The following is a 57,019-nucleotide window of genomic DNA, read 5'->3' on the forward strand; positions in this document are numbered from 1 at the left end:
CCTGCCTCGCTCGCTGCGCGGCCGCCCGACACTCATTCGAAGGAGAAAACGATGACGACCCATGCGATAGGCACGCGCGAAGCGTGGCTGGCCGCACGGCTTCAGTTGCTCGAAGCCGAAAAAGCGCTGACTCGGCGCAGCGACGAACTCGCCCGGCAGCGCCAAGCGCTGCCCTGGGTGCCGGTGGACAAGACTTACCGGTTCGAAACGGAGCACGGCCCGGCCTCGCTGGCCGACCTATTCGAGGGACGCTCGCAACTGCTCGTTTATCACTTCATGTTCGGCCCCGACTACAAAGCCGGCTGCCCGTCGTGTTCCTCGATCGCCGACGCGCTCGACGGTTTCGCGGTCCATCTCGCGCAGCACGACGTCACGTTGACCGCTGTTTCGCGCGCCTCGCTCGACAAGCTGCAAGCCTACAAGCGGCGCATGGGGTGGACGTTTCCGTGGGCCAGTTCCGGAGACAACGATTTCAACTTCGATTTCAACGTCTCGTTCACGCAGATGCAGCAGCGCGACGGCGAAGTCGAATACAACTACGTGCGTGGCCGCCATGCGATGGACGCCGACCCGGCGCCCGCCCCCGTCGAACAATTCGCGCAAAGCTGCGGGACCGATACGAAGACCTACGCGAGAGACCGGCCCGGCATGAGCGCGTTCGTGCTCGAGGACGGCACGGTCTATCACACGTATTCGACCTATGCCCGCGGGCTCGACGCGTTATGGGGCATGTACCAGTGGCTCGACCGCGCGCCGCTTGGCCGTAACGAGACCGGCGTCTGGTGGAAGCGGCACGATGAGTACGCGCATCGGTGAGTTCGGCGCGCCGGCCCGTGCGAGGTTCGACGCGGCTCTTGGCTTTGCATGGGGCCTGTCGGTTGCCGCCACCCTCTGGGTGTGCCGCTCGATGCCGGCGATGGGCGAGAGTCCGATGCCCGGTGGATGGTCGATGTCGGCGGCATGGATGCCGATGCTGCTGGCGACGGGGGTATTCATGATCGTGCGTGTCGCGGCGAAGGCGCTTGCCTAGGTCCGTCACTCGGCGAACGGCAGCGGCGCATCGCCATCGACTCGCATCCCGAACACGTTGAGCGTCATCGAGACCAAAGCGTAATAGCCGAGCAGGCCCACGAGGTTGACCGTCGTTTCATGGCCGAAGCGCTGCACGGCTTTGTCGAATGTCGTATCCGTCACGCGCTTCGCGTCGTACAACTCTGTCGCGAAGTCGTAAATCAAGGCGTCGTCCGCATCCGCGAAATCGGGGCGCCGCCCCTCGAGCAACGCCTTCGCGACATCGGACGGCAGCCCCGCCTCGAGGGCGATCGGATAGTGGATCTGCCATTCTGCCTGCGCGCGCCACTGGGCCGCCGTCACCAAGATCGCAAGCTCGGAAAGGCGTAACGGCAGACCGGTTTGATAGCGGCAAAACGCGCCGAGCCGCTGCGCCCTCTCGGCGAGTTCGGGACTCGCGATCCAGGCGAGAAACGGACCGGCAAGATTGCCGCGCGGCCCCGACAAGATCTCGTCCAATACGGCCAATTGAGCGGGCGTGGCCGCCGCCCGATCGAATGGCGGCAAGCGGCCGGCCTCGGTTCCTTTCGTGTTCATCGCATCTCCGTCGTTCGTACTAGAGGGCCCCAAAGCGCGAATCACCTTGGCGCCACCGCACCGGCTTCTGTCAGCGCCGCACCGACAGCATCGCACAAGCGCTCGGCGATACGCTCGATATCGCCGGCGGTACAAATGAACGGCGGCGCGAGGAGGACGTGGTCGCCGCGCGTGCCGTCGATCGTTCCGCCCATCGGGTACACCATCAAGCCACGTGCCATCGCTTGCTGCTTGATGAGCGCATTGAGCTTGCATCGTGGGTCGAACGGCGCTTTGCTCTCGCGCTCCAGCACGAATTCGACGCCGACGAACAGACCCCGGCCGCGAATGTCGCCGACATGCGGATGCTGCGCGAACCGTTCGCGCAATATCGCGCGCAATTGCTCGCCGCGGGTCTTCACGTTCGCGAGCAAATCGTCCTCCTCGATCACGCGCTGCACTTCGAGCGCGGCGGCGCAGGCCGTCGCATGTCCCATGTAAGTATGGCCGTGCTGGAAAAAACCCGAACCGCGCACGATGGCGTCGTAGACTCGGTCGCCGACGAGCATTGCGCCGATCGGCTGATAGCCGGCGCCGAGGCCCTTGGCGATCGTCATCAAATCGGGGGAGACGCCCTCTTCCTCGCACGCATAGAGGTAGCCGGTGCGCCCCATTCCGCACATCACTTCATCGAGAATCAAGAGCACGCCGTACTTGTCGCAAACCTCGCGGATCTTGCGGAAGTATCCGGCCACGGGCGGCACCGCGCCCGCGGTTGCACCGACCACCGTCTCGGCCACGAAACCGGCGACAGTATCCGGGCCGAGTTCGAGGATCGTGCGTTCGAGTTCGTCCGCCAATCGCTGAGCGTAGGCTGCCTCCGATTCGCCGCTCGCTTGATTGCGGTACGCATAACAGGGGCTGACGTGATGCGCTTCGATCAGCAGCGGCAGGAACGGTTCGCGCCGCCAAGCGTTGCCGCCGATCGCAAGCGCGCCGAGCGTATTGCCGTGATAGCTCTGGCGCCGCGCGATGAAACGCTTGCGCGCGGGCTGGCCTACTTCCACGAAATACTGGCGCGCGAGCTTCAGCGAGGCCTCGATCGCCTCCGAGCCGCCCGAAACGAAGTACACATGCCCGACACCAGGCGGCGCCTTCGACACGAGCCGCTCGGCCAATGCTTCCGCGGCCTCGGTCGTGAAAAACGACGTGTGCGCGTAGGCCAGTTGGCGGGCCTGCTTCTCGATGGCGTCGATCACGCGCCGGTGGCTATGGCCGAGACACGAGACGGCGGCGCCGCCGCTCGCGTCGATATAGCGCTTGCCCGTGGAGTCGACGATCTCGATGCCGTCTCCGGCCACGGCGATGGGCAACGGCTTGTTCGGCATCCGATGGAAAACATAGGACATGGGCACTCCGATTCCAACAACATACAACGTTACAAACAATACTAACACAACATATGTTGTTATAAGATGCGCGCCCACGTCGCATCTACGCACCAAGCATCAAATCGAGATTCTGCACGGCTGCGCCGGAGGCGCCTTTGCCGAGGTTGTCGAATACGGCCGACAGCAGTACCTGCCCCCGGTCCGCATTGACGAACACGCCCAACCGCAAGTCGTTCGTCCCGTTCAACGCTTGCGGATCGAGATGCGTTGCGGCACGGGCATCGGCGAGCGGCATCACCTGCACGTGCCGCGCGCCCGCATAGCGCTCGGTCAGACACGCATGCAACCGTTCGCCGCCGGTGCCGGCCGGGAGCAAGCGCAACGCAATGGGGATCGTCAACACGATGCCTTGCCTGAATGCGCCGTAGGCGGGAACGAAGAATGGACGATGCGCCAAGCCCGCGTGCAACTCGATCTCGGGCGTGTGCTTATGTTCGAGCGCCAGTCCATACACCTTGAACGGCGCGGCGTGCGACGCCTCGCCCGACTCGTATTCGTCGATCGCGGCCCGCCCGCCGCCCGAATAGCCCGAGACCGCATGGATCGCAACCGGATAGTCGCGCGGCAGCAGACCTGCCTCGATCAGCGGACGCAGCAGCGCGATCGCGCCAGTCGGATAGCAACCCGGGTTCGTCACTCGCTCGGCGCGCGCGATACGTTGCGCTTGCCCCTCGTCCAGTTCAGGTAATCCGTAGACCCATTGCGGCTGCGTGCGATGGGCCGAGCTTGCATCGATCACCCGCACCTCGGGGCGACGGATAGCGGCCACCGCTTCGCGCGCGGCGGCATCGGGCAGACACAATATGGCGATGTCGCAATCGTTGATGGCCTCGCCTCGGCGTTGCAGGTCCTTGCGCTCGGCGCTGGGCAGCGTGACCAGACGAAGGTCCGTTCTGCCGCGTAGGCGCTCGTGAATCTGCAACCCGGTCGTGCCCTGGTCGCCATCGATGAAAACGGTCGGAACATGCATGCGATCGCCCTCCTTCGGTGCGGTTTTCGAAAATGGAGACCGTATCGTGCGCCCAGCACCTCACCTATGAAAAGTTGAATTTCATAACGATGTAATTCATGATTTCTGAATCACCGATATTCATGGAGACCGCCGATGCGCGAGATCAGCTTGGACCGTTTGCGCACGCTCGTGGCGATCGCGGACCACGGCTCGTTCGCAGGCGCCGCGCAAGTGCTCCATCTCGCGCCGCCGACGGTCAGCCTACACATCGCCGAACTCGAAAGCCGAATCGGCGCACCGCTGCTTTCACGCAAGCGCGGCAACGTTCGCCCGTCGCCGATCGGGGACGTGCTCGTCGAGCGCGCGCGGCGTCTGCTGGCCGAGGTCGAATCGACACTCGACGATGTCAGCCGGCAAGTGCAGGGCCTCGCGGGCCGCGTCCGCCTCGGTGCATCGACGGGCGCAATCGCGCATCTACTGCCGCAAGCGATCGCGCAACTGCGCGAACATCACCCCGATATCGACGTCCAGATCGCCGTGCTGACCTCGCAAGAAACGCTGGCGCGCCTCGCTCAGGGCACGCTCGATGTCGGCATCGTCGCCTTGCCGCAATCGACAGCGGCGGGGCTCGCGATACGGCCTTGGCGGCGCGATCCCGTCATGGCATTCCTGCCGGCCGATTGGAATCCGCCCGCGCGCGTCACGCCCGCTTGGCTCGCCGCACAGCCGCTGATTCTGAACGACGCGAACACGCGGCTTTCGCGGCAGACGTCGGAATGGTTCGCGCTCGGCGGCTATCGGCCGGCCGCGCGGATCGAGTTGAACTACAACGATGCGATCAAAAGTCTCGTGGCCGCAGGGTACGGCGCGACGCTGCTGCCGCACGAGGCCGGGGCCGCGCGCTCGGATCCTCGCATCGCCATGCGGCCGCTGCGTCCCGCGTTATGGCGCGAACTGGGCATCGCGCATCGAACCGGCAACGTCGAGCGCGCCACCGGGCACGTACTCGACGCACTGTGGGCGCTCAAGGCGCGCTAACACGCGATCTCGATCCCGAGCGTTTACCCGAAACTCACGTGATAGATAGGCGGCAGATGCGCCGAGATTTCCCGCCAGCTTTCGCCGGCGTCGTCGGATGCCCATAGCCCGCCCGTCGTCGAACCCATCGCGAGGCGGTTCCCCGTCGAATCGATGGCGAGCCCGTGGCGATAGACCAAATCGTAGGCAGGCGCCGGCGGCAGCCCCTCCGAGAACGCCTCGAACGTACGGCCCCCGTCGCGCGTGCGCGTAACGACGAACCGGCCGTCCACGGGAATGCGGCAGGCGTCTCTGACGGCGGGCACGAACCAGGCGGTATCGGGATCGCGCGGATGAACGGCCACCGCAAAACCGAAGTTAGACGGCTCGGCCTCGACGCGCGTCCAACGTTCGCCGCCGTCGGTCGAGCGGAAAATCGCGCAATGATGTTGCGTCCAGAGCATATCGGGCGCGGCCAGGCACTGGACGACGCGATGAGGATCTTGCGCGTTTTCTTCCTCGCGCCGCTCGGGCGGCATGTAATCGGCTTGCATGCCTTTCGACGACGGACGCCATGTGCCGCCGCCGTCATGCGTTTGCCAGACGCCGCCCGACGACACCGCGATCGTCACGTGCCGGCTGTCGCGTGGATCGACCAGTACCGAATGGATGCCCGCATGGTCGTACCCGCCGCCGCCCCACTCGCGACGCTCGGGGCGGTCCCATAACGCGCGGTTCAATGTCCATGTCGTCCCGCGGTCGTCCGAGCGAAACAGCCCGCCCGGAATCGTCCCCGCCCAGAGCGCGCCGGGTTCGTCATTCCCGCCGGGCTCGAGCGTCCAAATCTGCTCCAGCGACCATAACGGTTCGCTCGCCGCCGGGCTTTGCGAATCGGAAGGTTCGGCCGCCGCTTGCGCGTCAGGCTGCTGAGGGTACATGGGTGCCGCGCACGGCTCCCATTCGCCGGCGCCCGCGGGCAGACGATGCAGCTTGACGCCGAAGTGACCGAGATTGAGCGCGGCATAGAGGGTGCCGTCGCGCGGATCGGCAAGCGCCGAAGTGACAGGCTCGCCGATGAAGTGAAGCGCCGCTTGCCGCCAACGCCGAGGGTTCACATCGTCCCGCTCGAAGATGAATAGTCCTTTGCGGGTACCTACGATCAAGCGGTCGTCGTTCACGCTATGTCTCCGTCTTTGTCGTCACGGGCCTGGCCCTTCAGCCCCCCGATAGTGCCTGCACCACATAAATACGCGAGTCAGTCTCCACCGGATCCGACAAACGGCGGCGATCGCGCAGGGGCCGGCCGTCGACGAATACCGACAAATGCCGGCGCAGCCCGCCCTGATCGTCCAGGATGTATCCGCGCAGACGCGGCTCGTCCGCGAAAACGATCGACAGCGCTTCGTCCACCGAGCGCGCGGCGACATCGCGCTCCGGCATCGCGATGTGCCGTTGAATCGAGGCCGCGAAAAACAAATGCGCCATGATAGATAGGCGTTTTGGCTAAGGTGCTTAAGTGTAGTCGAAGCCGGCGGGGCTGATTTTTCTCGCGCGAACGCTTGGGCGAAACGGATTTGCGCTTTTGGCCGGGCGGATGAAACGTTCCACGCCGATCGCCGCCGAGCTTACGAAGCTGCCCTATTCCAAGCATCGCGATGCGTCCCACTGTCGCGGCCTGAAACACCGCATCGTCGCAATCTGAAGCAGTACCCGGCGTCCCGGGAGCCCCAGCCGAAGGCCGATCCGCGTCAATCCGCGTCAGACCGGCGCCGCACCGATTGGCATACATGTTGCATCCCTCGCGCCGCATCGACCTACTACGACATTAGCGGAGACACCTGTGACCACCTCGATGGAATTGCCCAGTCAGAAGCAGCGATTCGAGCCGCCCGCCGAGATTCGATCCGGCGCGAACGTCGCCGGCATCGATGCCTATCGCGCGCTCGTGGCTGAAGCCGAGCGCGATTACGAAGGATTCTGGGGCCGCCTGGCGCGCGAGACGCTCGAATGGCGCAAGCCGTTCTCGAAGGTACTCGACGCATCCAATGCCCCCTTCTATACGTGGTTCGAAGACGGCGAACTGAACGCTTCCCACAACTGCCTCGACCGGCATGTCGCCGCCGGCCACGGCGAGCGCGTCGCGATCGTCTTCGAGGCCGACGACGGCACCGTCACGCGCGTCACGTACGCCCAGTTGCTGTCGCGCGTCGCACGATTCGCCAACGCCCTGAAGCGGCGCGGCATCAAGCGGGGCGAGCGCGTCGTCATCTACATGCCGATGTCGATCGAGGGTATCGTCGCCATGCAAGCGTGCGCGCGCATCGGCGCGACGCACTCGGTCGTGTTCGGCGGATTCTCGGCCAAATCGTTGCATGAGCGGATCGTCGACGTAGGCGCCGTCGCGCTGATCACCGCCGACGAACAAGTGCGCGGCGGCAAAACGTTGCCGCTCAAGCAGATCGCCGACGAAGCGCTCGCCATGGGCCATTGCGATGCCGTGCGTACGGTCATTGTCTATCGCCGCACCGGCGGCAAGATCGCGTGGGACGACAGCCGCGATCTGTGGATGCATGAGGTCGTCGAGCACGAACCGGACACCTGCGAGCCGGAATGGGTCGGCGCCGAGCATCCGCTCTTCATTCTCTATACGTCCGGCTCGACGGGCAAACCGAAAGGCGTGCAGCACAGCACGGGCGGCTACCTGCTCTGGGCCGTGCAGACGATGAAGTGGACGTTCGACTGGAAGCGCGAAGACGTGTTCTGGTGCACGGCCGATATCGGCTGGATCACGGGCCATACGTATATCGCCTACGGGCCGCTCGCGCTCGGGGCGACGCAAGTCGTGTTCGAGGGCGTCCCGACCTATCCGAACGCCGGGCGGTTCTGGAAGATGATCGCCGATCACCAGGTCTCGCTGTTCTATACGGCTCCTACGGCAATCCGCTCGCTGATCAAAGCGGCCGATGCCGACGAGAGCGTGCACCCCGACCGCTACGACCTCACGAGCCTGCGCATCATCGGCACCGTCGGCGAGCCGATCAACCCCGAGGCTTGGCTCTGGTATCGCAAGCACGTCGGCGGCGAGCGCTGTCCTGTCGTCGACACATGGTGGCAAACCGAAACGGGCGGACACATGATCGCGCCGCTCCCAGGCGCCGTCGCGACCGTCCCCGGTTCGTGCACGCTGCCGCTGCCCGGCATCATGGCCGCCGTCGTCGACGAAACGGGTCAGGACGTACCCGACGGACAGGGCGGCATACTCGTCGTGAAACGGCCCTGGCCCTCGATGGTTCGGACGATCTGGGGCGACCCCGAGCGGTTCAAGGCGAGCTACTACCCGGCCGAACTCGGCGGGGCGCTCTACCTTGCCGGCGACGGCGCCGTGCGTGACCGGGAAACCGCCTACTTCACGATCACGGGGCGGATCGACGACGTACTCAACGTCTCCGGTCACCGGCTTGGGACGATGGAGATCGAATCCGCGCTCGTCGCGCACGAACTCGTCGCGGAAGCCGCCGTCGTGGGACGGCCCGATGCGACGACCGGCGAAGCGGTGGTGGCCTTCGTCACGCTCAAGCGCGCGCTGCCCGAAGGCGACGAAGCGGAGCAACTCGCGAAGACGCTGCGCGACTGGGTCGGCAAGGAAATCGGGCCCATCGCCAAACCGAAGGAGATCCGCTTCGGCGAGAACCTCCCGAAAACGCGCTCGGGCAAGATCATGCGCCGCCTATTGCGCTCGCTCGCGAAGGGAGATGCGATCGTGCAAGACATCTCCACGCTCGAAAACCCCGACATTCTGGATCAACTCGGCCGGGCCGTCTAAACCGGCCCGCGTCGCTTCGCCGATGCGCGCCACCCGCGCGTATCGGCATCCAAGCCCCGCCTCGGCCTAAGCGCCGAAGTCCATCCCGGGTCCGCTCCGATCGTATCGCTCATCCGGCGACGACGGCTGCACGCCTGCACGACCGGCCCCGACAGGGCCGAGCCGCGCACGCGCTTCTCAAAGCGTTCGATCGTTAATTAGTACTCCTATTTAAACCGGAGTGCCGATTCGATCAATCGATACCAACCCATGGAGGTAGACAATGCGCAGTAAAAAAATGTTGTGGTCGGCGGCCTTGCTCGGCGCCGTCGCGAGCACGCCTAGCTTCGCGCAGAGCAGCGTGACGCTGTACGGCGATCTGGATGCGGGCCTCGTCTATACGAACCGCACGCCCGGTGCGAACCCGGGCGCGAACGCCGGGCATCAATTCTCGTTCATGGATACGGGCCTCACGCCCTCGGCGATCGGGTTGATGGGCAGCGAGGACTTGGGCGGCGGCCTGAAGGCCAAATTCCAGCTCGAGAGCGGGATCAGCGTGGCCAATGGGGGATTTAGCCACTCGAACGGCAACTTCTTCGGACGGCAAGCGTGGGTCGGGCTCGACGGCGCATTCGGCGAGGCCAAGGCGGGCGTGCAGTTCTCACCGTTCCTATTGGCGATCGATAATGCCGATCCGCGCAACTTCGCGCACTTCGGCAGCGGCCTCATCACCTATGTCGACAACGTCCTCGCCACAGGCCTATTCAACTCGAACGCGATCTCCTACACGAGCCCGACGTTCGCGGGTCTGACCGCCAGCGCGATGCTCGCGCTCGGCGGCCAAGCGGGCAATTTCCAAGCGGGACGGCAGTACTCGGGCAGCCTCGCCTATCAGAACGGCGGCCTGATGCTCGATGCGGCGTTCTACGACGGCAACGGCGGCGGCACGGCCATCACGCCGTTGTCGAGCACCGTCGCGTTCGTCGGCCGCATGCTCGGCGCGGCCTATCAATTCGGCGCGCTGACGGCCAAGGCGTCGTTCGCGAGTTACAAGGTGGCGGGATCGTTCAGCAACAACGTCTATAACGGCGGCTTGGACTATCAAGTCACCCCGGCGCTGGATCTGAACGGCGGCGTCTGGTTCACGAGCGATCGCAACGATACGAAGAATCACTCGATTATGGGTGCGCTCGGCGGCGTATACAGCTTGTCGAAAGAGACGCAGCTTTACGCGCAAGCCGCGGTGGTCAACAACCACGGCGCGATGAACACCGGCTTCGGGCTCAGCGACAACACGCTGTATGGGCTGTCGGGCACGACGGTAGGCGCGAATATCGGCGTGCGCCACGCGTTCTAAAAGCATTCGCTCGGGCACCGCATGTTGCCGCGGTGCCCGAGCCGTCGCGGCCGGCGATCAGAAGAAGCCGAGCGCTTCCGCTTGGTAGCTGACCAGCAAGCACTTCGTTTGCTGGTAGTTCTCGAGCGCCTTCTTATGCGTTTCGCGGCCGATGCCCGATTGCTTGTATCCGCCGAACGCGGCGTGCGCGGGGTACAGGTGATAGCAGTTGGTCCAGACGCGGCCCGCTTCGATCTCGCGACCCATGCGATAGGCGCGCGTGCCGTTACGCGTCCATACGCCCGCGCCGAGACCGTAGAACGTATCGTTGGCCAACTCGATCGCTTCTTGCTCGTCCTTGAACGTCATCACCGACGCCACGGGCCCGAAGATTTCCTCCTGGAACACGCGCATCTTGTTGTTACCGAGCAGCATCGTCGGTTGAATGTAGAAGCCGTCGCCCAATTCGGCGAGCGGCGCCGTGCGCGCACCGCCGGTCAGGCATTGCGCGCCCTCGCCGCGGCCGATATCGATGTACGACAAGATCTTGTCGAGCTGCTGCTGCGACGCCTGCGCGCCGATCATCGTCTGCATGTCGAGCGGGTGACCGGACTTGATCTTGCCGACGCGGGCAATCGCTTTTTCGATGAAGCGGTCGTAAATCGATTCTTGAATCAGCACGCGCGAGGGACACGTGCAGACTTCGCCCTGATTCAAGGCGAACATCGCGAGGCCTTCGAGCGCCTTGTCGAGGAACGCATCGTCTTGGTCGAGCACGTCGGCGAAGAAGATGTTCGGGCTCTTGCCGCCGAGTTCGACTGTCGACGGAATCAGGTTTTCCGCGGCCGAGCGCAGGATATGTTTGCCGACCGGCGTCGAACCCGTGAAGGCGATCTTCGCGATGCGCTTGCTCGTCGCCAGCGCTTCGCCGGCTTCCTTGCCGAAGCCGTTGACGATGTTGATGACGCCCGCGGGGAACAGATCGCCGATCAACTCCATCAGCACGAGCACCGAGGCCGGCGTTTGTTCGGCCGGTTTCATGACGACGCAGCAGCCGGCCGCGAGCGCGGGGGCCAGCTTCCATGCCGCCATCAGCAACGGGAAATTCCACGGAATGATTTGACCGACGACGCCCATCGGCTCGTGGAAATGGTAAGCAACCGTGTTGTCGTCGATTTCGGAAATCGCGCCTTCCTGCGCGCGAATGCAGCCCGCGAAATAGCGGAAGTGATCGACGGCGAGCGGCAGATCGGCGGCCATCGTCTCGCGCAGCGGCTTGCCGTTGTCGATCGTCTCGGCCACCGCGAGCAGCTTCAGGTTCTTCTCCATCCGGTCCGCCACCGCGAGCAGGAGATTGCCGCGCTCGGTCGTCGATGTCTTGGCCCATTTGCGGCGCGCCGCGTGAGCGGCATCGATGGCAAGCTCAATGTCCTCGGCGCTCGAACGCGGGATGCGGCAGAACGGCTTGCCGTTGATGGGCGACACGTTCTCGAAGTAGTTGCCGCCGACCGGGGCGACCCACTTGCCGCCGATATAGTTGTCGTATTGCTTGCGGAACGGGTATTCGACGTCCAGGCCGAGTTGTTTGAGGTCAAACAGGTCCATCGCATGTCTCCTTTCGATTGCGTTCTCTGAAATGGAAATCACAGCGCCAATCGGCTGTCGGCAGGATGAGGCAACAAGCATGCCAAAGGTGAAGCGTTGAAAACCGGCAAACCGCGAGCGCGCAACCGCATACCGGTGTTTCATTTCGGCACAACAACGATAGACGCCCGGTCGACGTGTTTCAAATTTAGACAACGGCCGATTTAACTAAACGTCGGCATAACAGCTTCGTGGCCGACGTGCTGACGCGTTCGCGCGCTCAAGCCGCCTTGAATATCAGAGGGACTTTCACCCATGCGTCGATCGCCTGCCCCGCCCGATGCGCGGGGACGAAGTGCCAGTCGGCCACGGCTTGCATCGCCGCGGCATCGAGCGAATCGTGGCCGCTCGAGGCGATCACCGTGACCTCGCGCGCGCTACCGTTCGTGAGCACATGCACGTTCAGCAGCACGGTGCCCTCCCATCGACGCTGCAGCGCGATCGCCGGATATTCGGGCGCGGGGTTGTGCAGGTAGGCGGCGTCGAATAGCGGAGCGGTGTCGGGGTCGTGCGCCGGCGGCTCGGGTGTTCGATGTTCCTCCTGACGCTCTTGCACGGACGGTAAGGCAGATGCTGTATCCGTCGCGGGCTGTGCAACGGGCTCACGGGACGACGTTGCGGATGCGCTCGTAGCGGCCAGCGGTTTGCGCGCTGGTGTAGGGGTAGGCTCGGATACCGCACGGGTATTCGAGCGATTCGATGCCTGATTGGCCGCGGCCTCACGGTGGCGCGCGACTTGTGCCGTGTCTCGATGCCGGGCCGCTGCGACTATGGCCACTGCCGGTGCAACGCTTTTCTCCGTCAAGAGATGCACGTGCAGCGGCAGACGATGCGGGACCGCAACCGGCAGCGTATCCAAGCCCCGGCGAGACAACGAGATTGCCGCAACACCGTGAAGCGCAAGCACGGCGAGCGCGATCGCGGCGAGCCGCTTATGCTCGCCCCGCCTTGGAAACTCCTGCTCTTGCGCTCGCACCGCCATGGTGGCGCCGAGCGTTTCGCCTTGAAGGGTCGATCCTCGCCACACCGTGGCTATCCTCCATCAATGCCCGCTCGCACTCACGTACGCCTTCAAACGCGCGAAGCCGGGCTCGCCCCTTAGCCGCTCGAACGCTCTCACTTCGATCTGCCGCACCCGTTCAGCCGACAAGTTCAACTGCCGCCCGACCTCGCGCAGCGAATGCTCGTCTTCGACGCCGATACCGAACCGAAGCCTCAATACGTCCGCCTCGCGCGCGGGCAATTGATCGATCGCGGCCGTCACCGCGTGCCGCATGCGATGCGCCGTCACGACGTCCTCCGGCGTGGGCATGGCCTCGTCCGCGATGAACTCGCCGATCGTCGCGTCGCTCCCCGGCGCGGCGAGCGACTCCATCGAGACGGGATCGCGTACGATGTTCGTCAGGTCGCGCACCTTATCGATCGGCATCCCCATCTTCTTCGCCAACGCCGCTGGCGTCGGCACGCCGCCCACGCGATGCACGTGGTCGAGCGTCACACGGCTCAATTTGCTCAGCGAGTCGGCCGTGTGCACGGGCACGCGGATCAGCCTCGCCTGGTCGCCGAGCGCATAGAGCACGGACTGGCGTATCCACCACGTCGCATAAGTCGAGAACTTGAAACCGCGCGCCGGATCGTATCGCTCGATCGCCTTCATGAGTCCGATATTGCCTTCCTGCACGAGGTCGGCCAGCGCAAGGCCGCGTTCCGTGTAACGCCGTGCGATCGATACGACGAGACGCAAATTGCCCTTGAGCAAGCACACGCGCGCCTGCTGCGCACCCCGATCGATCGCCGCTAGCCGGTCGACGATACAACGCGCCAAACGAAAGAGGAACGTTTCAACGGGCTTCGCATCGGCAAGGGGATAGGCAGTAGCGGGGGCAAGAACGCTCGCTGGCGATCGCGGCGCCGATAAGCTCGCGCAACACCGTGAGAACGCCTGAGCCATGCGATCGATGGTTCGCCCCGTGAAGCGCACGACGGCCAATCTCGCTCGCAGTTCACGACGCGCCCGCCGGTAAGACAGCGAGCCGTACCCGGCGCGCGCGATCGCTTCGCGCAGCGTAGCGGCGCCTTGCTCGATATAGGCCAATTGAGCGACGAGCGCCGATTGCCGCTCAGGCGAATCCTCCATTTCGACGACGCCGCCTGTCGCCATGCCGTCGCTCATGGCCGCATCGGGCTCATCGAGCGAGAAGCCGAAGACGTAACTGCTCGGCGGCGCCTTGCCGTCCTCGATCTCTCGCCTGATCGATGCCAGTTCGCTCAGCGCCGCGGGATGGCGCGTGAACTGCGCCATGCCCAGAACGCGCGCCGCCTCGATGCGCTGCGCGAAGACGAGTTCCTCGTCGCGCGTGAGCAGCGGCGTTGCCGCCATCTCGCGCAAGAACAGCGCGACGGAGTCGTTCGGCGTCGAGCGACTCGCTTGTTGCTCGTTTGCCAGGATGCCCATCGCTTACGCGCTCACTTCGCCGATGCGGTGGACGTGCCCGCGGCCGACTGGCCCGCGCCGAGCGGCCCCGCGTTGAGCAGCGTGGTCGAGGAGCGCGCGGCGTCGGCCGTCATTTTGGCGCTGCCGGGTGCGTAGCCGTTCGCGTTCAAGAGGTACGCCATGATGTCGGCGTACTCCCCGTCCTTGAGCTTGCCCGGTCGGTCCGCGGGCATATTCGTCGACATATAGGTGTAGATGCCGCCGATCGTCAGATGCGAGCCCGAGACCGGAGCGAACGCCGGGCCGCTCAACGCCGGCGCCGTGATGCCTTGGAGGTTGGCCCCATGGCACTTCGCACAGGCGCTGCCATAGAGCGTTTTGCCGTGCGCGACTTGCGCGCGATCGAACGACGGCGCGCTCGTACCCGCGGCAGGGGCGCCGTCGGCCGATACCTTCACGACATGTCCCGCGTTGCTTGCCGCATAGCCCGCATCGCGCAGCGCGCCATGGCGTTTCGCCGCGACGGGACCGTCGAGGTAAGCGAACGACGCGTGCGGCTTCGTTTGCGCCGCCTCGCTCGACTCGGGCAACGTCCATGCTTGCGTGAGCGAGGCTAGCCGTCCGTCGGCCGCCATCGCCTGGAGCGCGCCGTCGAGCTTGCGCTGCAGCGCCGCTCCATTCGTGCTGAAGGCAAACACGAGTTGCCAATCGGAATAAGGCGAGCGCGTCTTGCGCACGTCGAATTGTTGCGGGCCATGCGCTTGCTGATACGCGACGACAGCCGGATACCAAACGATCGCACGCATCGCGCGGCCGCTAGCGACGGCCTCGACCGTCAATTCGGGCGTGTTCTCGAGATCGAAGCGCGCGTGCTGCTCTTGAACGGCGATCAACTGCGACGGGCTGCCGTAGGTTGCCGCCACCACCTGATCGGTCTTGTTCGCTTGCGTGCGCGTGCTCGGCTCGACGCTCACGTAGTTCGCCTTCAAGTAACCGCGCGAAAACAGCATGGCGCTGCCCGAGCCGTCCGCCACGCTAGAACGCGGAAAGCCCGCGATGACATCGCAGCCATGGCCGAGCGTGCGGCGCAACTCCTTCAACGAGACACCGTCGTCATCGCCGCCGTCGATGCCGCCCGCCACGACCGTCGCGGCGATGCCCGCCGCTTTGAACGCGTCTTGCGCAACGGCTTTGTCGAGCGCGGCCGACGGACTGCCGGGAAACGTGCAAATGCGAATCGGCGTCGCCGCGCCGGCGGACGACGAAGCGATGGCGAGACCGGCAACGGCGATCGCCGCCGCGAACTGATTCAGATGCGTATTCATGATCGTACTTCCGATGAGTGCCGCGCCGCGGCCGCCGCGCTGGGCAGGCGGCCGCGACAATCGAGCGCTTTGGATAAGGCTAACTAACCGAGGCCGAAGAAGGCCGAAGCAGGCCGAACGGATCAGCCGTGATGCAACGCGAACACGTAGAGCGTGCCGCCGCGCGGTACCTTGTCCGCCGTCTTCGCCATCGGGCCGCCCCAGATCGGGTTCGCGCCGCCATAGCCCGCGAGGACCGCGACGTACTCTTGCCCATCGGCCTCGAACACCGACGGTTGCGCGATGATGCCGCTCGCCAGCTTCGGGCTTTGCCAGAGCACCTTGCCCGTGGCCGCGTCGAATGCGTAGAGATGGCCGTCGAGCGAACCGCTGAAGGCAAGGCCGCCTGCCGTGCTGGCCACGCCGCCGTTCCAGGGCATCTTGCTCCAGTGGCTCCACACCTTCTTGCCGGTGTTCACGTCGATTGCTTGCAACTCGCCGTAGCCCTTGCTGCCCGGTTCCGGCTTGATCTCGAAGCCTTCGCCGAGATAGGGCAGGCCCTCCATGTAGCTCACCGACTTACCCGACAAGCTCATGCACGCATGCAGCGACGGCACGAAGGCCAAGTGCTTCTCCGGATCGTAGGAGACCGACCACCAGTTCTTGCCGCCGAGGAAGCTCGGGCACGTATCGATCGTCGTGCCGACGTTCGGGAACTTCGAGCGATCCTCGATCGGCTCGCCATCCGCCGTGTACCCCGTGACCGACGTCGCTTTCACGAACGCGCTCGCATAGATGAGCTTGCCCGTCGAACGGTCGATCGCGTGGAAGAAGCCGTTGCGGTCCGCGTGAATGATCGCGTCGTAGTCCTTACCGCCGTGCTCGATCTTCGCGAGGATCGGCGTATTCACGCCGTCGTAGTCCCACGTATCGTTACGCGTGTATTGGTAGTGCCATTTGATCTCGCCGGTTTTTGGATCGAGGGCGAGCAGCGAATCGCTGTACAGGTTGTTGCCGGGACGCAGCGACGCGAGCCACGGCCCCGGATTGCCGACACCCCAAAAGAGCGTCTTCGTTGCCGGATCGAACGTACCCGTCAGCCACGAAGCGCCGCCGCCGTGCTCTTGCATGCCGTCGGGCCAAGTATCGCCGCCCTTTTCTTTCGCGCCGGGGATCGTCGTGCGCTTCCAGAGCAAGTTTCCGTTCTCGGGATCGAGCGCCGCGATAAAACCACGCGCGCCGTACTCGCCGCCCGAGTTGCCCACGACGATCGCGCCGTCGATCGCAAGCGGTGCGAGCGAGAACGCGTAACCCGTGCCCGGATCGAACATCCGCTTCTTCCACGCGACGGCGCCCGATTGCGCGTCGAGCGCGACGATCTCGCCGTTGAGCATCGCGATGTAGGCATTCTTGCCGTACAGCGCGACGCCGCGATTGACGACGTCGCAGCATGCGTTCTTGAACGCTTCCGGACCGAGGTTCGGCTCGTACTTCCAGAGCGCCTTGCCCGTCACCGCATCGAAGGCGTAGACGTTGTCCTTCGGCGTGGTCACGAACATGTACCGGCCGTTGACGATCGGCGTGGCCTCGAAACCCTGCTGCAAATCGGCCGGGAACTTATAGCTCCATGCGAGCCCGAGCTTCTTCACGTTGCTCGTGTCGATCTGCTTGGCCGGGGAATGAGACTGCCCGTCGTAGGTGCGATAGTAGGTAAGCCAGCCCGGATCGCTTTGCGCGTTCGTCAAGCGGTCGAAAGTGACCGCGGGATAGTCGTCTGCTGCGTTCGAGAGATGCGGGGCGAGGCCGATGGAGGCGAGTGCGCAAGCTGCGAGCGCCTTCCGCCAAACGGCCGAAGAGGACCTTCGATTCATGTGTGTCTCCTGTGTCGGCCGGAGTGGGCGTCTCACTCAATGCCCAATGCCGGTCCCATGCCAAGCTAGGTTCGTCGATTTATCGCGGCGCGACGGCGTCGAGGATGGAGGCTCGACGCGCGACGAATGGCCGCGGGCCACGCTGAACGCAAAGGGTGTGCCATCGGCGCGGGAGGCCCGCGCAAAGCGTGAATGGCCGCTTCCCCGCATGAGCGTCGAGCCGTCCATCGTTCGCGCCCGTCAAAAACTGAAACACCTTCGACGATCGGGGTGTCGCGAAACGAGACACCGTGCGCCCGATGAGACATCGAATGGTCCCTATCGGCATTCGTAGCGACTGCGCTATCGATAGGGCGATCTTCAGCAAACGATCGATGCGGCCGGCATTGGCATGGTTCTCGCCTTAACGCACCCGCCAGAGGTACACAACGAGACGAGCGAGACGATTGGAGGAGACGATGAGACGGTCCGCGATAGGTGACGAGCTGGTGCAGTGGTGGCCGCATGATTAGGAGTACTGCTCATGTCCATCGAACGCTGCCCCATTGCCCCCATGCATCCCAACCGGTCACGCGCTTCGCGGTGCGCGTCATCGCGAGCACGCTTGCGGGGCTTGCACTTCCCGCACACGCGCAGAGCGCGCCCGAGCGGGCGGTGCCTCGCGCAACCTCGGCCGCCGCTACCCTCGTCGCGACGCTCGAGCCCGTTGTCGTAGTCGGCACGACGCCGCTCGCGGGCATCGGCTTGCCGATGACGCAGGTGGCGGCAAACGTGCTCGTCGTGCGCGCGAAGGAACTCGAGCGGCAACATCGCGAGACGCTGAGCGACTACTTCGAGAAGAACCTGCCGAGCATCGACGTCAACGACGCACAGGGCAACCCGTACCAAGCGAACGTCAACTACCGAGGCTTCACCGCCTCGCCGTTGCTCGGCACGCCCGAAGGTCTTTCCGTCTTCATGGACGGCGTGCGCATCAACGAGCCGTTCGGCAACGTCGTGAACTGGGATTGGATTGCGCAGCAAGCCATCGACACCATCGAGCTCATGCCCGGTTCGAGCCCGATGTTCGGATTGAACACGCTCGGCGGCGCCTTGGCCATTTCGACGAAAGACGGCAAGACGCACCCGGGCGGCGACATCGAGATCACCGGTGGCTCATGGGGCCGCAAAACGGTGGCACTGGAACAAGGCGGCACAATCGGTCACAACCTCGATTATTACGTGACCGGCAACGTCGCAAACGACAACGGCTGGGCCGACCACAATTCGAGCCGCGTGCGCCAGGGCTTCGGCAAGCTGCGCTATACCGATGCCGATACCACGATCTCCTTCTCGGCCGGCGGTGCCGACAACGACTTGCAAGGCACGCAGACGATTCCGCGCTCGTTCCTGAACAACTATCGACAGGCCTATACCTACCCCGACCAGAATTTGAACAGCGCCGGCTATGCGACGCTGTCGGGCCAGCACTACTTCAACGACTACACCGAATTGAGCGGGAACGTCTACTTTCGCCGGTTCGTCAGTAGGAACCTCAGCAGCAACAACAACACCGATTACGGCACCGTCGGCCCCGACGGGTCGATCGATAGGCTCCAAGGCAGCAACGTCAAATCGATGGTCGGCACCGACAGCTACGGTGCGAGCCTACAGTTGACGTTACTCGGCAAGCTCGGGGCGATGCAGAACCAGTTCGTGGCCGGCGTGGCAGCCGACTTTGCGAACTCGCATTACACCGAATCGACGCAGGATGCCTCCTTCACCGATTCACGCGCGGCGATCGGCATCGGCGATTTCACTCGCAAGGTCGATGCGAGAACGCGCGACGCGAACCTCGCCGCCTACGTGCAAGACACGCTATCGCTGACGAAGCAATGGACATTGACGCTCTCGGGCCGCTACGACTGGGCGAAAGCCAAGATCGGCGACGAAAGCGGCGTGCAGCCGCAACTCGACGGCAGCCATGTGTTCTCTCGCCTGAATCCCGCGATCGGACTCACTTGGAATCCCACGCCGGGCTTCACCGCCTACGTCAGCTACAACGAGGGAATGCGCACGCCGACCGCGATCGAGCTGACGTGCGCCGACCCTGCCGCGCCGTGCTCGCTGCCCAACGACTTCGTTTCGGACCCCGCGCTGGCGCCCGTCATCTCGAAGACCTTGGAGGCGGGGGCACGAGGCCGCATCGGCAGCCATACCACGTGGAGCGCGGCCGTCTACCGCACGACGCTGTTCGACGACATCGAATTCATCAGCGCGCCCACCTCGGCACAAGGATTTTTCCAGAACGTCGGCAAGACGCGCCGCCAAGGGATCGAGCTTTCAGGTCATACGCAATGGGGCAAGCTCGGCGTGACGGCGAGCTATAGCTACACCGACGCCACCTATCGCTCCGGTTGGACCGCAAGCAGCCCGAGCAATTCGAGTGCGGACACAAGCGGCAACATCAGCGTCCGCTCCGGCAACCGCATACCCGGGATCCCTGCCAATACCGTGAAGCTGCGACTCGACTACGCGGCAACGCCGAAATGGACGATCGGCACCAGCCTGACGTATCGCGACGGCGTCTATGCACAAGGAGACCAAAACAACCAAGACGTGAACGGCAAAATCCCCGGCTACTTCTTAATCGACTTCGATACCGCCTACGACGTGACCAAGCGCTTTCGCGTGTTTGCGACGGTGACCAACGTGTTGAACAAGCGCTATGCGAGCTACGGCGTGCTGGGCCAGAATTTCTTTAACGGCCCGAACCATACATTCAATGGACAATCGCCGGTGAACGAGCAATTCGTCGGCGCCGGAGCACCGAGAGGAGCCTGGATAGGCGTACGATACGCGTGGGACTAACGGCGACCGCCGTTTTGAAATTGCGCATCCGCCTGCAAGGATTGGGATATCCCCCGATACTCCTTTGTGCGATCGGGCGTCATCGTATTGGATCGATGCCGATCGATTGCGCTTTGAGAGGACGGTATCGCACGCGGTTGTTAGCTGGCGCATTTTTTGCTCTTGTCGGAGGCAAAAGCGTCTCGGCGGCAGCCGGCGCTCGATCAGGAGGAGACAATGCGCAACGTCGTACATCGCCCCGGGCGCGCCGTGGCGGGTGGCGAGTCGAGTTGGCCCACGCCAGGTATTCAGAAAGCACATGAACGCTCCCAAGGCTATGGGCTATTGACGGGCGCACGCCCCGACTACGACATCCTGCCGACGTCCGAACTCGCGCTCAAGGTCGAACAAAACCGCATCCTTTGCGCGCATGCGATGCCGGTAATGGAGACGCTGCGCGACCAGATCGTCAATACCGAAAGCATGGTCGTGCTGACCGATGCGCAGGGTTTGATCTTGCATTCGATCGGCGACGACGATTTCCTCGCGCGCGCCGAGAAAGTCGCTCTGCGCCCCGGCGCGCAATGGTCGGAGGACAGGCAGGGGACGAACGCCATCGGCACCGCGCTGGCCGAACGCAGCGCGACCGTCGTGCACGGCGACCAGCATTTTCTCGAGGCCAATCGATTTCTGACGTGTTCGAGCGTGCCGATCTTCGATCCATACGGCGACGTGATCGGCGTACTCGACGTGACGGGCGACTACCGCAGCTATCATCAGCACACGATGGCGCTCGCCAAGATGTCGGTTCAGATGATCGAGAATCATCTGTTCTCGGCGACGTTTCGCGACACCTTGCAAGTCGGCTTCCATTCCCGCCCCGAGTTTTTGGGCACGTTGATGGAGGGCATTGCCGCCTTCACTGGCGATGGCCGCTTTCTTTCCGCGAATCGCAGCGCCCAGTTCCAACTCGGCTTGCCATTGGCCGCGCTGCGCGCCCATACGCTGTCGTCGCTATTCGGCATGACGAGCGCCGAGCTGGTCGACCGCCTGCGCGCGAGCCGCGAGCCCATCCTTTCGCTGAACCTGTATAACGGCGCAACCGTCTGCGCGAGCGTGACCTTCCGGCGCGCATTGCAGACGGCGAGCGGCTGGCAGGCGGAAGGCCGCCGCGAGACGGGCGGCCAAGCCCAGGCCGGAGCGACCCCAGCCGTGCGGACCACGTTGCGCACGTTAAGGCTCGACCAGCTCGATACCGGCGATCCGCAAGTCTCGACCGTCATCACGAAAGTACGCAAGGTCATCGGCAAGGACATTCCGTTGCTGATCACCGGAGAAACCGGCACCGGCAAGGAACTGCTCGCGCAGGCCATCCACAACGAATCGCCGCGGCGCTCCGGGCCGTTCGTCGCAGTCAATTGTGCGTCGATCCCCGAGACGCTAATCGAGTCCGAATTATTCGGCTATGAGGAAGGCGCATTCACGGGGGCGCGCCGCAAGGGCGCCGTCGGGAAGATCGTGCAGGCGCACGGCGGCACGCTCTTCCTCGATGAAATCGGCGACATGCCCTACCCCTTGCAAGTACGGCTGCTGCGCGTGCTGCAAGAGCGGATCGTGAACCCGCTCGGGTCGACGAAGACCATACCGGTCGATATCGCCATCGTCTGCGCCACCCACCGCGATTTGCGCGAGATGATTGCGCAAAACCGCTTCCGCGAGGATTTGTATTACCGGCTGAACGGCCTCGTCGTGAAGTTGCCGCCGCTGCGCGAACGCAAGGATCTGGCGGTCGTCATCGGCAAAATGCTAGAACGCGAAGCGCTGCGGGGAGGCGCGGGGCAGCACCTGTCCGTTGCCCCCGAAGTGATGACACTCTTCGAGCGCTGCTCCTGGCCCGGCAACTTTAGGCAACTGGGCAATTTGCTGCGCACCGCGGCCGCCATGGTGGAGGACGACGGCGAGATACGCCGCGAACACCTGCCCGACGACTTTTTCGACGATCTGCAAAAGGCCAACGATGCGCCGGCCGCCGCTGCCGCGCCGGCTCCCGCTCTCGGCCCCGGTCCCGCGACTGAAACGCCCGCTCAGCAAGCGACGCGATTGCAGGACGTCGAAGCGCAAGCGATCGCCGCGACGCTGGCCCTGCACGGCGGCAACGTCTCGGCCGCCGCGCGGGCGCTCGGCGTGTCGCGCGCCACGCTCTACCGCAAGATGCCCTCCATCGCTCCGCTCAAGAGCGACAGCGACGAGTAACGTCACCTCTTTTTTCGATCCCTCTCCTTCTTGCAACCCCTGTCGCAAATTGCGACAGGGGTGTCGCTCGTTGAAACACCGGCTGTTGCACGAACTGTCCGCACCGATTGCTGTCCCTCCATTTTCCTTTCGGGCCGCGTAGCGATGGTCGATGGACTCGCTCACATAGTGCTTTCACACGTTCCCCGCTTTCGTCTTCCATCGTGTGCCGCCTAGTGCGGATTTCGATCGGCATAGCCCTTGCTTTAACGATTCGACCGCTTATCAACCGACGCGGTTACGCAGTTTCACCGATGTTTAACTCAATGAAGGAGACAGCCATGCAATGGACGACGCCCGCTTATACCGACTTGCGCTTCGGTTTTGAAATCACGATGTACATCGCCAACCGCTAACAGGCGGTGAACGCCGTGCGCGAGGTTGACTCCCCTCGTGCGCGGCCACTACCAAGGCCATGCCATGTTGATCAAGGTTCTCGGCTCAGGCGCAGGCGGTGGCCTGCCGCAATGGAACTGCAACTGCGCCAATTGCATGCGCACGCGAGCAGGCACGGACGGCTTCAAGCCGCGCACACAGTCATCGATCGCGGTGAGCGAGAACGGCGAAGACTGGCTGCTCATCAATGCGTCGCCCGACATACTGACTCAGCTACGCGCGCATCCCGAACTTCAACCCGCGCGCGCGTTGCGCGATAGCGGCATCGCCGCCGTCATGCTCTGCGATGCGCAAATCGATCACGTGACCGGGTTGCTCATGCTGCGCGAACGCACGGGCCCGCTGCCGCTCTATGCGACGCGCCCCGTGATCGACGATTTGTCGAGTGCCTTTCCGTTGATTCCTTTGCTTGGCCACTATTGCGGTGTCGAGCAGCATCCGATCGCGCTGGGCGAACCGTTTTCCATCGAACGCCTGGTTGGCGTGCGCTTCACGGCGATTGCGATCGATAGCGCGGCGCCGCCCTACTCGCCGCATCGCAATTCGCCGGTTCCCGGCGACAACATCGCGCTCGTTATCGAAAGCCTGACGACCGGCGCCCGCGCGTTTTACGCACCGGGTCTGGCGCACGCACCGGACGCCGTCGTATCGGCGATGCGTTCGGCGCAACTCGTTCTCGTGGACGGGACGTTTTGGACCGACACCGAGATGATCGATCTCGGTCTGTCGAAGAAGCGTGCGGCCGACATGGGGCATCTGGCTCAATGCTCCGCGAACGGCAACGCCGGCATGATTGCATTGCTCGATACGTTGCCGAGCGCCACGCGCAAAATACTCATTCATATCAACAACACGAACCCGATCATCGATCCTCGCTCCGACGCGCATGCAAGCTTGCGCGAACACGGCATCGAGATCGCGGAAGACGGAATGCAATTAGAGGTGCAGCCTTGAGCGCTATTCTCAGCCCCGCCATCGCCAAGCCGGGTTCGGCTTTTGAGCGTTCGGATGACGTGCCCTGGACGCGCGAGCAGTTCGAAACGCAGTTGCGTGCGCTCGGCGTGCGCTATCACATTCACCATCCGTTCAACATCCGGCTCAATAGCGGACAGTGCTCGCCCGAGGAAATACGTGGGTGGGTGGCGAACCGCTTCTACTATCAAATCAATATTCCGTTGAAGGATGCGGCGATTTTGTCCAATTGCGAAGATCGCGAGACAAGGCGCCTATGGGTGCAACGCATTCTCGATCATGACGGGTACGGCGACGATCCCGGCGGTATCGAGGCATGGGCTTGCTTGGCCGATGCGGTGGGTTTGTCGCGGGACGAGCTTTGGTCGCTCGAACATGTCGTGCCGGGCGTGCGCTTCGCTGTCGATGCTTACGTCAATTTCGCGCGGCGTGTGCCTTGGCAAGAAGCCGTGTGCTCATCGCTGACGGAGATGTTCGCCCCGCAGATCCATAAGGATCGGCTCTCGGGATGGCCTTCTCTTTATCCTTGGATCGAGCAGAAAGGGCTTGGATATTTTCGCAGCAGGATTCCGCTGGCGACGCGCGACGTGGAGCACGGACTCGCCGTCACGCTCGATTATTTTCGGACGAGAGCGATGCAGCAGCGCGCGCTCGAGATTCTCACGTTCAAGCTCGACATTTTGTGGTCGATGCTCGATGCCGTCGAAAAGGCGTACTCGCAATGACCTATGCCAACGCCACGAGCGGAGCGCCGCTAAGGCCCCGCCTATTGCCGATGTTCAGGCTGCAATGGGAGACGGAGCAGGATGCGTATGTACTGCTCTATCCCGAAGGGATGGTGAAACTCAATCCCAGCGCCGGACAGATACTGGTTCGATGCGATGGGACTCGGGAACTCGATGACATCATCAGCGAGCTCGAAGAGCTATTCAATGCGCAAGATCTGGCGGCCGATGTTTATCGGTTTTTAGATCACGCGCGCCAGCGTGGGTGGGTGGCTTGAGATGGATGCTCTGGCTCGGGAGTCTGCTTCGGGTTCAGGTGGTCGGTCGGCTTCGAGGTCGGGGTCGCCGCCGCTTTGGTTGCTTGCGGAACTGACGTACCGGTGTCCGCTGCATTGCGCGTTTTGTTATAACCCAGTGGATCTCGAGAAGCATGGGGCTGAGCTTGATACCGAGGATTGGCTTCGTGTGATCAGTGAGGCTAGAGCGTTAGGGGCTGTGCAGATCGGGTTTTCTGGTGGTGAGCCGCTCGTGCGGGATGATCTGGAAATGCTCGTGGCGCATGCGCGGGGGCTCGGGTTTTATACGAATCTGATTACGTCCGGCGTCGGGCTCACGGAGTCGCGGATCGCCGCGTTGAAGGTGGCTGGGTTAGACCATATTCAACTTTCGTTTCAAGACTCGTCGCGGGAGTTGAATGACTTTCTTTCGAGTACGAAGACGTTTGAGCTGAAGCGGAGGGTCGCGCAGTTGATCAAGGGGCACGGGTATCCGATGGTGCTCAACTGTGTGCTGCATCGGTTCAATCTGCCGCACGTTGGGCAGATCATCGAGATGGCGCTGGATATCGGGGCTGAATATCTGGAGCTGGCGAATACGCAGTACTACGGGTGGGCGTTGCTCAATCGCGAACAGTTGATGCCCACGCAACAGGCGTTGCGGGAGGCTGAGGATACGGTGAATCGGTATCGGGCGATGGTTGGGGACAGGTGCCGGATTTTGTTTGTCGTGCCGGATTATTTCGAGAGTCGGCCCAAGGCCTGTATGAATGGGTGGGGGTCGGTTTTTCTTGGCGTTGCGCCGGATGGGACGGCGTTGCCTTGTCATGCCGCGAAGACGATACCGGGGCTGGATCTGCCGAACGTGCGGGATGTTTCGCTTTCTCAGGTTTGGTATGAGAGTGGCGGGTTTAATGCGTTTCGTGGCGAGGATTGGATGCAGGAGCCCTGCCGGAGTTGTGACGAGCGCGGTAAGGATCACGGTGGGTGCAGGTGTCAGGCTTATGCGCTGACGGGGGATGCTAGGGCCGCGGATCCGGTTTGTTCGAAATCGCCGAAGCACGCGGAAGTGGAGAAGGTTGTGGCGTTTGCTCGGGATGCGGGGGGCAAGGGGGAGCGGCCGTTGGTTTTTCGGAGTATGCGGCGGGGGTAGATTCCGTCCGATTTTCGCCTGCGCCGTTCGGCCTGAGGCGAAGATCTGCTACGTTGGCGTACTTCGCGGCGCCCAGGCTGCGGAACGTAGCTATAATCCCGCAAAACGATGCGTCCGGTTGTCCACAGTGAGAGAGTGAACGCCGATCGCGCTTAACGCTGTGCAAATCGATCTTGCGTCTTCGAAAGGCCGCCTGATGGGCTGGCTGCCCGAATGCTAGCGTTAAGTCCGCACTAACGAATAAGATCAAAACAATGGCCGATACCAATACCGTCCCGGCGACATCCGACGAACGGCGAGCGTTCGAGGAAGCACTCAAGAGTCTCCAAGCGACGGCCTCCCAATTCGGGAGCGTATGCATTCACGATGCCCGAGCACGGCTCCAATACGCCCGCGATATTTCGATGGTCCCGACCGAACTACAGGCCGCTATCGACGAGGGGCGCATGTCCGTTCGTGAGGCAACCGCGCGCGCGGTGGAAATGCGAAACCAGATCATGGAACTGACTCGGCGCAAGAGCAGCCCGACGGCTCGCGCTTACGCGATGCGGCTAAAGCGCGAAGGTCGCAGCATCGCGGATCTTTCCGAGAAGTACGCGCGACGACTGTACAAAGACGATTTTTCTTCGCTATCGGAGCAGCGCCAGGCAAGTGTTTATAAGGAAATCATTCAGGCGGCTGGCAGGCCCGATGAAGCGGTAATGCGGCTAGCAGGCCAATTGGATCGGGTCGGCCGTCGGCTCTTGCTTGTGTCGCTTGCAGTCGCCGTCTATGAGGTTGCCGAGTCCGACGATAAGCCAAGGGAAGTCGTGCGCCAAGGCGCTTTGGCCGGCGCCGGTCTGGTCGGCGGCTGGGCTGCCGGCGGCGCTGCGGTTGCGATGGGTGTATGTGCGGCGACTGCACCGGTTTGCGTGGGAGCGATCGTGTTTGCTGGCGGGTTACTGGCAGCCTATGGCGCGGATGCCGGCTTGGATTCTCTATATCCCCGCGCCGTGAGTAAGTGATGGCCGCGACAGAACCGATGGGTGTCCAACGACGTGCGCCGGTGTGGGAGGCACTATCAGAGCTATTCGTTGGTCGAGAATTGCAGGAATACGACTACGCGGCCATTGCAGATACGTTGCGTCAGTCCGGCTATTCCATCGATGAGCTTGATCGCATACTTCGGGAAGAGGTGGCACCGGTGTTTGGAAAGAATCTCTCTCCGCTCGCCGTGCCCGAAATGGAAGGGTGGGCGCGGGAGACCGTCGTCGAAGATGTCCAAGCGTATCTTGCGCGTCAGGAAACGGGTTTGCTGCTTGTGTTAAAGCGGATCGTCCCGCGTAAGCCATTGGCGAAGGTGGCGAGCGACCGGTGGGAGCGGCTGTGCTTGAGGCTAAAGGGGCTCAGAGAACAATGATGCTATCTGCAACGCTAGTGGCTGTCGCATGAACAGGGTATTCGATCGCATCGCGCTAATGTGACCGCCATTGCATGCGCGCTCCGCGCATGGGCTTCTACCGGCATGCCGGGCAGTGGTCGGGCCCTTCATCATGACCGTCGTCATCGTTGAGCTCTTTCTGGAAAACGATCGGCTTCGCAAGCTGCTTGCGGCGAATGGTATTAGGGCGCGGCCGGTCGCGCCGGCAGTTGAGAGTTAATAGAAACCGAGCAGTATCATCTGTCGGCTCATGCACCGTAAAGCTCTTTTAGAGCCGCATGCACGATTCACGAACTCAAAAGATATTTGAAACAGGCACAGCGTGTTGGCTGCAGACAGCTGCAATCCGCGCCCTGAAGCGAACTTCCGACACGACTTGTGCATCGCCCGGAGCGATTGAAGGAGCCGGAATGTGTATAGCTGGCACCAGCATAATCGACGCTGTCGCAGCTGCCACATCGAAGGTCTGCCACTCGGTCGATTCTGCGTCATCGCCCAAGGTATCGATGACCAGTTGCCACAGCTTTGCTTGCCCCGCACCGGTGAGTTGCGGCGCGATGCGCCGGGCAAGGTCCAAGACTGACAATCCGTCTGCGCTGCTGCGAAGTACGACACTGGCTATGAAGTCATCTGGCCGGCCGGACCGAACCTGCCGCAGCGAGAATTCATGCTCTCGATTCGTGCTTGCCGTCGATTTAACGTCAATCCGGAAAGCATCGGTGGAGAAATCGAAATCGTCGGTCGGCACAACATGCCACGCGTCCACCATCGTTTGCGGTGACGATGAGGCATTGATAAGAAGCAGTTCTCCCCAAAGCCCCGTCATGGATGCGCGAGATGGGACCTCCATTTTCCGGAACAACTCCATCAATGCCTCGATGGCCTCGTCGACCGCCGAGTCGTCGAGCGGACCTGGCAGAGCATTCGCTGTTGCGGCAAGGAGTTCGACAAAGTAGCCATGTAACGAGGCACTGCTCGCATCACACCCGATCTTGCAAAACCATTCGCTCGACGACTGCCCTGTCTCAGTTGCGGTCACTTCATAACGAGAATCGAATTGGATGCTGACGTGCTTAAGCTTAATAGGCGCTCTGGGCGAGCGCCTTCGCGCCGTCGCCAGCAAAAGAATCGGTTCGTCGCGCTCGCCTTTCAGCAGGAGATGCCGACGTCCAACACCGCACCGGATTGTCCCCGATGCCTCGCCCTCGTTCGATTTTTTAAGCGCCTGAAACTGCTGCCACACTGAAACCTGCACTTACACGCCCTCCGTCTGTATCAGCAGCCGCTTCTTGAGCGATTCGGGCACGTGCATGGCGAACCATGGTACGTCCTGCTCTTCCGGCGCCTTCGTAGTCGCGTTCAGCAGATTGAAAGCGCGGAGATGCAGAGAAACCCGGCTTGCCGACGCGAAGTCTCGGTCACCGCCATACAGCAACTTAGAGCGGTCCGTCGTGTCAGGATTCTTGCCTTGGAAAACTTGGTTAATCGCGCCAGCCTTCTTACTACGATTTTGCGCCGACAGTTCGCCGATGATGAAGATATCGGCGTGCGTCTGCCCGTCCTTGATGAGCTGTCGCAATGCGAGAACGCAGCCAACCCTCAGCACGGCGTCATCGCCGTCGCCCATTCGCAGCCGCTCAAGTAGGCCGTCGATGACGGCCTCAAGCGGCACATTCTCGAACAGGATGTTCTTCTTGCCCGAGCGCTTGTCGATGTAGCGGTCGGGGTCTGCATCGTTGGCCGGCATTCCGCTGGCGAGCCCCCCCAACTGGGCGATGAACTGCCCGAAGACTTGACGATTGTCCTCGACACACTGCGGGTCCACAAACGCCGCTTTCGGATGAACCCAGTTGGACGCGACAACCTCATCCAAAGGAATGCCAATGACATTTCTCCGGGTCGGATTCATAGCGCGGTCGAGCGTGAACTGTCGATTCCACTGGCTCAGCGGCTGGCCCCGGGTCTTTCGCAGGCTTTCGTGTATCGCCTCTTCGTGCTCGACGTAGTTACGAAAAGCGTCCCTAACCTCTCGCCGCAGATATACCCGGCAGTACCCGATGTATTTCTGTTTATAGCCGTAGAACCGCGCACGCTGTTGAAGATTGTCTGCATTGCCGGTGCCAATCGGACGGGGCATGTAGGTCACAGTAAGACCCTCGACAGTGAAGCCCCGGTCGAGCTTTGCGCCGCCGACCAAAATCCAATATTCGCACCCGGACCAGTCCACTGGCTCGGACCCCGGTCCAGTTGAGTTTACTTCCCGATAGTTGACCGCCTTCAACACGTACGGCATATGGTCCACGAGTTCCTCCAAGGAGGGAAGCGCGTTGCCAACGGTTTCGGCAAGGTCAGTGTGTGCCTTGCGAAAATCCTCGAAGAAGTCGTCTTTCAATGCATCGTTGCCTGCCATGGAGCGCCAGGCATCCATGAGGTCAGTAATCCAGACCTGGTAGTCGCTGTGAAACACCGTTTGCTGCGACGGGTGAATCATCATCGTCCGGTGGGCGACCTTCCCCGATGCTTCGACCGCACACGCGCCCAGCAGAAAAATCCGAAGCGCATCGACGAGTGTCTTTGGCGGTCCGTCAGGCGACGTGGCGAGCGAAGCATCCGCTTCGACGTCAGGGATTGCCCGCGAATATTTCGCGAGCGGTGCGAAGAGGACTTTGCCCCCGACGTAACCGTCGCCCGGGCTTAACAACTCCGCGAAGCTCGGCGATAGCGCATCCGAAAGCCCGACAAGCAGCGGCGCCTGGGGCGTCGCTGTGTATTGAACGTAGGTGTGGTGCGGCAGGAGCGCCTTCAGTGCCGTAACTTCGCTGTAGTTCGAACTCTTCTTATTGCTTCCGGTACGCCTGTTCGCGTAAGCGAAGTTATTCAAGCTGGCTTGGTCTGCCTCATCGTCGATGACTAGGGTCGGTACTGCGCTTAAGTCGAGGCCCTTCAGGCATTCCCGAAGATTCCCCATGCGCTTATGATTCTTCAGCACGACAACCATCACCGTGCGTTTCTTCAATGGCGACAGGGTCGGGTCGCTCCACTTCGTAAGATGCTGCCGCAACTGGGTCTCGGACGCTTTGCCAGGCGTTGGCCTATCAATAAGTACCCACGGCCGGGCGAGCCCTCCGGCAAGATTCAGGTCCGCGGTGAGGCGCGTGAGCGTCTGCTTCAGCAGGTTATCGAGCACGCCCGCGATCAGCACGACCATTCCGTAGCCGTTATCACGAGCGAGCGCGGCCAACGTCGTGAACGACAAAGTCTTGCCACTCTGAACATAGCCGACCGCGAGGCCAGTCGCACCCTCGGGCCCTTCGTCGGGGTCCACGCAACGCCCGAGGATTTGCTGAGCCTCGAAAACCACACGCTGCAGTGCCTCTGGTGGGATTTGGTCGTTTGCCTGCTTGCGTTTAACGAAGTCATCGGTCTCAGTGCCAACCGTCGGCTCCCACAGCAGCGGCGGGCGCACGTCTTTCAACTCTTTAACGACAATGCTCATTCGTGGTCCCCTGTGAGCGATTCGCGCAAAAGCCGGTTCATCCAGTTCACCATTGGCGCAGACGGATAGCCTCCCCGATTGGCCTTTACCGCCGCTAAGGCAACGGCCACCGCGATTCGAAGGAAAAGCTCGGCGTTTTCGTTCTTAGGGCCGATAAACTGCTGCACAAACGGGTGGGCCATCGACACGTCAATTGCAACATCGTTGACCGGCAACTGCCCCAGTTGGGAACGCTCGGTTTTCCCCACCTTGAGCCAATCCGTAACGGACGGGTCAACCAACGTTCGCACGGCGACATTCCACACGGCACCGTCGACCAGGACTGAGAATGCTTTTTCTGTTGCGATGAGAGGAGCCGCCGCGTCGTCCGCGAAACCCGTACCCTGTGTGCCGTTCCCGCCTGACTGCTCCTCGGAATCAGAGTTGCCGGAAAGCGCTGGCCCGCCACGCTGCTCCATATCGAGCGCCAATGACCGCGATGCTGCGTTGAGCAGAGGCTGCAGTGCCGTCTTGGAGGGACGGGCGCGATACTGCTCGGCTTGCCTCAAGAGATTCAGCGGCTCAGCTTCCAGATGGTCTCGCAGCCTGTCAAGGAACTCCTCCTCATACTCGTCCCAGCTGAATCCGTCCTTTGTGTGGCTGACCTCGAAACCCTCAACGTGGAGTTCTCCAAAAAGCCGCTGATAGCGATAGCTATTTGTATTCCCGAAGACTTCGTGCGGCCTGTAGGTCTCATCATCGCTGCCCACTATCAATCGATTTCGACGAAACAGCGCGAAGCCGGCATATGATGTGGATGCTTCACGGCGCAGCGCTGCAAAGCCCCATACGCTCCGGCCACCCGGCAACTCGAAGTTGATGTCCTTTCGCCACTGCATAGGCAGCGAGTTAGGGGCGTTGTGCGGGGGTGCTACGAGGCTCTCCGGCTCTTCATACGTCAAACGCGCGTTGTCGTCGCCGAAGTAAAGTTCGACTTCCCCCGTACGAATGTAGACCCGATAGATGCTGGCGAGATGGTCCCGCAACTTCTTTTGTGTTTTTGTCTGAGGGAATTTCTTGCCCAGATTTTCGAGGCGGACCACGGTGTAGTGAGATGAGGTATTCGCCGTCGTCTCTTGGACGTTCAAGTCATTGAGATTTCCTTCGAGAATGTCGTGAATGTCGAATCGGACCGTTCGCTCCACTGGCTCACCAAGAGCTTTCGTCCGGACGCTCCACGTATTCGTGAACCAGCAAGCGGCGGTCTTCATGCCCATGCCGAATTCGGACAGTCCGCTGCGGTCCGGCGGCACTTCGGCGGGGCGGAAGGCGCGCGGGAAGTCGCGGCCGAGAATCCCCGCAGCGTTGTCAGCAATTTCGATGAGTCGACTCGCGGCATCCAACCGGATGACAACCTTAAGGACGAAGTTGTCTCCATGCAGGCGCTGCAACTGCTGCCGGTTTGCGAAATAGCTTTGAACGCTGTTGTCGACGAACTCAGCTACGGCGAACCAGGCTTTATAGTTGAGTCTCGACAGTACCGAGAGCATCGACACCTTCGGACGAATGCCGACCTTCCTCACATGCTCATAGCTCTCATCAGTCACGCCGGTATCTCCGCTAGGCGGCGGTCCGCACGGCTACCACGAGCTATGGGCAGATTCGCACGCCTGGTGCCGTTCAATAGCGCCTCTGCGACAAACTCGACCACTCTGGAATTTACGGCGTTCCCCAATGCGTGGAAAGCTTTGGTGGGGGTAGCCGGTAACTGCTCCAGCCCCTCCAGGCTCTGAAGTCGCGCGCACTCCTTTGGCGTCATGTACCGCTGCTCCCAGCCGATAATGGGCACTTGGGTGTCTGTCATTGCAATCAGGCTGGGGGCCGTGGTCCGACGCTTTACCCGAACACCTGATGCTCTGAATTGCAATACGTAATCCCAAATGTTTCGTTCCCCACCCTTCACGTTCCATTCGAGCTTCTGCAGGCTAGAAGGGAATTTTAAAATCTTCGGGAGCCAAGGGTTAATCCACTCCCTGTTATCGGCGTAAAACTTGCGGTTTTGCCTAATAAAGTCCCGCTTCCACTTGGGAAACTGCATCTGCTCCGTCCGGGCATGGCTGGGCAACGCTGACCAGCGGTCGTCGACAGACTCCCAGTCACCCAACCGAACTCCATGCGACCCGCGCATATCGAACAGACCGCGCTTTCCCTTCTCTACAAGCGCGGCATACGGCGTTGACTCTTCGAAGGGATAACTTGCTCCCCATTCCATCGACCATAGCGGAAACGATGGCAGTTCCACTTTCAGCGGACTACGAACCAAGAAGTCATTCCAGACCTCAAGGCACTCGGTGACCTGCGCGGACAAGCGCCTCGCGTCGTGTGGATTTTCGTCCAGGATGGTTTCGATAGACGTCGTCCCGGCAACCCTTTCGGGCCACTCGAAGCTAGTCAGCGGCTCCCTCGAGCCTACGATGTAGACTCGCTCTCGAATCTGGGGAATCCCGAAATTGTGCGGCGACAATTTTTCGGCCTTGATGTGGTAGCCTAAGCCATCAAGCCCTAGTTTTTCCTGAATCTGTTCCCATGTCCGGCCGCCATCATGTTTCAGCAGGTTCGGGACATTTTCCAGAATAAAAAACCGAGGCATTTTCTCTTTCAAGATGGCCTCGACGTTGAAAAACAGATTGCCCTGCTTCGTACATTCGAAGCCGAGTTGGTCGCCCGCTTTCGAAAACGGCTGACATGGGAACCCCGCGGTCAGCACGTCATGCTTCGGGACGTCCTTCGGTGATATCTGTGTTATGTCACCTGCTGGTCTTAGCCCGAAATTGACCTCATACAGGTCACGAAGGTGCTCCTGCCACTCGGCTGCGAAGACACAGGTTCCGCCTAGGCGCTCAAGCGCCAGGTGAAAGCCGCCGAGCCCTGCGAACAAGTCGACGAAACGGAAAGACTTCATTTGCGCCCAACAGCGTTGAGATTAGTTTTCATTGGCTACGGCCCATCGCTTCGCACGCAGGCGCCGCGCGCGCGCTATTGTGCCACCATAGTGTATGTTTCGCTTGGAGTTTGCTTACACGGACGCGCCCATCGATACTGTATATTCATACACATTCGATTGTACAGCCCCGCGTAGAGTGAGGCGAACCACTGCGCGACATCTCGGCATTTGACGGGGAAAGTAAAGAGCATGGCCGGCGCGCATCGTCTTCCACGTACGTAGAGCGGAAGCTTCTTGGATCGACCCCTTTCTTTCTCGAGGCGATCCCGAGTTCGTAGCGACCGACGAGCGCTTCGATAAGCGTCGTCGACTCAACCTCTGCTCGGCTGACGAAGACACTGCGGTCGATCTCGGACTCGATCTGCCGAGCCCAGGCCTCGGCTTCCGCTCGCTTGTTGAACGTTTTGATTTGGACAGGGTAGCCCTTGCGTCGAACACGGGCCTGCCACTGACGGTGCCCTCGACGACTGGCGATAGATGCCATCTACCGCTCCTCTGATGTTATGCCCACGGTTCCGGCAGCCCGAGTGGCACAAACTTGGCGCAATAAATCGAATCTACAAAATGAAAAGGGCCTAGCCCATCGGCCAAGCCCTTGAATCCATTGGTGGAGCGGAGGAGGATCGAACTCCCGACCTTCGCATTGCGAACGCGACGCTCTCCCAGCTGAGCTACCGCCCCAACGAAGCTGCAATTCTGTCACGGGAATCTAGGGTTTGACAAGCCCCTATCCTCATGAAAATCCCTAACGGTTGCGGCTACTTAGCGGCGCTTGTGGTTGCGGCGCCGGCGAGCACCCAGGCGACGACGGTATGAATATCGGCATCGCTCATCCTGGGGTGGGAGGGCATGGGAATGACGCCCCAGACTCCGGACCCACCGTCTTTGACCTTCTTTTCCAGCCGGGCTTGCGCCTGGCCATCGCCTTTGTACTTACTGGCGATGTCCCGAAACCCGGGCCCGACGAGTTTCCGATCGACGGCATGGCATCCTAAGCAGGCATTCTGCTTAGCGATTTCGAACCCGGCGGGCGAAGACGAAGCAGCCAAGACGCTACTCGACCACCCACCAGCACCAACAACCCCCGCAGCAAAAACAACCGCCGCCACACCCCGCCGCCAAGCCGTCATCACTTCACCTGCCCGCTACTACCGGGATGCACCTGCGTCGAATTACTGACAGGCGCGGGCGTCTGCGAATCCAGCGGCTTCTCAGTAACCCCACCGCCGACAGGCACCGCCCCAACCGTAGCCTGAGCATCCGCCGACTGCGCCGAACTCGGCGCGCTAGCCGCCTGCGACGCCGTCGCCGAAACAGCCTGCGCCTGCTCCGGCTGCACGTACTGGAACACTTTCACGACACTCTTCACGCCGGGAACATTCGCCGCGACAGCCGCCCCGAGGTTCCCCTCATGCTCCGTCACGAGCCCCATCAAATAAATATTCCCAGCCTCACCAACGACCTTGAAGTCATTCGCCGAAATCCCCTTCTCGGCAATAAGCATCGTCTTAACACGCGTAACGAGATAAGAGTCATTAGCCCGATCCGAAAACTCCGTCATCGGCCCGACCTTCAACTCGTTGATGATCGCCTCGACATCGCCCACACCGCGAGTGATTTGCTCCGCCTGCTGCTTGGCCGCATCGGTCGGCACCTCGCCCGTCAACAGCGCCCGCCGGTTAAACACCGTCACATCCACATGCGACGTATTCCCAAGCTGGTTGGCAATCTGCGAGTACGCCTTCACTTGGATTTCGCGGTCGGCCGTTTGCGTGCCGAGCGTGCGTCGATCGGTCGCCATCAGCGCACCGCCGCCCGCCGCGCCGGCCACCGCCAGCACACACCCTTGCAACGACGTGATCAATGCTGCCGCGGTCGCCGCCGCCAGCGTGCTTCGCACAAGCGTCTTCATGACGCGATTTGCCCTCATCAACGAACTCCCCTTCGAAGTCAATCTTCCCCGAGCAACATGGCATCGATGCCGTCGCACAAGCAGTGAATGGCCAACAAGTGCACTTCATGAACGCGCGCCGCCCGCTGCGACGGCACGCAAATCTGGATATCGGTATCAACGAGCGCTTCGCCCACCTTGCCGCCGCCGTTCCCCGTCAGCGCAATCACGAACATCTCGCGTTCATGCGCCTCGCCGATAACTTCGAGCAAGTTGGCCGCATCGCCCGTCGAGGCGATCACGATCAACACATCGCCGGCGTGCCCCAACGCGCGAAGCTGCTTGGCGTAGACGGAATCAAACCCGCCGCCCGCACTCAGCGCCGTCAGCACCGTGGAATCGGCCGTCAGCGCGATCGCGGGCAAGCTCGGCCGCTCGCGCTCGAACCCGGCCGTAAGCTGGGCCGCAAGGCGCTGCGCGTCGGCCGCGCTCGCACCGTTGCCGCACGTGAAGATACGGTTGCCGTTCGCAAGCGCGCCGAACATCGTATCGATGGCCGCCGCGATCGGCATGGAAAGGGCATCGAGCGCCTCGAGTTTCAATGCCGCGCTTTCGCGAAAATGCTGTTGAATTCGTTCGACTGACATCGTTTCCCTGCTCTACCGGCCCCGCCTATCCGCGGCCGTTTCGTCAGCGCGCAAGTTTAACGCACTCCCCCGTCCCATCCGTACGTTTCAGCCATCGTCCTCTCTAAAAGCATCGCGCAGCCAAATCAGCCGCCGCCCCTCGAATACCACGGCGTCGAACCGGCACGGCCCCACGGCGGAGCCCCTCACCGACAAAAAGTACCGCGCGGCAAACAAAATCCGCTGCCGCTTATGCAAGCCGATACTCGCTGCCGCGCCGCCGTAACGGCTGCCGGCTCGCGCACGCACTTCCACGAAAACCAGCACGCCGTCGGCATCGCGCATCACCAGATCGATCTCTCCGCCACGGCACGTCACGTTGCGCGCGACGAGTCGCATGCGTTGCCGACGCAAAAACGCCAAGGCCTGCTCTTCGAACGCGGCCCCAACGCGTTTCGACTCGCGCCGTCCGGAAAAGTTGTCCACCGGTCGACTACCCCGCGTTGGCCGCGCTGCCCCAGCCGTCGCATCACGCCGCGCGTGGCACAATGACGGCCTTCCCTCGCTCGTTCGCGTCTCTCGCTTCATGTCCAACCTCCTCGATCTCGCGCAGCGGCAGCAGTACCCGTCCGCCACGCTGTATGTCATTGCGACGCCGGTCGGCAATGCCGCCGATATCACCTTGCGCGCGCTGCACGTGCTCGGCCTCGTCGATCGGATCGCGGCGGAGGACACGCGCAACACGGGCCAACTACTCGCGCTGTACGGCATCTCCAAGCCCCTCGTCGCCGTGCACGAGCACAACGAACGAGAAGCGGCCGAACGGATCGTCGATTGCCTGCGCGCCGGTGAACGCGTCGCCTACGTGTCCGATGCGGGCACGCCCGGCATATCGGACCCCGGCGCCAAACTCGTCGACGCCGTGCGCCATGCAGGCTTGGCCGTCGTTCCGCTACCCGGCGCGAGCGCCGTCACGACGGCCATTTCCGCTGCCGGCGATTTCGTCGGCGAATTCTCGTTCCTCGGTTTCTTGCCGACCAAAGTCAAGCAGCGCGCGGCCCACTTGCAAACGCTAGTCGCGCACCCATTCGCGATGGTCTTTTACGAGGCGCCGCATCGAATCGTCGAAACCGTGCAAGCACTCGCCGACACACTCGGCGGCGAGCGCCAGTTGCTGATCGCACGCGAACTGACGAAGCTACATGAGGCGATTCATCGTTGCACCCTGGCCGAAGGGCCAACGTGGCTCGCGGCGGATCCGAATCGGCAACGCGGGGAGTTCGTACTGGTCGTGCAAGGCGCGCCCCGCGAGGCGCAGCAAGACGAAGCGGCGCACGACGCGCTACTGGCGATGTTGCTCGAGGAAGTGTCTGTCAGTGCCGCCGCCCGGCTTGCCGCCGCTATCACCGGCGCATCTCGCAATACGCTCTATACAAGAGCGCTGGAGTTATCGAAGCGGGAAAGTTAAACCAGAGAGAGCAGGCTCGCGAGGACGAGAGACCGGATAGAGTCTCATCGATCCACAGTAGTTAGCACTCCTGAATATCCTCACCGATACGAAAACGGCGCCCTGGGAGGCGCCGTTCATGGCCGGATCGCTGTGATCCGGCTCAGCCGCTAAGCCAAGCTCGGCTCAGTTGCCGTCATCCTTCGACGTGGCATTGTTGCTCGCCAGCATTTCCGCGCGCTCGGCACGCGCTTGTTCCTGCGTCAATCCTTCGATCTGCACGCGCGCGGTACCCGCATGCTGCAAGCCGAGCAGCTTCGCGGCCGCGTACGACAAATCGATCACCCGCCCGCGCACATAAGGACCGCGGTCGTTGATCTTCACGACGACGGCCTTGTTGTTCGACATATTCGTCACGCGCACATACGAGGCGAGCGGCAACGTCTTGTGCGCGGCCGTCAGCGCGTGCATGTTGTACCGCTCGCCGCTGGCCGTGCGACGGCCGGCAAAGCGGCCGCCGTACCACGATGCGCGGCCGACCTGCTTGAAATCGGACACGTCGGGCGTGCCGTCGTCGAGCGGCTTGGCATCCGCCAGCGACTTGGACTTGTCGCCGGCGCCAGGCAGCGCGGAACCGGCACCGAACGCGACCGGCGCGTTCGCGCCCTGGGCGACGGCGGGAACGCGCGTTGCGCTCCCGGTTTGCGTAGTCGGCTGCATCGCGCAACCCGTGAAGGCGCCGAAGACAAAAAGGAACCCCAGCGATCGACGAAATCGATGTTTCATATGACGTTTTGCCAATCTGTCGAGCCGATGCAACAAACGTTTCGCTGCGCATGCGGCTCGGGCGATCGAGTGCAAGACGCCACCTGTGCTCAAAGCACGGGTCGCAATAAGGCACTCGGCTGCGGCCGGATACGACCGCGTTCAGCCCGGTTGGTATTCACGTCTGGCGCGGCTGTCCCCTTCAGCTTGACCAGACCCCACACGCCGCCATCGAACATGGCAACCACGTTCTTGCGCGCCCAAGGGCACGAGGAACGGCGGCGTAGGCCTGCCCAACGCAACGGCCGGAGGCCGTATCAGGCGCGCGGCGCCTGGCTGGGCAAGACGTGTGCATCGAACTTCGTCGACACAGATGTGAAGCCGCGTACACCGCAGCTTCGGACTTCAATTGACTGCGATCGGCAGGCGTAAGTTCAACGCAAGGGCCAGATCGCCGGTAGAGCTGCGCGAGCTCACCTCGCGCGAAAGCAGAGGCATTATAGCAGAAAGATCGAGCAATCCAGCCCGGCCCTCTCCTTCGCCGATTGATTCTGCCTATGACTGCAACAATGCGCATCGCGTACTAGCCATCAGGCCAAGCAACGCCGGGCTCGGGCGGCTGGTACCATCTTCCTTTTTGCCGTCCGGGCTCGTCGCCATGAAGGTCTTCCTCATCCCCGTCACGCCGTTCCAGCAGAACTGCTCGCTCATCATCTGCGAGGCTACCCAGCGGGCGGCCATCGTCGACCCAGGCGGCGATCTCGAAGTGATCGAGCGCGCCGTGGCGGAAAACGGCGCAACGGTCGAAAAAATCCTCCTCACGCACGGCCACGTCGATCACTGCGCCGGCGCCAAAACGCTCGCCACCCGCTACGGCGTACCGATCGAGGGTCCGCAGCGCGACGAGCGATTCTGGATCGAGCAACTGCCCGATCAAAGCGTGCGCTTCGGTTTCCCGGCGGCACAAGCGTTCGAGCCCGACCGCTGGCTCGACGACGGCGACACGGTCCAATTCGGCGAGGAAACAATGGATGTCTATCACTGCCCCGGTCATACGCCGGGCCACGTCGTCTTTGTCAGCGACAAGCATCGGATCGCGTTCGTGGGCGACGTCTTGTTCGCGGGCTCGATCGGGCGCACCGATTTCCCGCGCGGCAACCACGGCGATCTGATTCGCTCGATTCGCACGAAGCTCTGGCCGCTCGGAGACGACATCACGTTCGTCCCCGGCCACGGCCCCACCTCGACGTTCGGCGAGGAGCGGCGCACGAATCCGTACGTTGCGGATGGAGTCAGCGCGTGAGCTCGGAAATCTACGTCAGCACGGATATCGAGGCCGACGGCCCGATTCCCGGTCCCCATTCGATGCTGAGCTTCGCGTCGGCTGCCTATACCGAGGACAAGCAGTTGATCGCGACGTTCTCGGCCAATCTCGAAACGCTGCCCGGCGCCCAAGCGCACCCGGTCCAAGAAGCCTGGTGGAAAACGCAGCCCGAAGCATGGGCCGCCTGCCGCTCGGACCTGCGGCGCCCCGAGGAAGCACTCGTCGCCTACGTCGAGTGGGTCGAGGCACTGCCGGGCAAGCCCGTCTTCGTCGGCATGCCGGCGGGCTTCGATTTCTCTTTCATGTTCTGGTACATGATGCGCTTCACGGGGCGTTGTCCGTTCTCGTGGTCGGCCCTCGACATCAAAACGCTCGCCTTTGCGATGACGGGTCTGCCCTATCGCAAATGCATCAAGCCGCGCATGCCGAAGCACTGGTTCGACGACCATCCGCATACCCATGTCGCGCTCGACGACGCGATCGAGCAAGGCGCTCTTTTTTGTAACATGCTCAAAGACTTACGCGTGCTTCAGCAAGCGTCGGCCGCGGTGGCCGAATCGAAAACGCGCGATGCCGAAGTGGCCGCCAAGGGCTTAGGTCAAAACGACGCTGAGAGCCCGCCAAATTAGGGAAAATCCCTCGCTTATCCGCCATTCGATTGCCTTTTGTTTCTTCCGCCACTAATATCGGACGCAGTGGCTGTCGTAATGGAGGCGCGGATGGCGCTCGACACGTTTTCCCAAAGAATCCTGCGCCTCTTGCAGCTCGATGCGCGACGTTCGGTGCAGGAGATTTCCGATCAAGTCGGGCTGTCGAGCACGCCTTGTTGGCGACGCATCAAAGACATGGAGCAGTCGGGCATCATTCAGCGCTACACAGCGCTGCTCGATCGCGAAAAACTGGGGCTGCACGTCTGCGCACTGGCCCACATCCACTTGACGCGGCACACGGAAGGCGGCGTCGAACAATTCGAGCGGGAAATCTCCACCTGCCCGGAAGTGACGGAGTGCTACAGCACCACGGGCGAAGCGGATTACATCCTCAAGATCGTGGCGCCCGATATCAAAGCCTACGACGCCTTCTTGCACGATCGCATCTTCAAAATCCCGGCCGTTGCGCAGGTACGGACGAGCGTCGTATTGCGTGAAGTGAAGTTCGACACGCAACTCCCGCTTTGATATCTAGCTCGAGCGGCTAATCGCGCCGCGCACCGGTCATGCGTGTCCCGGCACGCTCGCCTTCGCGGTACCGATCTCGCGCTGAAGCGTCACCTTGCGCGCCCCCAATTTCGATTTCAATACGCTGAGATCGAGCCGTTGCGCCAGATTCGCATCATGTTCGCGATCGCTTAACGCATCCGCCGCCAGCGTGATGTCCAAGTCGAGCCCCGTGCTCAGGTAATGCACATTCAAAGCCGAGGCGCGCAACCCGTACTTCGCCAGCTCCGCATCGACGAGCGAGGCCACCGTGGCGCGCGCGGGCAGGCGCGTCGGTGGATGGGCGACGGCGTCGTTTTCGGGATCGACGTGAATCAATGCGTCGAGCACGCGCTTGTCGGTCATGACCCGCGCGCGCGCCGACTCGGCGATGTAATGCCCTTCGGAGACGGAAATCAGCGGATCGACCAGGATATGCGCATCGACGAGCGCTAGATCGCCGGTCTTGCGCGTACGCAGTTCATGCACGTCGAGCACGCCGGGCGTGGCCATCAGCAACTTGCGGATATCGCCCGTCGCAGCTTCGTCGAGCGCTCTGTCGGAGAGGTCTTGCAGCGCATCCCAGCCGAACACCCAGCCCATCCTCGCCACGAGGAAGCCGACGATCGCGGCCGCGATCGGGTCCAGCAGCCGCACGCCGAACAAGCTGCCCACGATACCGACGGCAACGACGAGCGAGGACGCCGCATCCGATCGGGCGTGCCACGCGTTCGCGATCAGCATCGCAGAACGCACGCGCTCGGCTTGCCGCAGCATGTAGCGGAACAACGCTTCCTTACACACGAGCACCAGCACCGCGACGACCAAGGCGCTCACATGGACGGCCGGAATATTCTCCAAATCGGCCAGCCTCGTGCCCGCGCGCCAAAGCATGCCGATCCCGACCGTCACGAGCAGAGCGCCGAGAAACAGCGAAGCCACTGTCTCATAACGGGCATGGCCGTAGTTGTGGTCGGCGTCGGGTTTCTCGGCACTCGCGCGATTGGCGATGAGCACGATGAAGTCCGAAATCAGATCGGCCAGCGAATGAATCCCATCGGCGATCAACGCCTGCGAATGCGCGAAAAATCCTATCGCCACCTGCAAGGTCATTAGGACGATATTGACGACGACGCTCGCGAACGTGCTTTTACGCGCGACGGCTTGTTTTTCTCCGGAGCGGAGTTCTGTGGGGGCGTGAGTGTGCATCGGTTGCGCTGAACGGCTTGAGTGTTTACGGGCCGATTGTATCGCGCGCAGCGCGGCCGCGCTGTGACAGTCTTATCGATTTTTCCTTTTCAATCAGGAGGTTATGAGAACGCGACGTATTCTTGTTCGCGTCTCGCCCCCGCGTCGAACACAGGCTTTATCGGCCCACTCTCGAATCGATTGTCCAGGTGAATGAAAGGATTCGTTAGACGAATAAAAACCGCGCACCCCAATGGGTTACGCGGTTCTCATTTAGGCCGCCGCACGCAATAGCGCAGACGCGCCCACTGCTATGCCGATAGGCCTATTACTTTTGAATCAGGAACTGATCGCGGTCCTGACCGGCAATCCACCGGGGCGGCTTGCCACGGCCCGACCAGGTATTGCCGCTTGCCGGATCACGGTATTTGGGTGCAACGCCGGCGCGCGGACGGCCAGCCTTGGCGTGCTTGCCACGGCCGCCGCCCAGTTCCGCGAGCGTAATGCCGTAGTCAGCCATTTTCTGTTTGATCTCGTTCAGCACTTCGGCGTATTCACGTGCCTTCGCCTCTTCGATCTGCTTCTCCAGCTTCTCTCGTTGGGCGAGAAGTTCCTTGTAAGAAGACATATGTTCCCTTGTGGTTTCAGTAAATGGCGCCGGTCTGATGCCGGTTTAGCCACCTCAATGCTGGGTGCCTCGGATATTTCGGAAGCGAGATTAGCACAAAAGACAAGCGGACGAAAAGCCCGAAAAGCCCATCCGCTTAAAATTACTTCATTGAATTGTTTCACTCATTCGTCATCTGCGAGTCGATCTCAATTTACCCATTGCAACTTCCATCTCATATTTCCACTGCATCGCGAACTGAACGTCCTGATAACTTTCAGATTATGAGACCGATTCCGCATGGAGCCAAAAAACCTTTCATGAAATGATAGGATCACGCACCGGCGCGGGTTTCGAGGCGATTACGGCGTGTTTTCCCGGCCGCATCCGCATTTTCCCTATTAAGCCTCACAAGCGAGCTAATCGGCGTGATCCGCGATGCAGCGCGCCAGTGCCTGTTCCAGCGCGGCCATATCGGCTTTCGGGGAATCGAACGCATAGCGCCGGCGCTCGCCGTCCACTTTCAAATCGGCGCCGTGGCGATCGACGCCCGCCAAACGGACGAGCCCCGGACGGCTCACATGCCGATCGAAGTATTCGATCAGGGCGGTTTCGTCTTCATCGGTTAAAGGCTCGAGCGGGTCGAGTTCCTCGGCGTCGAGCCAGCCCATTGCGCCGAATCCGCCGATGTATCGCATTCGCTCGATTTCGAGCACGCGAAACGAAAAATCGCCCAGCGCGAGATAACGTTCGGCGTCCGGGTGATAGCGCAAGTAACGCCGGACGAGCGGCGGTTCGAGTCCGCCGGGAATGAAACGGCCCAGTAAAGTCAAACGCTCGCCGCTGAGTATGTCGTCGTTCGGCGGCGTGTCCACCACGAGAAAACCGGCTCGCGCGTCGGCTTCGAGATTGCGCGAATGCTCGGCCAAACGGCTCACGAGCACCACCGGCCGATGTCGAGCATCGGGCGCGAACGGCAACGCGGTCGGATACGGATAGCCGAGCGGTTCGCGCGCGTGCGTCGCCAGCGCGCCCGTGGGCTTACGGTGCAATAAATGCAGCGGTGCATGTGCGGATAGGTTCATGGTGTCGTGCCCCATTTGGGGCGGATATGAGCTGTCAGCGAGATGTAAAGGCGTCCGTTAGAATCGACGATTCTCATTCATCGTAGCGTTTGCGCACGGATCCGGATGCCCGGATTTTCGTGTGCTGCTGCCCTTTTTTCAGCCTGGCACAAGTGTCTCAAACCACTTCCTCGTCCGCATCCCCCGTGCATCGTCACCTCGCTCCGGCCGCGCGCGAACGCGCGCGCTACGCCACGATGGCGCTCTTTTTCATTGCGGGAATGGCGTACGCCTCGTGGGGCGTGCACGTCCCCACGGTGCGCGACAAGTTCGATCTCCAGCCGGCCGCGCTCTCGCTCGCGCTATTCGTTCTGACGGGCGGTTCGATCGCGGCCACGGTGGGCAATGCTAAATGGATCGCGCGCGCCGGCACGCGCAAAGCGTGTCTCGTCGGCGGGCTCGTGATGTCGGTCAGTATGGCGCTGATCTTGGTCGCACCGTCCTATGCGCTGATGTTACCCGTGCTCGCGGCGTTCGGCGCGGGCATGGCGACGATGGACGTCGCGATGAACGCCGAAGCCAGCGCGGTCGAGGAGGCGCTGGGCCGCCCCATCATGTCGTCGCTGCACGGCATGTTCAGCATCGGCGGCATGATCGGCGCCGCGGTCGGCGGGGTGGCTTTGGGTCACGGGGTGCCGAGCGCCGTGCATATGCTGTTGGCGGGACTCGTTTGCGCCGGCGTGCTCGCCGTGGCCTGCCCCGTCGTGCTGCCTCACGTGCCCCACACCGAGAGCCATCATGGCGGCACGCGTTCGAGCCGCTGGCGCTCGCCCGTGTTGTGGGCCCTGGGCGCCGTCGCGCTGATCGCCTTGATCGCCGAAGGCGCGATGTACGACTGGGCCGCCGTCTATATGCGCGATATCGTGCACTCGACGCCCGCTTTCGCCAGTGCCGGCTATGCGGCCTTTACGGGCGCGATGGCGGCCGGACGCTTCGCCGGCGACGCGATTCGAGCGCGCTTCGGCGCTGTTCAACTGGTATTCGTCAGCGCGTCGCTGGCTTTTGCCGGAATGGTCGGCGCGCTGGTGCTGCCGTTCTCGATCACCGCGCTTGCCGGCTTCGCCATGATGGGGCTCGGCCTCGCGAACATGATGCCGGTGCTGTTCGCCGCGGCCATGCGCGTCAAGGGTATCCACGCGGCGGAAGGTCTCGCCCATGTCGCGAGCATCGCCTACGTCGGCCTGTTGTTTGGGCCCGTGCTCATCGGCGGCGTGGCGCAAGCCACCAACCTCTCGATCGGTCTCTCGGTCGTCGCGCTATGCGCCGCGCTCGTCGCCGTCATCGGCCCGCGCGTGCTGAAGCGGCTCGGCGTCTAAGCGGCAGCGCGGCAAAGCGCCCGCACAAAAAAACGACAGGCGCGCACGCGTTTGGCATGCACGCCCGTCGATGCTTCCGTTACAGGCCGCGCTAACCGTCGATACGGTCGCGCGGCGTCGATCGGGAAGGCTCGCGTCGATTACATCTTCACTTCGTTCAGCAGCGTCTTCTTGCCGGTCACGTAGTGGTACAGCGAGATCACGCCGTGCTTCAGATCGCCGTGCTCGTCGAACGTCGTCTCGCCGATGATGCCCTTGTAATCCGTCGACGGCATTGCCGCGAGGATCTTCGCCGCATCGGTCGAGTTCGCGCGCTTCATCGCGTCGACGATGATGTAGATCGCGTCATACGTGAACGGCGCGTAGATCTGGATCGGCACGCCGAAACGGGCCTTGTACTTGGCTTGGAACTCTTCGCCGGCCTTGCCCATCTTCTCGAGCGAGCGGCCCGCTTCCGAGCACACGACGTTGTCGGTCGCGTCGCCGGCCAACTGCGCGAGCTGGTCGGTACACACGCCGTCGCCCGCCAGGACCTTCGCCTTGATGCCCAGTTGCTTCGCTTGCTTGGCGAACGGGCCGCCCGTGGCGTCCATGCCGCCGTACATGATCGCGTCGGCGCCTTCGCCCTTGATCTTCGTCAGAATCGCGCGGAAGTCGACAGCCTTGTCGTTCGTCGCGTCATGCGAGAGCACTTGCATGCCGAGCGACTTCGCCGTCTTCTCGAATTCGTTCGCCAAACCTTGACCGTAGGCCGTGGCGTCGTCGACGATCGCGACCTTCTTCAGCTTCAAATCCTTCGCTGCGTAGTTTGCGAGAGCGGGACCTTGCTGCGCATCCGTCGCCACGACGCGGAACGTCGTCTTGAAGCCTTGCAGCGTGTATTGGGGGTTCGTCGCCGACGGCGAGATCTGCACGATGCCCGCATCGCTATAGATCTTCGAAGCCGGAATCGACGTACCGGAGTTCAAGTGGCCAACCACGGCGACGACCTTGTCGTCGACGAGCTTCTGCGCAACTTGCGTAGCCGTACGCGGGTCGGCCGCGTCGTCTTGCGCGTCCAGTTGCAGCGTGACCTTTTGGCCGCCGATCACGAGACCCTTCTTGTTGATTTCTTCGACAGCCAGACGAGCGCCGTTTTCGTTGTCCTTGCCGAGGTGAGCGATTTGGCCCGTCAACGGCGCAACGTGACCGATCTTGACGGTCTCGTCTGCCGCGGCACCCGTTGCCATCGTCGCGAACAACATTGCAGCCGCGGTGATCGGCAACAGTTTTTGCATCTTGATATTCATGTAAGTCTCCGGTTTCGGTCCCAAAAACGACGTGATCGCCCGAATCCCCGCCTTCCCTCTTGTTGTGTCGAAGGGGCAATTACGTCGGATGCATCGTCATGCACTTGTTGGTGCACCCCGGCCGGCGAGTTCGTGACAAGCCTTGCCTGCGTGCTGCGCGCAAGTGTAGGGCAACAAATTAAAGTTGGGGATATTTTTGAGAAAGTGGGAAGACTACTAATAGCGCGCGCAGCGAAAAAGGCTTGCGGGAATGGGCGCGACCGCCCGCAAACCCACTAGGCATGCGGGTTTTGGAGCAGTCGGCAGTGCGGCGGCGACGCAACAGTGCCGCGTTCAATTGCAAAAATGGTGTGCTAAGCGCTTGAGCGGAATCAAAAAAACGCTTAACAAAAACATACAAACGCCATTCGATCGAGCGAACAACGCGGCTTTACCGAGGCGATCCGTAGTGTCTTTATTCGATCGCGCCGATGCGCGAAAGGGCGTTCACCGCGGCTCGCCATTCGGTATCGAGCGCATCGACGAGTTCGGCGGCGCCGGCGCGCTCGGGCCGTCCCCGCAAAAGCGGCGCGCCCTGGCCCGACCACAGCGAGAGGTAATCGCCGCGGTCGGCCTTCGCCGCCGTTTGGCGCAACTCCTGAGTCAGCGCGTTTTGCACGGGGTAAGGCGCGACCAGGGAAGGCTCGGCTTCGAGCCGATCCATCAACGTATTGCGTATGCCGCGGGCGTAGCGTCCCGTAATGGCCCGTGTCACCGAAGTGGACGTATCGCGGCTCGCGAGGAGCCGCCGGCGCCAGTCCTCGGCAATCGCGCTTTCCGCGCAAGGCAAGAACACGGTCCCGAGTTGCGCCGCCTGCGCACCGAGCGCGAGCGCGGCCGCTATGCCCCGGCCGTCCATGATCCCGCCCGCCGCGAGAACCGGGATGTCGAGCGCATCGGCGAGTTGCGGCACCAGCGCCATCGTCCCGACCAGCGGATTCTTGCCCGCGTCTATGAAGGTGCCGCGGTGTCCGCCGGCCTCGGCGCCCTGCGCGCAGACCGCATCGGCGCCCGCATCGCGCCAAGCGAGGCCCTCGGCAACGTGCGTCGCCGAGCCGATCACATAGCTGCCCGCCGCCTTCAGGCGCGCCACGTCGGCCGCATCGAGCACGCCGAAAGTAAAACTGACCACGGGCACGCGCAGTTCGACGAGCCGATCCAGTTGCGCGCGAAACGCGTGCGCATAGCGCTCGAGGGCACGGCCCGGCGGCAGTCCCAGTTCGGCGCGCAGCGGATCGATCGCACTCAGCGCGCGACGTACCGTCGCTTCGTCGGGCGTATGCTCGTCGAGCACGAACAAGTTGACGCCGAACGGGCGCGAGGTCCCGGCTCGGATCTCAGCCACTTCGGCCGTGAGCTTATCGGGTGTCATCGCGCCGGCGCCGAGGCTGCCGAGCGCCCCGGCGTTGCTCGCGGCGATGACGAGCGCGGGCGTCGTCGCGCCGACCATCGGCGCCTGTACGAGCGGTAGACGCAAATCGAAACGTTCGGCGAACGGCGTGGCGTAACGGTTCGATGCTCTCGTGCTCATTTGAAGTCTCCTGGCGTCAAGTCGGATCGGCGCGCCGACGATGCGGTCACTGTACGCCGCCGCCTTGCGTCCGAAAAATGAATTATCGAGATCGTTTCGTTTCCGTTCGGTGAACGAGTTGGGAAAGCGCCGCCGCTTACGCTGGCTATACACGCCTCCAGCAAAGCTCGCGAATCGATGCGAAACTGGCGGCCCCTACCGAATTGCCAGACGAGAGGTTTTCGATGAGTGTGACAACGCGATGGATCGAGATCGACGCCGGCGCAGGCGAGCGCTATGACGGCTACCTGGCGCTGCCGCGCGCGGGCAAAGGCCCGGGCGTCATCATCGTGCAGGAGATTTTCGGCGTGAACGCGCATATCCGTTCGGTCGCCGAACAATATGCGCTGGCGGGCTACGTCGCGCTCGCCCCCGATATCTTCTGGCGCGCCGAGCGCCGCGTGGAGCTAGGTTACGAAGGCGCCGACCGCGACAAGGCGCTCGCGCTGCTAAAGAATATCGATGCCAACCAGGCGGCGGCCGATCTCGGCGCGGCCGCGAAGGCGCTGCGCGCGCTGCCAGAAACCGCAGGCAAAGTGGGCGCGGTCGGCTTTTGCTTCGGCGGTCAACTCGCTTATTTGATGGCGGCGCGCGGCACCGTCGATGCCGCCGTCGCCTACTATGGCGGCGGGATTCAAAACAAGCTCGACGAGGCGCCCAACGTCCGCGTGCCGATGCTGTTTCATTATGCGGAGCATGACTCGTCGATCCCGCAAGCAGCCGTCGCTCAAGTGCGGCAAAGCTTCGCGGGCCGCGCGAACGCGCAGTTCCACGAGTATCCGGGCGTGGGGCACGGCTTCAATTGCTCGGATCGTTCCGCCTACGATCAGCACGCCTCGGCGCTCGCGCACGGACGCACGCTCGAGTTTCTCTCGTCTAACTTGTAAGCGTCGAACGATCGGCGCGGCTGACTGGCCGCGCCGCAGTCGAGCATGGTCTTGGGCGGCCGCTCGATCAGGCCTTCTTCGAATACGCGCTGCACCAGCCCTTGCCGGCGACTTGCTTGCCCCCGAACATGGGACAAGGTGCGAATGCGTCGGCGGGTTTGCCTTGGAAGAACTGGCAGTTGCTGCACGTTTCGCCCGCGGCGTACTTCGGATACTTCGCCTTGTCGACTTTGGACGCATCCAACTTATAGCCGAGCGCAACGGCGGTCGGATCGTTTTCCGCGACTTTCGGGGCATCGGCCAGCGCCTCGCGCGAAGCCAATGCGAGCGCGGACACAGCGCCCAGACTCGTGATCAAAAACGTACGGCGGGACGACTTCATGGGGGACTCTCCTTTATATGATCCTACTGTGCGCTGCTTCTCGCGGCAGCAGTGGGCAAGCATAGCAACGAAGCGCCGATAGCGCACCGGGCTTGACCCTATGTCGCGGATAAGCGGACGCACCGGTCCGTCGCCTGCGTCTCCTTATGCCCGGCCCGCGAGCTCGCACACGCGCTGCGCGATCGCGAGCGATGCGGTCAACCCCGGAGATTCGATGCCGAACAAGTTGACGAGCCCCCGCACGCCGTGTGCGGCGGGACCTTGGATCACGAAATCGGCGGCGCTTTCGCCCGGCCCCGACAGCTTCGGCCGGATCCCCGCATACGCCGGCTGGAGCGCACCGTCGGGCAGCGCGGGCCAATACTCGCGAATGGCCGCGTAGAACGAATCGGCGCGGCGCGGATCGACGTCGTAATTGATCGTATCGACCCATTCCACGTCGGGGCCGAAGCGCGCTTGGCCGCCGAGGTCGATCGTCAAATGCACGCCGAGCCCCGCTTCGTTCGGCATCGGATAGATGAGACGCGAGAACGGCGCGCGCCCCGACACGCTGAAATAGTTGCCGCGCGCAAGATAAAGCGGCGGCACGTGCCGCGCATCGAGCCCGCGGATCTTGCGGGCCAGTGCGTTCGCGTGCAAGCCGGCGCTGTTGATGACGCAGGCGGCCGAGAGCGCGGTAGGCGATTCGCCGCCGACCGTGACGACGAAGCGGCCGGCTCTGGCCTCCACCGATTCCACGGGCGAATGAAATGCGCAGACGCCGCCCGCGCGTTCGGCGTCCCCTTGCAACGCGAGCAGCAACTGATGGCTGTCGACGATACCCGTTTGCGGGGAGAACACCGCGGCCTCGCATTGCAGGGCCGGCTCGAGCTCCTGCGCGTCGGCGCCCGATAGCCGGATCAGATCGAGCACGCCGTTCTCTTTGCCGCGCGCCTCGATGGCGGCAAGCTGCGGCAATTGATTGCGCGCGGTCGCGACCAACAGCTTGCCGCAACGCTGATGCGGCACGCCGCGCGCGGCGCAATATTCATAGAGCATTTCGCGCCCGCGCACGCAAAGCGTCGCTTTCAACGAGCCACGCGGATAGTAGAGCCCCGCATGTATGACTTCGCTATTGCGCGAACTCGTGCCGGTGCCGATGGCTTCGCTCGCCTCGAGCACGATCACCTCGCGGCCCCGCTCGGCGAGCGAGCGCGCGATCGCTAGACCGACCACGCCCGCGCCGATCACTACACATTCGATCTCATCCATGTTTTGTGGTCGCGGCCCGTTCGGCCGCGCTTCTCCGTCCGCTTCCAACTCAGGTGGGACTGCTTCGCGAGCGCCGGCATGTCCGGCGCTCGCATCGTCGCGCTTAACGAGACGTAAGGATCATGGATCATTGTACGACGCCGGGCGGCGTTCCCAACCCGCGAGCGGAGCAAAGCGCCGTCGTAACGGCCGAAACAAACGGGTCTCAGAACCCGATCGGCCGGCGTCGCGCGCCGCGTTCCGGGCGGATGTCGTCGGCGCGCACGACGTCCCGGCCGTCGATGCGGGCCTCGCCGAACGCGTGCAGGATGGCGCGGCGCATATCGCGCGGCGACGCGCGCGAGAGCGCTTCGAGAGCATCGTCGCCCAATCGCTCCGGAAAGCGCCGGCCCCAGCCGTGCGCGGTACGGACTTCATCGTAGATCGTCTGAGCGATACGGCGCGCGCCGTCGCGATCGGGCGGCGCGATTTCGTAGACGCTCATGCGGCTCAAGATGGGCTCGGGAATCGCGCGCTCGTCGTTGGCCGTCGCGATCCAAATGACTTGGCCCGCGTTGATCGGCACTTCGGCGAACTCGTCGATGAACGCCTGCGCCGTCTCGTGTTCGAGCAGCGCGTATAGCGCGCCGAGCGGGTCGTATTGCGAATCCGCGCTCGCTTTGTCGATCTCGTCCACGACGATCACGGGGTTCGCATAGCTGCCGTTCACCAGCGTTTCGAAGACCTTGCCGGGCTTGGCGTTCTTCCATTGCGAGGAAGCGCCCGACAAAATCCACCCCGCCGTCAGCGAACTCATCGCGACGTACTGATGCGAGGTGCCGAGCAAGCGCGCGAGCGCTTTGGCGAAATGCGTCTTGCCGATGCCGGGATCGCCGAGCAACAGAATCGGCATCAGCTCGAGCCGGTCTTCGGTTTCGACGCAAAGCGCCATCTGCCGGCGCACGTCCTCGAGCGGATCGGCGAAATTGGGCAGCGCCTCGATGAGGGCATCGATCGCGGGCATGCGGTTCGGCTTCACGCAGAACCGCATATTGCCCACCTTCAGCATTTTTTCGTAGGTCGTGCGCAGCGCCTCGTTCGCGCCTTCGGTCAATTCGTTCAGTGCCGTCTCGACCCGTTCGAGGTCGTACAGCTTGCTGAAGGACGCCACTGCGATTTCCTGTTTCACCACGGCTGTCGTCATCGCTCACCTCTCATGCCATTGCCAAGCGCATGTGCTCTCCGAGCGCGCCCCGACCCCATGGTGTTGCCATGCGTCCGGCCTCGGGCGGCGCATCGTTCGCTACTTTGCGATTTCAGTGTAGCCAAGCAATTTCCATGCGAAAAGCGAGCAGCGAGACGAACGTGCTGCTAATAACGTAGCGGCGCGGGCGACGGCGGCGCGCCAGCGGCCGGCACCGGCGCCTCGGCACCGTTCGTGCGTCGGCCATATCGAAAGGCGTAAGATGGACGCTTGTCGTTTCGCGCGGCAGCCTCCGTTTTCGCGCGAAGGAGAAGGGTTCGATGACGCGTTCCACCCGCATTGCCGCCGGCTTCGCCGGCCGCCTGGCCCGGATATCGGGCACGTTCGCGGCGCTTGTGCTGGCAAGCGCCTTGGCCGCAAACCAGGCGGCGGCCGCGGCGGACGCGGCCTCGTCCGCGCCCGCCGCCGGCCCGGTCGACGACACTCCCACGGCCGTCAGTTGGAAACTCGACGTTTTGCGCGACGGGCAGCCGATCGATACGTTCGAAGCCACGACGATGGTCGGGCAGACATTCAGCGATACGCACCATCACCCGATGCAACATCGCGTCGGATGCAAGGACAACCCCGCGGGCGGCATCGATCTTGCACGAACGGTATCGGTTTCGCCGATCGCCGCCGATCCCGGCGGGGTGACGCTCGCCGTCGATGCCGACGAAACGATCGAAGACGACGCGGCACCCACGACCCCCGAAGGCTGCAAGCTGCCGCCGCAGCCACGGCGCGTGAATGCGAGCCACCCCGGTCTCTTGGTTCCAATCGGCCAAGCGGCCGATTGGACGTTGATCGACAAGAATCCGGCGCTCGTCTATCGCGTGCATGCGAGCGTCACGTCTCATTAACGGTTGCAACGAAGCGGAAACGACGCTGCATGCGAAACCCCGAAGAATTGACGGCGGCAAGGCCGCATAAGAAAGAGTTCATCGCGGTGAGCTGGAACCTGCACAAAGGCCGCTCGCCGCTCGGCTTTACGGCATGGAAGGCGATGCAGCGCTGGGTCGAATCGACGCACGCCGACGTCTACTTTCTGCAAGAAGCCATGGCGCGGCGTATGCCGGGTCCGGTGCTGGCCACGAGCTTCGGCGCGCCTGTGCACGAGCCGCTTGCCGATGTCTGGGAGTGCCAGGCCACTGAGATTGCACATGCGCTCGACCTCGACATCGCACTCGGTCCGAATGTGTTCAAGCCGTCTTGGCGGCATGGCAATGCGATCCTTTCCCCGCATCCGCTCGATCTCGGCGGGCGCTGGGATATCTCGGCGCACCGGTTCGAGCGGCGCGGTTTGCTCGTGGCGCGCGCGGCCTTCGCGGGCCGCTCGGTCACGCTGCTATGCGCCCACCTCGCGCTCACGCGCTCGGCCCGCATGCGCCAGATGAATTGGATCGCTCATTGGATCGCGCGCGAGGCGCCGGACGGGCCGCTCGTGCTCGCCGGCGACTTCAACGATTGGCGCAACGACTCGGTACCGATCTTCGGCGAACACGGGCTCGTGGAGGTGGCGACGCTCCTGGGGCAGCCTGCCCGCACGTTTCCGGCGTTTTCGCCGGCGCTCGCGCTCGATAAGATGTTCGTGCGCGGCATGCAGCCGATCGCCTGCGTGCCGCCCACGCAAGAGACGGCGTGGCTTTCCGACCACTTGCCCTATATCGCTCGACTTCAATTGCAGGACTGAGCGGCGAAGTTGCGTTAGATTTGACGCTTTCGCCACGGGCGCCAACGCGATGCACTACCTACCGATCCTTGCCCAAATCGCCGTCATCTATTTCGTCGCGGCGGCGAGCCCGGGGCCGAATTTCTTTATGGTGACCCAGTTGTCGCTGGCCGGCCGGCGCGGATTGGGCGCGGCTTCCGCGCTCGGCGTATGCACGGCCTCCATGCTCTGGGTGACGCTCGCCATGCTCGGTTTGTCGGCCGTGCTGCAGCGCTTGGAATGGATCGATACGGGCGTGCGCGTGGCCGGCGCGCTGTATCTGATTTACTTCGGGCTCAAGCTGCTGCGCTCGAGCGCCCGCCGCGACCTCGCCCCAACCGCTTCCGCGCGGGCGGCGCAGCCCGTTGCGCATGATGCGGCCGCATGGCTGCGCGCGTACCGCTCGGGCTTCGTCACTTGCGCGACGAACCCGAAATCGTGCGCGTTCTGGACGAGCGTGTTCGCGGCGATGTTCCCGAAGCACCCGCCGATGTGGTTTTACGGCGCCGTGTTCGCGACGGTCGGTTCGCTCTCGGCCAGTTGGTACTGCGGCATGGCGTTCATGTTCGCCACGGAGCGCACCCAGCGCGGCTACCGTAAGCTGCGCCGCCCGATCGACGCGTTTTGCGGCGCGGCGCTCGTCGGGCTCGGCGCGAAACTCGTCGCCGAACGCTGAGCCGCGGCAGTCCCGCGCAGCGCTTGCGCATCGCCCTGAAGGATGCCTCGATCGATCCCGGATCGAGGCGCAAAAACCCCACAAGTCACCGGCGCGTCGCAAGCGCGGTAAAATGCCGGGTTTTCAGCGTCGTCAGACGCAGCCCGCGACAGCCCTTCGCCCTAGCCTAGCCCCCGCCGGCCGGAGCGTTCGTGTGCCGAGCGCTTTGGTGCCACCCCTTCGCCCTTTCATGTAGCCATGAGCAACCTGAACCCGCAAACCGTCCTCTCCGTCCATCACTGGACCGACACGCTGTTCAGCTTCACCTGCACCCGTGACGCGTCGTTTCGCTTTGAAAACGGGCAATTCACGATGGTCGGGCTGGAAGTGGACGGCAAGCCCCTGATTCGCGCCTATAGCATGGCGAGCGCGAACTACGAAGAAAATCTCGAATTCCTCAGCATCAAGGTGCCCGACGGTCCGCTCACCTCGCGCCTGCAACACTTGAAGGTGGGCGACCAAGTGCTGATCGGCAAAAAGCCGACGGGCACGCTGATGGCCGACAACCTGCTGCCGGGCAAGACGCTATGGCTGCTCTCGACGGGTACGGGCCTCGCGCCGTTCATGTCGATCATCAAGGATCCGGGCGTGTACGACCGCTACGAGAAGGTCGTGCTGACGCACACCTGCCGTTTCGTGGACGAGCTCGCATACAAGGAATACATCACCGAACACTTGCCGGCCCACGAGGACATCGGCGAACTCGTGCGGGAAAAGCTCGTCTACTACCCGACGGTCACGCGCGAGACGTTCCACAACCGCGGCCGGATCACCGAACTCATCGATACGAAGAAGCTGTTCGAGGACCTGAACGTGCCGCCGTTCTCGATCGAGAACGACCGCGTCATGCTGTGCGGCAGCCCGCATATGCTGCGCGACACGCGCGAACTGCTCGACGGCCTCGGCTTCAAGGAAGGCAGCAACAACGAGCCGGGCCATTACGTCGTCGAAAAGGCGTTCGTCGGCTAAACGAACCGCGGGGCAAGACGCCGCCGTGCGGCCCGGCCCCGGAATCCCACGTTGCGGGCCCGCGCCACGGCGAGCCCGCCCCGCAAACCGGAGCCCTTGCGCTCCGGTTTTTCTTTTGCGCGGCCCGTCGCGGCCACGTACTGGTTACATTTACCTGCCTGTCATGCGCATTTCCTCGTAGGAATTTTTCCTACATCGAAAAACGCCATCCCTGTCAATCGGGGCATGTCGAATCGTTGTAATGCTCAACATCCGGGAATTTCCGCCAGTTTTGAGATATGATCCGCCGCAAAGAAGGGTCGAATGGAAACGGTTCGGCAACCGGTAGCCGCGTGTTACCAGATGTAAATTGCGTTACACGGCAACGTCGTCTTTTCCGGCGCCGCGGTGTACAAAATGTGAGGTTCGGTTCTTCGCGATGAGTCAACGTCTGGCCAATTCCGCCCGGCAACAGGCACCTTCGGATGTCTCGACGGTCGTTCCGCTCGTCGCCGGTGCGATATCGGCGGCCGCACGCGAGGCGCGGCACCCGCGGCCGCGCGGCGAACGCCTCCAGGCTTTTCAGCCTGCTCCGGCCGGCTTCGCCGCCGAACGCAAGAGCGAGGGGCCGCGGCAAACGACGCGCGAGCATCCGGCCGATATGGCCGAGGCGCGCGAGGAAGTGATGCGCCACCTCGCCCGCGAACTACACGACGGTCTAGGCGCCGAACTGACGGCCGCGCGTTTCGCGCTGGCGGGCGTGGAGCAGGCGCTCGCGCGCGGCGCGGACATCGCTGCCGCCGCCAGCGCCCTCGCCGTGGCGCAGCAAGCACTCGACGCCGCTTGCGAGGCGGGCCGCCGTCTCGTCCAAGAACTGCACGAACCGAATGTGGAAGGCGGCATCGTCGCCGCGCTCGGCGAGTGGACGCGCGCATTTTCCGAGCGCACGGGTCTGGCGACGAGCTTCGTCTGCGCGGCGGACGTGCGTCTCACGCAGTTGCCGGACGACGCCGCGCTCGCGGTGATGCGCGTCGCCCAAGAAGCGCTCAATAACGTGGCCAAGCACGCCGATGCGCGCCGCGCCGACGTCCGGATCCAAACCGATGCCAAGCGCTTGGTCCTCATCATCGAGGACGACGGCCGCGGCATGCCGCCGCGCGCGCGCCGCGCCGGTGCGCCCGATTCGATCAACGCGCGCGGCTTCGGCCTGCCCGGCATGCGCGCTCGATGCGAGGGCTTCGGCGGCGCGCTGCGTATCGCCTCGCGGCTGCGCGACGAATCGACGCCCCCTTGGCACGTGCCGGGGCCGGCCGACGAACGTCCGCCGGCCGCGCGCTCGGGCACGACCGTCCGTGCTCACTTTTTGTGGGCGGCGATGGTCCACGGCCGCGACGCGCTCGCGGCCCGGGCGGGCAGCCGCGGGGGCCGGCGATGACGCTCAGAATTTTGCTCGTCGACGACCATGCCATCGTGCGGCAGGGCGTTCGCCAGCTTTTGCTGAACCACGCCGTCGCCCGCGAGGTCGTGGAGGCGGATAGCGGCGCACAGGCCCTCGCCAGCCTCGACGTCGATCCGTTCGATA

At 62.9% G+C, this 57,019-nt stretch carries 53 protein-coding genes and 1 tRNA gene (1 of these 54 running past the window's edge); 26 read left to right on the plus strand and 28 right to left on the minus strand.

Translation table 11 applies throughout. From position 1 onward, the window contains the following. The first annotated feature begins 51 nt into the window (after positions 1–51). Together DXT59_RS17965 and DXT59_RS31220 are read left to right on the plus strand one after the other, a co-directional pair. Positions 52–816, plus strand: coding sequence for a DUF899 domain-containing protein (locus DXT59_RS17965; RefSeq protein ID WP_116138219.1), 765 nt, complete (start codon positions 52–54; stop codon positions 814–816). After that, on the plus strand, positions 797–1,030 hold the full coding sequence (locus DXT59_RS31220; protein ID WP_240324563.1) for a hypothetical protein: 234 nt from the start codon (positions 797–799) through the stop codon (positions 1,028–1,030). The genes DXT59_RS17965 and DXT59_RS31220 overlap by 20 nt, the downstream gene beginning before the upstream one ends. A gap of 5 nt (positions 1,031–1,035) precedes the next feature. On the opposite strand, the gene DXT59_RS17975 is transcribed toward DXT59_RS31220, so the two are convergent. The 3 genes from DXT59_RS17975 to argC all read right to left on the minus strand — a co-directional run bounded on the left by DXT59_RS17975 (position 1,036) and on the right by argC (position 4,008). Further along, positions 1,036–1,608 carry a carboxymuconolactone decarboxylase family protein gene (locus DXT59_RS17975; protein WP_116138220.1) on the minus strand — a complete coding sequence of 191 codons (573 nt, stop codon included), beginning with the start codon at positions 1,606–1,608 and terminating at the stop codon, positions 1,036–1,038. 41 nt (positions 1,609–1,649) lie between these two features. Continuing rightward, positions 1,650–2,996: an aspartate aminotransferase family protein gene (locus tag DXT59_RS17980; RefSeq protein WP_116138221.1), complete on the minus strand. Its 1,347-nt coding sequence runs from the start codon at positions 2,994–2,996 to the stop codon at positions 1,650–1,652. Positions 2,997–3,081: 85 nt separating this feature from the next. Next, the gene (argC, locus tag DXT59_RS17985; protein WP_116138222.1) at positions 3,082–4,008 is read right to left on the minus strand and encodes an N-acetyl-gamma-glutamyl-phosphate reductase; all 927 of its coding nucleotides are present in this window, start codon (positions 4,006–4,008) and stop codon (positions 3,082–3,084) included. Positions 4,009–4,143: 135 nt separating this feature from the next. On the opposite strand from argC, the gene DXT59_RS17990 reads away from it, so the two are divergent. Continuing rightward, complete coding sequence (locus DXT59_RS17990; RefSeq protein WP_116138223.1) at positions 4,144–5,028, plus strand: LysR family transcriptional regulator; 885 nt, start codon at positions 4,144–4,146, stop codon at positions 5,026–5,028. Between the two features lie 23 nt (positions 5,029–5,051). On the opposite strand, the gene DXT59_RS17995 is transcribed toward DXT59_RS17990, so the two are convergent. Then, positions 5,052–6,185 (minus strand): WD40/YVTN/BNR-like repeat-containing protein, encoded by a 1,134-nt coding sequence (locus DXT59_RS17995; protein WP_116138224.1) that lies wholly within the window; start codon positions 6,183–6,185, stop codon positions 5,052–5,054. A 37-nt stretch (positions 6,186–6,222) separates the two neighbouring features. Then, a complete protein-coding gene (locus DXT59_RS18000; protein WP_116138225.1) occupies positions 6,223–6,492 on the minus strand; it encodes a MoaD/ThiS family protein in 270 nt (89 codons plus the stop codon). A 367-nt stretch (positions 6,493–6,859) separates the two neighbouring features. Here DXT59_RS18000 and acs point away from each other — a divergent pair, with 367 nt between their 5' ends. After that, positions 6,860–8,830, plus strand: a complete 1,971-nt coding sequence (gene acs, locus DXT59_RS18005; protein ID WP_116138226.1) for an acetate--CoA ligase — start codon at positions 6,860–6,862, stop codon at positions 8,828–8,830. Between the two features lie 262 nt (positions 8,831–9,092). Next, entirely contained in the window at positions 9,093–10,166 is a 1,074-nt protein-coding gene (locus tag DXT59_RS18010) for a porin (RefSeq protein WP_116138227.1), read from the plus strand. Positions 10,167–10,223: 57 nt separating this feature from the next. Here the strand turns inward: DXT59_RS18010 and exaC are convergent, their stop codons facing one another. The 5 genes from exaC to DXT59_RS18035 form a co-directional block, all read right to left on the minus strand. Continuing rightward, entirely contained in the window at positions 10,224–11,750 is a 1,527-nt protein-coding gene (exaC, locus tag DXT59_RS18015) for an acetaldehyde dehydrogenase ExaC (protein ID WP_116138228.1), read from the minus strand. A gap of 259 nt (positions 11,751–12,009) precedes the next feature. Then, positions 12,010–12,816 carry an energy transducer TonB gene (locus DXT59_RS18020; protein WP_240324564.1) on the minus strand — a complete coding sequence of 269 codons (807 nt, stop codon included), beginning with the start codon at positions 12,814–12,816 and terminating at the stop codon, positions 12,010–12,012. Between the two features lie 15 nt (positions 12,817–12,831). After that, positions 12,832–14,244, minus strand: coding sequence for an RNA polymerase sigma factor RpoD/SigA (locus DXT59_RS18025; protein ID WP_116138230.1), 1,413 nt, complete (start codon positions 14,242–14,244; stop codon positions 12,832–12,834). An 11-nt stretch (positions 14,245–14,255) separates the two neighbouring features. Next, entirely contained in the window at positions 14,256–15,548 is a 1,293-nt protein-coding gene (locus tag DXT59_RS18030) for a c-type cytochrome (protein WP_116138274.1), read from the minus strand. A 122-nt stretch (positions 15,549–15,670) separates the two neighbouring features. Beyond that, positions 15,671–17,398 (minus strand): methanol/ethanol family PQQ-dependent dehydrogenase, encoded by a 1,728-nt coding sequence (locus tag DXT59_RS18035; protein ID WP_116138231.1) that lies wholly within the window; start codon positions 17,396–17,398, stop codon positions 15,671–15,673. Between the two features lie 504 nt (positions 17,399–17,902). Between DXT59_RS18035 and DXT59_RS18045 the strand changes: the two genes are divergently transcribed. From DXT59_RS18045 to DXT59_RS18085, 9 genes are all read left to right on the plus strand, one after another. Then, positions 17,903–20,248 (plus strand): TonB-dependent receptor, encoded by a 2,346-nt coding sequence (locus DXT59_RS18045; protein ID WP_116138233.1) that lies wholly within the window; start codon positions 17,903–17,905, stop codon positions 20,246–20,248. A gap of 216 nt (positions 20,249–20,464) precedes the next feature. After that, the gene (locus DXT59_RS18050) at positions 20,465–22,480 is read left to right on the plus strand and encodes a sigma-54-dependent Fis family transcriptional regulator (RefSeq protein WP_116138234.1); all 2,016 of its coding nucleotides are present in this window, start codon (positions 20,465–20,467) and stop codon (positions 22,478–22,480) included. 320 nt (positions 22,481–22,800) lie between these two features. Further along, positions 22,801–22,875, plus strand: a complete 75-nt coding sequence (pqqA, locus tag DXT59_RS18055; protein ID WP_006410019.1) for a pyrroloquinoline quinone precursor peptide PqqA — start codon at positions 22,801–22,803, stop codon at positions 22,873–22,875. A gap of 64 nt (positions 22,876–22,939) precedes the next feature. Continuing rightward, positions 22,940–23,869: a pyrroloquinoline quinone biosynthesis protein PqqB gene (pqqB, locus tag DXT59_RS18060; RefSeq protein ID WP_116138275.1), complete on the plus strand. Its 930-nt coding sequence runs from the start codon at positions 22,940–22,942 to the stop codon at positions 23,867–23,869. Positions 23,870–23,889: 20 nt separating this feature from the next. After that, complete coding sequence (gene pqqC / locus DXT59_RS18065) at positions 23,890–24,612, plus strand: pyrroloquinoline-quinone synthase PqqC (protein WP_116138276.1); 723 nt, start codon at positions 23,890–23,892, stop codon at positions 24,610–24,612. Then, a complete protein-coding gene (pqqD, locus tag DXT59_RS18070; RefSeq protein WP_116138235.1) occupies positions 24,609–24,890 on the plus strand; it encodes a pyrroloquinoline quinone biosynthesis peptide chaperone PqqD in 282 nt (93 codons plus the stop codon). The genes pqqC and pqqD overlap by 4 nt, the downstream gene beginning before the upstream one ends. Before the next feature lies 1 nt (position 24,891). Continuing rightward, a complete protein-coding gene (gene pqqE, locus DXT59_RS18075) occupies positions 24,892–26,040 on the plus strand; it encodes a pyrroloquinoline quinone biosynthesis protein PqqE (RefSeq protein ID WP_116138236.1) in 1,149 nt (382 codons plus the stop codon). 404 nt (positions 26,041–26,444) lie between these two features. Continuing rightward, positions 26,445–27,044, plus strand: a complete 600-nt coding sequence (locus DXT59_RS18080) for a hypothetical protein (protein ID WP_162878130.1) — start codon at positions 26,445–26,447, stop codon at positions 27,042–27,044. Continuing rightward, a complete protein-coding gene (locus DXT59_RS18085) occupies positions 27,044–27,439 on the plus strand; it encodes a DUF7079 family protein (protein WP_162878131.1) in 396 nt (131 codons plus the stop codon). The genes DXT59_RS18080 and DXT59_RS18085 overlap by 1 nt, the downstream gene beginning before the upstream one ends. A 316-nt stretch (positions 27,440–27,755) precedes the next feature. Here DXT59_RS18085 and DXT59_RS18090 read toward each other — a convergent pair whose 3' ends face one another. From DXT59_RS18090 to DXT59_RS18135, 9 genes are all read right to left on the minus strand, one after another. After that, a complete protein-coding gene (locus tag DXT59_RS18090) occupies positions 27,756–28,715 on the minus strand; it encodes a PD-(D/E)XK motif protein (protein ID WP_240324565.1) in 960 nt (319 codons plus the stop codon). Then, positions 28,716–30,956: a Z1 domain-containing protein gene (locus tag DXT59_RS18095; protein ID WP_116138239.1), complete on the minus strand. Its 2,241-nt coding sequence runs from the start codon at positions 30,954–30,956 to the stop codon at positions 28,716–28,718. After that, complete coding sequence (locus DXT59_RS18100; RefSeq protein WP_240324566.1) at positions 30,953–32,542, minus strand: ATP-binding protein; 1,590 nt, start codon at positions 32,540–32,542, stop codon at positions 30,953–30,955. The genes DXT59_RS18095 and DXT59_RS18100 overlap by 4 nt, the downstream gene beginning before the upstream one ends. Further along, positions 32,539–33,897, minus strand: coding sequence for a DNA cytosine methyltransferase (locus DXT59_RS18105; protein WP_116138241.1), 1,359 nt, complete (start codon positions 33,895–33,897; stop codon positions 32,539–32,541). Before DXT59_RS18105 ends, DXT59_RS18100 begins: the two co-directional genes overlap by 4 nt. A 647-nt stretch (positions 33,898–34,544) precedes the next feature. Further along, positions 34,545–34,620: transfer RNA gene (locus tag DXT59_RS18115), tRNA-Ala, on the minus strand. A 77-nt stretch (positions 34,621–34,697) separates the two neighbouring features. After that, on the minus strand, positions 34,698–35,069 hold the full coding sequence (locus DXT59_RS18120; protein ID WP_116138278.1) for a c-type cytochrome: 372 nt from the start codon (positions 35,067–35,069) through the stop codon (positions 34,698–34,700). After that, a complete protein-coding gene (locus DXT59_RS18125; protein ID WP_116138242.1) occupies positions 35,069–35,869 on the minus strand; it encodes a BON domain-containing protein in 801 nt (266 codons plus the stop codon). The genes DXT59_RS18120 and DXT59_RS18125 overlap by 1 nt, the downstream gene beginning before the upstream one ends. A gap of 20 nt (positions 35,870–35,889) precedes the next feature. Further along, complete coding sequence (locus DXT59_RS18130) at positions 35,890–36,477, minus strand: SIS domain-containing protein (RefSeq protein ID WP_116138243.1); 588 nt, start codon at positions 36,475–36,477, stop codon at positions 35,890–35,892. 87 nt (positions 36,478–36,564) lie between these two features. After that, positions 36,565–37,005 carry a YraN family protein gene (locus DXT59_RS18135; protein WP_162878133.1) on the minus strand — a complete coding sequence of 147 codons (441 nt, stop codon included), beginning with the start codon at positions 37,003–37,005 and terminating at the stop codon, positions 36,565–36,567. 37 nt (positions 37,006–37,042) lie between these two features. Between DXT59_RS18135 and rsmI the strand changes: the two genes are divergently transcribed. Then, the gene (rsmI, locus tag DXT59_RS18140) at positions 37,043–37,924 is read left to right on the plus strand and encodes a 16S rRNA (cytidine(1402)-2'-O)-methyltransferase (protein WP_116138245.1); all 882 of its coding nucleotides are present in this window, start codon (positions 37,043–37,045) and stop codon (positions 37,922–37,924) included. 165 nt (positions 37,925–38,089) lie between these two features. Here the strand turns inward: rsmI and DXT59_RS18145 are convergent, their stop codons facing one another. Further along, complete coding sequence (locus DXT59_RS18145) at positions 38,090–38,689, minus strand: septal ring lytic transglycosylase RlpA family protein (protein WP_116138246.1); 600 nt, start codon at positions 38,687–38,689, stop codon at positions 38,090–38,092. A gap of 637 nt (positions 38,690–39,326) precedes the next feature. Here DXT59_RS18145 and DXT59_RS18150 point away from each other — a divergent pair. The 3 genes from DXT59_RS18150 to DXT59_RS18160 all read left to right on the plus strand — a co-directional run bounded on the left by DXT59_RS18150 (position 39,327) and on the right by DXT59_RS18160 (position 41,170). Continuing rightward, on the plus strand, positions 39,327–39,971 hold the full coding sequence (locus DXT59_RS18150) for an MBL fold metallo-hydrolase (protein WP_116138247.1): 645 nt from the start codon (positions 39,327–39,329) through the stop codon (positions 39,969–39,971). Further along, positions 39,968–40,621 carry a 3'-5' exonuclease family protein gene (locus DXT59_RS18155; protein WP_116138248.1) on the plus strand — a complete coding sequence of 218 codons (654 nt, stop codon included), beginning with the start codon at positions 39,968–39,970 and terminating at the stop codon, positions 40,619–40,621. The genes DXT59_RS18150 and DXT59_RS18155 overlap by 4 nt, the downstream gene beginning before the upstream one ends. Positions 40,622–40,711: 90 nt before the next feature. Beyond that, entirely contained in the window at positions 40,712–41,170 is a 459-nt protein-coding gene (locus DXT59_RS18160; protein ID WP_102644038.1) for an Lrp/AsnC family transcriptional regulator, read from the plus strand. 36 nt (positions 41,171–41,206) lie between these two features. On the opposite strand, the gene DXT59_RS18165 is transcribed toward DXT59_RS18160, so the two are convergent. The 3 genes from DXT59_RS18165 to DXT59_RS18175 all read right to left on the minus strand — a co-directional run bounded on the left by DXT59_RS18165 (position 41,207) and on the right by DXT59_RS18175 (position 44,068). Then, positions 41,207–42,397 carry a cation diffusion facilitator family transporter gene (locus DXT59_RS18165; protein WP_116138249.1) on the minus strand — a complete coding sequence of 397 codons (1,191 nt, stop codon included), beginning with the start codon at positions 42,395–42,397 and terminating at the stop codon, positions 41,207–41,209. Positions 42,398–42,704: 307 nt separating this feature from the next. After that, complete coding sequence (locus tag DXT59_RS18170; protein ID WP_116138250.1) at positions 42,705–43,004, minus strand: H-NS histone family protein; 300 nt, start codon at positions 43,002–43,004, stop codon at positions 42,705–42,707. Positions 43,005–43,402: 398 nt separating this feature from the next. Continuing rightward, complete coding sequence (locus DXT59_RS18175; RefSeq protein ID WP_116138279.1) at positions 43,403–44,068, minus strand: HugZ family pyridoxamine 5'-phosphate oxidase; 666 nt, start codon at positions 44,066–44,068, stop codon at positions 43,403–43,405. 236 nt (positions 44,069–44,304) lie between these two features. Here DXT59_RS18175 and DXT59_RS18180 point away from each other — a divergent pair, with 236 nt between their 5' ends. Then, positions 44,305–45,423, plus strand: coding sequence for an MFS transporter (locus DXT59_RS18180; protein ID WP_116138280.1), 1,119 nt, complete (start codon positions 44,305–44,307; stop codon positions 45,421–45,423). A 140-nt stretch (positions 45,424–45,563) separates the two neighbouring features. Here DXT59_RS18180 and DXT59_RS18185 read toward each other — a convergent pair whose 3' ends face one another. Together DXT59_RS18185 and DXT59_RS18190 are read right to left on the minus strand one after the other, a co-directional pair. Continuing rightward, a complete protein-coding gene (locus DXT59_RS18185; protein WP_116138251.1) occupies positions 45,564–46,712 on the minus strand; it encodes a branched-chain amino acid ABC transporter substrate-binding protein in 1,149 nt (382 codons plus the stop codon). Positions 46,713–47,166: 454 nt separating this feature from the next. Then, entirely contained in the window at positions 47,167–48,282 is a 1,116-nt protein-coding gene (locus DXT59_RS18190) for an NAD(P)H-dependent flavin oxidoreductase (RefSeq protein ID WP_116138281.1), read from the minus strand. 230 nt (positions 48,283–48,512) lie between these two features. On the opposite strand from DXT59_RS18190, the gene DXT59_RS18195 reads away from it, so the two are divergent. Next, positions 48,513–49,208: a dienelactone hydrolase family protein gene (locus tag DXT59_RS18195; protein WP_205417448.1), complete on the plus strand. Its 696-nt coding sequence runs from the start codon at positions 48,513–48,515 to the stop codon at positions 49,206–49,208. A gap of 67 nt (positions 49,209–49,275) precedes the next feature. On the opposite strand, the gene DXT59_RS18200 is transcribed toward DXT59_RS18195, so the two are convergent. The 3 genes from DXT59_RS18200 to DXT59_RS18210 form a co-directional block, all read right to left on the minus strand. Beyond that, a complete protein-coding gene (locus DXT59_RS18200; RefSeq protein ID WP_116138253.1) occupies positions 49,276–49,590 on the minus strand; it encodes a high-potential iron-sulfur protein in 315 nt (104 codons plus the stop codon). Positions 49,591–49,734: 144 nt separating this feature from the next. Next, positions 49,735–50,841 carry an NAD(P)/FAD-dependent oxidoreductase gene (locus DXT59_RS18205; RefSeq protein WP_116138254.1) on the minus strand — a complete coding sequence of 369 codons (1,107 nt, stop codon included), beginning with the start codon at positions 50,839–50,841 and terminating at the stop codon, positions 49,735–49,737. A 205-nt stretch (positions 50,842–51,046) separates the two neighbouring features. Further along, positions 51,047–52,024: an AAA family ATPase gene (locus DXT59_RS18210; protein WP_116138255.1), complete on the minus strand. Its 978-nt coding sequence runs from the start codon at positions 52,022–52,024 to the stop codon at positions 51,047–51,049. Between the two features lie 320 nt (positions 52,025–52,344). Between DXT59_RS18210 and DXT59_RS18215 the strand changes: the two genes are divergently transcribed. From DXT59_RS18215 to rqpR, 6 genes are all read left to right on the plus strand, one after another. Continuing rightward, entirely contained in the window at positions 52,345–52,926 is a 582-nt protein-coding gene (locus DXT59_RS18215) for a hypothetical protein (RefSeq protein WP_116138256.1), read from the plus strand. A 29-nt stretch (positions 52,927–52,955) separates the two neighbouring features. Beyond that, positions 52,956–53,756: an endonuclease/exonuclease/phosphatase family protein gene (locus DXT59_RS18220; RefSeq protein ID WP_116138257.1), complete on the plus strand. Its 801-nt coding sequence runs from the start codon at positions 52,956–52,958 to the stop codon at positions 53,754–53,756. Between the two features lie 49 nt (positions 53,757–53,805). Then, the gene (locus DXT59_RS18225) at positions 53,806–54,450 is read left to right on the plus strand and encodes a LysE family translocator (protein WP_116138258.1); all 645 of its coding nucleotides are present in this window, start codon (positions 53,806–53,808) and stop codon (positions 54,448–54,450) included. Positions 54,451–54,687: 237 nt separating this feature from the next. Then, positions 54,688–55,458, plus strand: a complete 771-nt coding sequence (locus DXT59_RS18230; RefSeq protein ID WP_116138259.1) for a ferredoxin--NADP reductase — start codon at positions 54,688–54,690, stop codon at positions 55,456–55,458. A 418-nt stretch (positions 55,459–55,876) separates the two neighbouring features. Then, positions 55,877–56,872, plus strand: a complete 996-nt coding sequence (locus DXT59_RS18235; protein WP_116138260.1) for a sensor histidine kinase — start codon at positions 55,877–55,879, stop codon at positions 56,870–56,872. Beyond that, a protein-coding gene (rqpR, locus tag DXT59_RS18240; protein ID WP_116138261.1) for a response regulator transcription factor RqpR crosses the window boundary here: on the plus strand, positions 56,869–57,019 show its beginning. Its footprint extends 506 nt past the window's final position; the window shows 151 of its 657 coding nt (coding positions 1–151); it begins with the start codon at positions 56,869–56,871; the stop codon falls past the right edge of the window. The genes DXT59_RS18235 and rqpR overlap by 4 nt, the downstream gene beginning before the upstream one ends.

Origin of the sequence: Trinickia diaoshuihuensis (assembly GCF_003390925.1) — a bacterium.
GTDB lineage: Bacteria > Pseudomonadota > Gammaproteobacteria > Burkholderiales > Burkholderiaceae > Trinickia > Trinickia diaoshuihuensis.

Excerpts from the sequence above, each read along its gene's own strand:
- DXT59_RS17965 (WP_116138219.1), top strand. The coding sequence starts at position 52 with ATGACGACCCATGCGATAGGCACGCGCGAAGCGTGGCTGGCCGCACGG.
- DXT59_RS31220 (WP_240324563.1), top strand. The coding sequence starts at position 797 with ATGAGTACGCGCATCGGTGAGTTCGGCGCGCCGGCCCGTGCGAGGTTC.
- DXT59_RS17975 (WP_116138220.1), bottom strand. The coding sequence starts at position 1,608 with ATGAACACGAAAGGAACCGAGGCCGGCCGCTTGCCGCCATTCGATCGG.
- DXT59_RS17980 (WP_116138221.1), bottom strand. The coding sequence starts at position 2,996 with ATGTCCTATGTTTTCCATCGGATGCCGAACAAGCCGTTGCCCATCGCC.
- argC (WP_116138222.1), bottom strand. The coding sequence starts at position 4,008 with ATGCATGTTCCGACCGTTTTCATCGATGGCGACCAGGGCACGACCGGG.
- DXT59_RS17990 (WP_116138223.1), top strand. The coding sequence starts at position 4,144 with ATGCGCGAGATCAGCTTGGACCGTTTGCGCACGCTCGTGGCGATCGCG.
- DXT59_RS18000 (WP_116138225.1), bottom strand. The coding sequence starts at position 6,492 with ATGGCGCATTTGTTTTTCGCGGCCTCGATTCAACGGCACATCGCGATG.
- acs (WP_116138226.1), top strand. The coding sequence starts at position 6,860 with ATGGAATTGCCCAGTCAGAAGCAGCGATTCGAGCCGCCCGCCGAGATT.
- DXT59_RS18010 (WP_116138227.1), top strand. The coding sequence starts at position 9,093 with ATGCGCAGTAAAAAAATGTTGTGGTCGGCGGCCTTGCTCGGCGCCGTC.
- exaC (WP_116138228.1), bottom strand. The coding sequence starts at position 11,750 with ATGGACCTGTTTGACCTCAAACAACTCGGCCTGGACGTCGAATACCCG.
- DXT59_RS18025 (WP_116138230.1), bottom strand. The coding sequence starts at position 14,244 with ATGGGCATCCTGGCAAACGAGCAACAAGCGAGTCGCTCGACGCCGAAC.
- DXT59_RS18030 (WP_116138274.1), bottom strand. The coding sequence starts at position 15,548 with ATGAATACGCATCTGAATCAGTTCGCGGCGGCGATCGCCGTTGCCGGT.
- DXT59_RS18035 (WP_116138231.1), bottom strand. The coding sequence starts at position 17,398 with ATGAATCGAAGGTCCTCTTCGGCCGTTTGGCGGAAGGCGCTCGCAGCT.
- DXT59_RS18045 (WP_116138233.1), top strand. The coding sequence starts at position 17,903 with ATGATTAGGAGTACTGCTCATGTCCATCGAACGCTGCCCCATTGCCCC.
- DXT59_RS18050 (WP_116138234.1), top strand. The coding sequence starts at position 20,465 with ATGCGCAACGTCGTACATCGCCCCGGGCGCGCCGTGGCGGGTGGCGAG.
- pqqB (WP_116138275.1), top strand. The coding sequence starts at position 22,940 with ATGTTGATCAAGGTTCTCGGCTCAGGCGCAGGCGGTGGCCTGCCGCAA.
- pqqD (WP_116138235.1), top strand. The coding sequence starts at position 24,609 with ATGACCTATGCCAACGCCACGAGCGGAGCGCCGCTAAGGCCCCGCCTA.
- pqqE (WP_116138236.1), top strand. The coding sequence starts at position 24,892 with ATGGATGCTCTGGCTCGGGAGTCTGCTTCGGGTTCAGGTGGTCGGTCG.
- DXT59_RS18080 (WP_162878130.1), top strand. The coding sequence starts at position 26,445 with ATGGTCCCGACCGAACTACAGGCCGCTATCGACGAGGGGCGCATGTCC.
- DXT59_RS18085 (WP_162878131.1), top strand. The coding sequence starts at position 27,044 with ATGGCCGCGACAGAACCGATGGGTGTCCAACGACGTGCGCCGGTGTGG.
- DXT59_RS18095 (WP_116138239.1), bottom strand. The coding sequence starts at position 30,956 with ATGAGCATTGTCGTTAAAGAGTTGAAAGACGTGCGCCCGCCGCTGCTG.
- DXT59_RS18105 (WP_116138241.1), bottom strand. The coding sequence starts at position 33,897 with ATGAAGTCTTTCCGTTTCGTCGACTTGTTCGCAGGGCTCGGCGGCTTT.
- DXT59_RS18120 (WP_116138278.1), bottom strand. The coding sequence starts at position 35,069 with ATGACGGCTTGGCGGCGGGGTGTGGCGGCGGTTGTTTTTGCTGCGGGG.
- DXT59_RS18125 (WP_116138242.1), bottom strand. The coding sequence starts at position 35,869 with ATGAGGGCAAATCGCGTCATGAAGACGCTTGTGCGAAGCACGCTGGCG.
- DXT59_RS18130 (WP_116138243.1), bottom strand. The coding sequence starts at position 36,477 with ATGTCAGTCGAACGAATTCAACAGCATTTTCGCGAAAGCGCGGCATTG.
- rsmI (WP_116138245.1), top strand. The coding sequence starts at position 37,043 with ATGTCCAACCTCCTCGATCTCGCGCAGCGGCAGCAGTACCCGTCCGCC.
- DXT59_RS18145 (WP_116138246.1), bottom strand. The coding sequence starts at position 38,689 with ATGAAACATCGATTTCGTCGATCGCTGGGGTTCCTTTTTGTCTTCGGC.
- DXT59_RS18150 (WP_116138247.1), top strand. The coding sequence starts at position 39,327 with ATGAAGGTCTTCCTCATCCCCGTCACGCCGTTCCAGCAGAACTGCTCG.
- DXT59_RS18160 (WP_102644038.1), top strand. The coding sequence starts at position 40,712 with ATGGCGCTCGACACGTTTTCCCAAAGAATCCTGCGCCTCTTGCAGCTC.
- DXT59_RS18165 (WP_116138249.1), bottom strand. The coding sequence starts at position 42,397 with ATGCACACTCACGCCCCCACAGAACTCCGCTCCGGAGAAAAACAAGCC.
- DXT59_RS18170 (WP_116138250.1), bottom strand. The coding sequence starts at position 43,004 with ATGTCTTCTTACAAGGAACTTCTCGCCCAACGAGAGAAGCTGGAGAAG.
- DXT59_RS18175 (WP_116138279.1), bottom strand. The coding sequence starts at position 44,068 with ATGAACCTATCCGCACATGCACCGCTGCATTTATTGCACCGTAAGCCC.
- DXT59_RS18180 (WP_116138280.1), top strand. The coding sequence starts at position 44,305 with ATGGCGCTCTTTTTCATTGCGGGAATGGCGTACGCCTCGTGGGGCGTG.
- DXT59_RS18185 (WP_116138251.1), bottom strand. The coding sequence starts at position 46,712 with ATGAATATCAAGATGCAAAAACTGTTGCCGATCACCGCGGCTGCAATG.
- DXT59_RS18190 (WP_116138281.1), bottom strand. The coding sequence starts at position 48,282 with ATGAGCACGAGAGCATCGAACCGTTACGCCACGCCGTTCGCCGAACGT.
- DXT59_RS18200 (WP_116138253.1), bottom strand. The coding sequence starts at position 49,590 with ATGAAGTCGTCCCGCCGTACGTTTTTGATCACGAGTCTGGGCGCTGTG.
- DXT59_RS18205 (WP_116138254.1), bottom strand. The coding sequence starts at position 50,841 with ATGGATGAGATCGAATGTGTAGTGATCGGCGCGGGCGTGGTCGGTCTA.
- DXT59_RS18210 (WP_116138255.1), bottom strand. The coding sequence starts at position 52,024 with ATGACGACAGCCGTGGTGAAACAGGAAATCGCAGTGGCGTCCTTCAGC.
- DXT59_RS18215 (WP_116138256.1), top strand. The coding sequence starts at position 52,345 with ATGACGCGTTCCACCCGCATTGCCGCCGGCTTCGCCGGCCGCCTGGCC.
- DXT59_RS18220 (WP_116138257.1), top strand. The coding sequence starts at position 52,956 with ATGCGAAACCCCGAAGAATTGACGGCGGCAAGGCCGCATAAGAAAGAG.
- DXT59_RS18225 (WP_116138258.1), top strand. The coding sequence starts at position 53,806 with ATGCACTACCTACCGATCCTTGCCCAAATCGCCGTCATCTATTTCGTC.
- DXT59_RS18230 (WP_116138259.1), top strand. The coding sequence starts at position 54,688 with ATGAGCAACCTGAACCCGCAAACCGTCCTCTCCGTCCATCACTGGACC.
- DXT59_RS18235 (WP_116138260.1), top strand. The coding sequence starts at position 55,877 with ATGAGTCAACGTCTGGCCAATTCCGCCCGGCAACAGGCACCTTCGGAT.